Annotated in this window: 37 protein-coding genes, 2 pseudogenes and 2 riboswitches; of the genes and pseudogenes, 16 read left to right on the forward strand and 23 right to left on the reverse strand. The window is 70.4% G+C overall.

The features are described 5' to 3' along the window. Positions 1–183 precede the first annotated feature (183 nt). A complete protein-coding gene (locus tag ACIQNU_RS35105; protein ID WP_401374091.1) occupies positions 184–1,662 on the reverse strand; it encodes an MFS transporter in 1,479 nt (492 codons plus the stop codon). 286 nt (positions 1,663–1,948) lie between these two features. Here ACIQNU_RS35105 and ACIQNU_RS35110 point away from each other — a divergent pair, with 286 nt between their 5' ends. The 3 genes from ACIQNU_RS35110 (at position 1,949) to ACIQNU_RS35120 (ending at position 4,788) form a co-directional block, all read left to right on the forward strand. Next, on the forward strand, positions 1,949–2,527 hold the full coding sequence (locus ACIQNU_RS35110) for a TetR/AcrR family transcriptional regulator (RefSeq protein ID WP_401374094.1): 579 nt from the start codon (positions 1,949–1,951) through the stop codon (positions 2,525–2,527). Between the two features lie 398 nt (positions 2,528–2,925). Next, a complete protein-coding gene (locus ACIQNU_RS35115) occupies positions 2,926–3,585 on the forward strand; it encodes a fasciclin domain-containing protein (protein WP_401374097.1) in 660 nt (219 codons plus the stop codon). Positions 3,586–3,852: 267 nt separating this feature from the next. Further along, on the forward strand, positions 3,853–4,788 hold the full coding sequence (locus ACIQNU_RS35120; protein ID WP_401374100.1) for a hypothetical protein: 936 nt from the start codon (positions 3,853–3,855) through the stop codon (positions 4,786–4,788). Positions 4,789–4,829: 41 nt separating this feature from the next. Here ACIQNU_RS35120 and ftsW read toward each other — a convergent pair whose 3' ends face one another. After that, on the reverse strand, positions 4,830–6,110 hold the full coding sequence (ftsW, locus tag ACIQNU_RS35125) for a putative lipid II flippase FtsW (protein ID WP_401374189.1): 1,281 nt from the start codon (positions 6,108–6,110) through the stop codon (positions 4,830–4,832). 122 nt (positions 6,111–6,232) lie between these two features. Between ftsW and ACIQNU_RS35130 the strand changes: the two genes are divergently transcribed. The 4 genes from ACIQNU_RS35130 (at position 6,233) to ACIQNU_RS35145 (ending at position 9,248) form a co-directional block, all read left to right on the forward strand. After that, a complete protein-coding gene (locus ACIQNU_RS35130) occupies positions 6,233–7,039 on the forward strand; it encodes an aminoglycoside N(3)-acetyltransferase (protein WP_401374102.1) in 807 nt (268 codons plus the stop codon). 160 nt (positions 7,040–7,199) lie between these two features. Then, positions 7,200–7,577, forward strand: a complete 378-nt coding sequence (locus tag ACIQNU_RS35135) for a DUF2255 family protein (protein WP_401374105.1) — start codon at positions 7,200–7,202, stop codon at positions 7,575–7,577. A 55-nt stretch (positions 7,578–7,632) separates the two neighbouring features. Continuing rightward, positions 7,633–8,298 (forward strand): SDR family NAD(P)-dependent oxidoreductase, encoded by a 666-nt coding sequence (locus tag ACIQNU_RS35140; protein ID WP_401374108.1) that lies wholly within the window; start codon positions 7,633–7,635, stop codon positions 8,296–8,298. A gap of 107 nt (positions 8,299–8,405) precedes the next feature. Then, positions 8,406–9,248: an NAD(P)H-binding protein gene (locus ACIQNU_RS35145; protein WP_401374111.1), complete on the forward strand. Its 843-nt coding sequence runs from the start codon at positions 8,406–8,408 to the stop codon at positions 9,246–9,248. On the opposite strand, the gene ACIQNU_RS35150 is transcribed toward ACIQNU_RS35145, so the two are convergent. Further along, positions 9,137–9,544: a hypothetical protein gene (locus ACIQNU_RS35150; RefSeq protein WP_401374113.1), complete on the reverse strand. Its 408-nt coding sequence runs from the start codon at positions 9,542–9,544 to the stop codon at positions 9,137–9,139. The two genes, ACIQNU_RS35145 and ACIQNU_RS35150, sit on opposite strands and share 112 nt — an antisense overlap. 326 nt (positions 9,545–9,870) lie before the next feature. Here ACIQNU_RS35150 and ACIQNU_RS35155 point away from each other — a divergent pair, with 326 nt between their 5' ends. Further along, positions 9,871–10,767, forward strand: coding sequence for an alpha/beta fold hydrolase (locus ACIQNU_RS35155; RefSeq protein WP_401374116.1), 897 nt, complete (start codon positions 9,871–9,873; stop codon positions 10,765–10,767). Between the two features lie 85 nt (positions 10,768–10,852). Continuing rightward, complete coding sequence (locus tag ACIQNU_RS35160) at positions 10,853–11,839, forward strand: aldo/keto reductase (protein WP_401374118.1); 987 nt, start codon at positions 10,853–10,855, stop codon at positions 11,837–11,839. A gap of 40 nt (positions 11,840–11,879) precedes the next feature. Here ACIQNU_RS35160 and ACIQNU_RS35165 read toward each other — a convergent pair whose 3' ends face one another. Continuing rightward, the gene (locus tag ACIQNU_RS35165; protein ID WP_401374121.1) at positions 11,880–12,623 is read right to left on the reverse strand and encodes a hypothetical protein; all 744 of its coding nucleotides are present in this window, start codon (positions 12,621–12,623) and stop codon (positions 11,880–11,882) included. A 120-nt stretch (positions 12,624–12,743) separates the two neighbouring features. Between ACIQNU_RS35165 and ACIQNU_RS35170 the strand changes: the two genes are divergently transcribed. Next, positions 12,744–13,547 carry an inositol monophosphatase family protein gene (locus tag ACIQNU_RS35170; protein WP_401374124.1) on the forward strand — a complete coding sequence of 268 codons (804 nt, stop codon included), beginning with the start codon at positions 12,744–12,746 and terminating at the stop codon, positions 13,545–13,547. A gap of 70 nt (positions 13,548–13,617) precedes the next feature. Here the strand turns inward: ACIQNU_RS35170 and ACIQNU_RS35175 are convergent. The 9 genes and pseudogenes from ACIQNU_RS35175 to ACIQNU_RS35215 form a co-directional block, all read right to left on the reverse strand. Continuing rightward, positions 13,618–13,869 (reverse strand): annotated as a pseudogene (locus ACIQNU_RS35175) (transposase family protein); the annotation flags it as partial. A 43-nt stretch (positions 13,870–13,912) separates the two neighbouring features. Next, the gene (locus ACIQNU_RS35180; protein WP_401374127.1) at positions 13,913–14,401 is read right to left on the reverse strand and encodes a hypothetical protein; all 489 of its coding nucleotides are present in this window, start codon (positions 14,399–14,401) and stop codon (positions 13,913–13,915) included. A 444-nt stretch (positions 14,402–14,845) separates the two neighbouring features. Further along, positions 14,846–15,640: an SDR family NAD(P)-dependent oxidoreductase gene (locus tag ACIQNU_RS35185; protein WP_401374129.1), complete on the reverse strand. Its 795-nt coding sequence runs from the start codon at positions 15,638–15,640 to the stop codon at positions 14,846–14,848. A 293-nt stretch (positions 15,641–15,933) separates the two neighbouring features. Beyond that, positions 15,934–16,437 carry a YfbM family protein gene (locus tag ACIQNU_RS35190; RefSeq protein WP_401374132.1) on the reverse strand — a complete coding sequence of 168 codons (504 nt, stop codon included), beginning with the start codon at positions 16,435–16,437 and terminating at the stop codon, positions 15,934–15,936. Between the two features lie 61 nt (positions 16,438–16,498). Then, complete coding sequence (locus ACIQNU_RS35195; RefSeq protein WP_401374192.1) at positions 16,499–17,284, reverse strand: ECF transporter S component; 786 nt, start codon at positions 17,282–17,284, stop codon at positions 16,499–16,501. A gap of 53 nt (positions 17,285–17,337) precedes the next feature. After that, positions 17,338–19,014, reverse strand: a complete 1,677-nt coding sequence (locus ACIQNU_RS35200; RefSeq protein WP_401374135.1) for an ABC transporter ATP-binding protein — start codon at positions 19,012–19,014, stop codon at positions 17,338–17,340. Beyond that, a complete protein-coding gene (locus ACIQNU_RS35205; protein ID WP_401374195.1) occupies positions 19,011–20,135 on the reverse strand; it encodes an energy-coupling factor transporter transmembrane component T in 1,125 nt (374 codons plus the stop codon). The genes ACIQNU_RS35200 and ACIQNU_RS35205 overlap by 4 nt, the downstream gene beginning before the upstream one ends. Positions 20,136–20,236: 101 nt before the next feature. Beyond that, a complete protein-coding gene (locus tag ACIQNU_RS35210) occupies positions 20,237–21,187 on the reverse strand; it encodes a hypothetical protein (RefSeq protein WP_401374137.1) in 951 nt (316 codons plus the stop codon). Then, the gene (locus ACIQNU_RS35215) at positions 21,184–23,961 is read right to left on the reverse strand and encodes a prenyltransferase/squalene oxidase repeat-containing protein (protein WP_401374196.1); all 2,778 of its coding nucleotides are present in this window, start codon (positions 23,959–23,961) and stop codon (positions 21,184–21,186) included. The genes ACIQNU_RS35210 and ACIQNU_RS35215 overlap by 4 nt, the downstream gene beginning before the upstream one ends. Positions 23,962–24,236: 275 nt before the next feature. Continuing rightward, a riboswitch (cobalamin riboswitch) is annotated at positions 24,237–24,310 on the reverse strand. A 138-nt stretch (positions 24,311–24,448) separates the two neighbouring features. After that, positions 24,449–24,524: riboswitch (cobalamin riboswitch) on the forward strand. A 123-nt stretch (positions 24,525–24,647) separates the two neighbouring features. Between ACIQNU_RS35215 and ACIQNU_RS35220 the strand changes: the two genes are divergently transcribed. Next, the gene (locus tag ACIQNU_RS35220) at positions 24,648–26,078 is read left to right on the forward strand and encodes a hypothetical protein (protein ID WP_401374139.1); all 1,431 of its coding nucleotides are present in this window, start codon (positions 24,648–24,650) and stop codon (positions 26,076–26,078) included. A 39-nt stretch (positions 26,079–26,117) separates the two neighbouring features. Then, positions 26,118–26,219: pseudogene (locus ACIQNU_RS35225) on the forward strand (cupin domain-containing protein); the annotation flags it as partial. A 27-nt stretch (positions 26,220–26,246) separates the two neighbouring features. Here the strand turns inward: ACIQNU_RS35225 and ACIQNU_RS35230 are convergent. The 4 genes from ACIQNU_RS35230 to ACIQNU_RS35245 form a co-directional block, all read right to left on the reverse strand. Continuing rightward, entirely contained in the window at positions 26,247–27,731 is a 1,485-nt protein-coding gene (locus tag ACIQNU_RS35230) for a mannitol dehydrogenase family protein (RefSeq protein WP_401374141.1), read from the reverse strand. Positions 27,732–27,784: 53 nt separating this feature from the next. Then, on the reverse strand, positions 27,785–28,549 hold the full coding sequence (locus ACIQNU_RS35235) for an ATP-binding cassette domain-containing protein (RefSeq protein ID WP_401374144.1): 765 nt from the start codon (positions 28,547–28,549) through the stop codon (positions 27,785–27,787). Further along, on the reverse strand, positions 28,542–29,567 hold the full coding sequence (locus tag ACIQNU_RS35240; RefSeq protein WP_401374145.1) for an ABC transporter permease: 1,026 nt from the start codon (positions 29,565–29,567) through the stop codon (positions 28,542–28,544). The genes ACIQNU_RS35235 and ACIQNU_RS35240 overlap by 8 nt, the downstream gene beginning before the upstream one ends. A 70-nt stretch (positions 29,568–29,637) precedes the next feature. Continuing rightward, on the reverse strand, positions 29,638–30,627 hold the full coding sequence (locus tag ACIQNU_RS35245) for a substrate-binding domain-containing protein (protein WP_401374148.1): 990 nt from the start codon (positions 30,625–30,627) through the stop codon (positions 29,638–29,640). Between the two features lie 330 nt (positions 30,628–30,957). On the opposite strand from ACIQNU_RS35245, the gene ACIQNU_RS35250 reads away from it, so the two are divergent. Further along, positions 30,958–31,983 carry a LacI family DNA-binding transcriptional regulator gene (locus ACIQNU_RS35250; RefSeq protein ID WP_401374198.1) on the forward strand — a complete coding sequence of 342 codons (1,026 nt, stop codon included), beginning with the start codon at positions 30,958–30,960 and terminating at the stop codon, positions 31,981–31,983. A gap of 45 nt (positions 31,984–32,028) precedes the next feature. Here ACIQNU_RS35250 and ACIQNU_RS35255 read toward each other — a convergent pair whose 3' ends face one another. Next, complete coding sequence (locus ACIQNU_RS35255) at positions 32,029–32,736, reverse strand: ABC transporter ATP-binding protein (RefSeq protein WP_401374150.1); 708 nt, start codon at positions 32,734–32,736, stop codon at positions 32,029–32,031. 1 nt (position 32,737) lies between these two features. After that, positions 32,738–34,183 carry an ABC transporter permease gene (locus ACIQNU_RS35260; RefSeq protein ID WP_401374153.1) on the reverse strand — a complete coding sequence of 482 codons (1,446 nt, stop codon included), beginning with the start codon at positions 34,181–34,183 and terminating at the stop codon, positions 32,738–32,740. 176 nt (positions 34,184–34,359) lie between these two features. Between ACIQNU_RS35260 and ACIQNU_RS35265 the strand changes: the two genes are divergently transcribed. Beyond that, positions 34,360–35,022 (forward strand): response regulator transcription factor, encoded by a 663-nt coding sequence (locus ACIQNU_RS35265; protein ID WP_401374155.1) that lies wholly within the window; start codon positions 34,360–34,362, stop codon positions 35,020–35,022. After that, positions 35,019–36,278 (forward strand): sensor histidine kinase, encoded by a 1,260-nt coding sequence (locus ACIQNU_RS35270; RefSeq protein ID WP_401374157.1) that lies wholly within the window; start codon positions 35,019–35,021, stop codon positions 36,276–36,278. The genes ACIQNU_RS35265 and ACIQNU_RS35270 overlap by 4 nt, the downstream gene beginning before the upstream one ends. Before the next feature lie 16 nt (positions 36,279–36,294). Here ACIQNU_RS35270 and tal read toward each other — a convergent pair whose 3' ends face one another. Together tal and ACIQNU_RS35280 are read right to left on the reverse strand one after the other, a co-directional pair. Beyond that, positions 36,295–37,398 carry a transaldolase gene (gene tal, locus ACIQNU_RS35275; protein WP_401374160.1) on the reverse strand — a complete coding sequence of 368 codons (1,104 nt, stop codon included), beginning with the start codon at positions 37,396–37,398 and terminating at the stop codon, positions 36,295–36,297. Further along, positions 37,395–38,099, reverse strand: a complete 705-nt coding sequence (locus ACIQNU_RS35280; protein WP_401374161.1) for a nucleoside/nucleotide kinase family protein — start codon at positions 38,097–38,099, stop codon at positions 37,395–37,397. The genes tal and ACIQNU_RS35280 overlap by 4 nt, the downstream gene beginning before the upstream one ends. A 118-nt stretch (positions 38,100–38,217) precedes the next feature. Between ACIQNU_RS35280 and ACIQNU_RS35285 the strand changes: the two genes are divergently transcribed. Beyond that, positions 38,218–39,228: a LacI family DNA-binding transcriptional regulator gene (locus ACIQNU_RS35285; protein WP_401374163.1), complete on the forward strand. Its 1,011-nt coding sequence runs from the start codon at positions 38,218–38,220 to the stop codon at positions 39,226–39,228. 39 nt (positions 39,229–39,267) lie between these two features. Here ACIQNU_RS35285 and ACIQNU_RS35290 read toward each other — a convergent pair whose 3' ends face one another. Next, complete coding sequence (locus ACIQNU_RS35290; protein ID WP_401374166.1) at positions 39,268–40,428, reverse strand: hypothetical protein; 1,161 nt, start codon at positions 40,426–40,428, stop codon at positions 39,268–39,270. A gap of 126 nt (positions 40,429–40,554) precedes the next feature. Next, positions 40,555–40,858: hypothetical protein (locus ACIQNU_RS35295; RefSeq protein WP_401374168.1), on the reverse strand; the 304-nt coding region annotated here is incomplete at its 5' end.

Raw genomic sequence — 40,858 nt, forward strand, 5'->3', positions numbered from 1 at the left:
CCCCGGTCCCGCGTACCGTCCGACGGACACCGCAGCGTGCGGAACGCCTACTCCTCGCGGCGGGCGGCACGCTCTTCCCGGTCGCCGCACACATGCGCTCTCCTCCGGCGCACCGCGCCACACGGAACCGCGCTGACCCGATCCCGCGTACCGTCCGACGGACGCCGGTGTGTGGCATGGGTGTCAGCCGTGCGCCGAGGGCGACGCCGTGGCCTCCTCCTCCGCCGTCCACGCCTTCGTACCCGACGAGCCGCCCGAGCCGCCCGAGGCGCGGGGGCCGTCCGGCCGTCGGCCCGCGTTCCGGCCCGGTACGAGGAGGGCCGCGAGTGTCGCGGCGAGGCAGAGGGCGGTGAGCAGGGCGAAGCCGTGGGTGTAGCCGGAGGCGTGGGGCAGGCCCGACGGCTGGAGGTGGGCGGTCACCAGCACGCCCGTCACCGCGGCGCCGATGGACCCGCCGATGGTGCGGATGTTGGCGTTCATGCCGGTCGCGGCGCCGGTCTGCGCGGGCGGGACGCTGCCGACGATCAGGTTGGCCATGGAGGCGAACGCCAGGCCGATCCCGAGGCCGAAGACGCCCGCCGCGAAGGCGACCTGCCAGGGCCGGTCGTGCCACAGGGTGAGGACACCACCGGAGACGGCGCCGAGGGCGGCGCCGGCAGTGAGCAGCGCCTTGGCCCCCAGGACGGGTTCCAGTCGGCCGCTCAGGATGCCCGAGCAGAACATCGCGATCAGCATCGGCACCATGAGCAGCCCGGCCGTGGTGACGCTCGCGCCGAACCCGTAGCCGGCCGAGCGCGGTGTCTGGACGAAGCCGGGGAGGAAGGTCCAGATCGCGTACATCCCCGCGCCGAACAGCAGCGCCGCGGTGTTGGTGGTCCAGACGGCGGGCAGCCGCAGGACGCGCAGATCGATCAGCGGATGGCGGGACCGCGCCTCGGCGACCAGCCACAGCGCGAAGAGGACGACCGCGGCGGCGAACAGTCCGACCGACCGGGCCGATCCCCAGCCCCACACGCTCGCCTGACTGAGCGGCAGCAGCAGCGCCACCAGCCAGCCCGAGAGCAGTACGGCGCCGAGCCAGCCGACGCGTCCCTCGGCCCGCGTGGGCGACTCGGGGACGTGCCGGACGGCGATGAGTGTGGTCGCCGCGGCGACGACGACGGGGATCCAGAACAGCCACCGGTAGTCGAGGGCCGCGACGATGGGCCCGGCCGCCACCATGCCGACGCCACCACCGGCGGCGATCACGGCGGACAGGTTGCTGATACCGGGGCCCACGTCGCCGGGTGCGAACTCGTCGCGGATGATGCCGAAGGAGAGCGGGAACAGGGCGCCGCCGACGCCCTGGACGACCCGGGCGACGATCAGCACCCCGATGGTCGGGGCGAGCGCGGCGAGCAGACAGCCGATCGTCACGGTGGCGAGGACGGCGACGAGGGTGCGTTTTCTGCCGACCAGATCGCCGACCCGGCCGAGTATCGGTGTGAAGACCGAGGCGGACAGCAGATAGGCCGTCATCACCCAGGTCGCGGTGGACTGCGAGGTGTGCAGGGCGTGCTGGACGGTCGGCAGGGCGGGCGCGATCAGCGACTGGAGCATGGAGAACACGCCCGCACCGGTCGCGAGGACCGCGAAGGTGAGGCGGGTGGACTTGCGGAGCATCGAAAGCCTCTCCGAACAGGGTGCGGCGGAGGTCGTACGGCCACGGTCGTACGGGCCCGGTGGGCTGAGGGGCGGGTCACAGGGGGCGGGGTGGGGCGAGCGCGTCACGACGGTGTGGCCGCGCACCCGGGCCGCACAGGGCGGGCAGGCCCCGCGTATCCCTGCGTATGCCCGCGTATCCCTCGTAGACAGGCGGAACGGACCCCGACTGCTAAAGTGGAGGTATGCCTCCACTGTATCGGAGGCACCCCTCCGCTTCAACCTGGATCCGGCACAGGAGGCCACCGTGACGACTGAGCCGTTCCCCGTCAGCGAGATCGTCGCGACGCGGCGCCCGCAGCGGAAGGACGCCGCGCGCAACTACGACGCCCTGCTGGCCGCCGCGCGCGAGGCGTTCGCGGAGAACGGCGCCGAGGCGTCCCTGGAGGACATCGCCCGGCGCGCGAACGTGGGCATCGGCACGCTCTACCGGAACTTCCCGACCCGCCGCCAACTCTTCGAGAGCGTCTACGCGGACGAGGTGAACGCCCTGTGCCGGGTCGCCCAGCAGGTCGCCTCGCGCGAGCCGTGGGAGGCGCTGGCCACCTGGCTGCACCGGTTCGTGGACTACACCGTGACCAAGCGGGCGATCCGTGAGGCGATCGACAGCGAGTCGGAGATCTTCCTCGCCTGCCGGGACTCCATGTACGCGGCGGGCGGCCCCCTCTTCGAACGGGCGCAGCAGGCCGGCGCCGCACGCACGGACATGACCTTCGACGACCTGCTGCGCATGGTCGCCGGGATCACCTCGACACATTTCCCCGACCCCGCCCAGCGCGACCGCGTCCTGACCGTCGCCCTGGACGGCGTCCGCGCCGCCCGCTGAACCGCGGTACGGGACCCCGGACACCTCCGCGCCGTACCGGACGAGCCCCGCACCTCGCCGTCCGCGGGGGCCAGTTGACGTCGGGCAGGTCGGCCGTGACGAAGTCCGCCACCTCTTCACCGTCGCCTCACCCCGTACCCGTTCCAGAGGCCGTGCCGCCCGGCGGGCAAGTACCGGGCAGGCCCCCCGCAGCAGGCTCCGGATGCCGAGCAGAGCGTTTCGCGCTTCAATGGTGGGTGGCTCGATCGACAACGGAATCGATGGGCCGGCCGGTCTGGTGACTTCCCCCAACCGGTATGCGGAGCCGCCGTCCATGCGGCTCCCGCGGCAGTCAGTCGAACCCTCCGGAGGCCCCTGAACCCGGCCCTCCTCCCCTGTCAAAGGAACGAGGAATCGGTATGAAGTCCGCCCGTATCCGTACCACCGCCTTCGCAGCGGCGGCGGCGCTCAGCCTCCCGCTGTCCCTGGGCGCACTGGCATCCCAGGCGTCGGCCGCCAGCTCGACGCCGAGCCCCACCGACACAGCGTCCGCGTCGGCGTCGCCCAGCGAGCAGCCCTTCGGGCCCGGGTGTTCCTCGCTGCCGCAGAGCGGCAACGGGAGCGCCGCGGAGATCGCCAAGGAACGCGTCACGACCGCGGTGGACAACAACCCGAATCTGTCCACGCTGGCCGACGCCATCAAGAAGACCGACCTGACGACCGAACTCAACGACCTCAAGGGCAGCACGATATTCGCGCCCACCAACGACGCGTTCAACAAGCTGGGCACGGCCAAGAAGGACGCACTCCTCAACGACCGGGCACAGCTCAAGAAGGTGCTGACCTACCACGTGGTCGAGCACAAGCACATCACCAAGGCGGAGCTTCCCAACGGCAAGTTCACCACGCTGGAGGGCAGCACCATCACCACGGAGGGCTCGGGCGACTCGTTCAAGGTCAACGGAACCGTGCCGATCACCTGCGGCAACATCACCACGGAGAACGCGACGGTCTACCTCGTGGACGGCGTCCTCGTCCCGCCGGTCGCCACTCCGTCGACCTCCCCGTCACCCTCGTAGACCCGACACGCTCCTGAAAACCGGGCGCGGGCAGGGCAGCACGGCCGTCCCCGAGGAACGCGAGCGCGAAACCGTGTGGCACTCTGCCCCCGGTGGCGCGACCGGCCTCGGGGACGTGCCCGTCGTCGCCCCGCCCGCGCTCGCGTATGCCATCCGGCCAGCCCGGTCCACCCGTTCCATCCGGTCCGCCCGTTCCATCCGGTCCATCCGGTCCGTACAGTTGCGCGAGCATGCAAATAGCATCCCCGGGAGAGGAACCGACGCGCCGTGGCCCGATCGAACCGCAGGTCCGGCCGCCGTGGGCTGCGCGCCCTGGTCCTGCTCGTCGGTGTGTGCGCGGTGGCCGCCCTGGTGGGCCACTATCTGGGGCGTACCCGTCCCGTACCCGCGCCCCCGGTCGAGGGCTGCGCGGTGCCCGGCGGCGCACGCGGCGCTCCCCCGGTGGCGCTCAGCCTGGAGCAGGCGGAGCATGCCGCGACGATCACCGCCACGGGGCGCGCACGCGGGCTGCCCCAGCGGGCGCTGGTCATCGCCCTGGCGACCGCGTACCAGGAGTCCCGGCTGGAGAACATCGACTACGGCGACAAGGACTCACTGGGCCTGTTCCAGCAGCGGCCCTCGCAGGGCTGGGGGACGGCGGCGCAGGTGCAGGACCCGGTGTACGCGGCGAACAAGTTCTACGACGAGCTGGAGACGGTGTCCGGCTATGAGCGGATGCCGTTGACGGTCGCCGCGCAGAAGGTCCAGCGCAGCGGCTTCCCCGAGGCGTACGCGCAGCACGAGGACGCGTCGGCCGCGCTGGCCGCCGCGCTCGGCGGCGGCCGGGGCCCCGCGCTGAACTGCACGGTACGCGCGGGCGATCCGCCGACTTCGGCGAAGGCGGGCCGCACGGCGGTCGCGGAGGCGGTGCGCACCGGCTTCGGCAAGGGCCCGGTCACCACCGCACCGGCCGACGGCCAGGCACTCGCGTACCGCGTGCCCGACACCCGTACCGGCTGGGCGCTGGCCCAGTGGCTGGTGACCCGGGCGCAGGCCCTGCCGATCGCGTCGGTCTCCTACGCGGGCCGTACTTGGGCGGCGGACGGCTCCGACCGGGGTTGGCACACGCCGGACGGCGGGGGCGACGAGGGGGCGGTGGCGGACGCCAAGGGGGGTGGGGAGCGGGTGACGGTGACGCTCGTCGGCCGCGAGAGCAAGCCGTAGGGCGAACAGGTCGTAGGGCGAAGGTGTCCCGGGTGCGTGCGTCATCGCACAGCCCGGCCCGTACGCACGCGCGGTCCCCGACCCCGACGCCCCCCGCCGCGTCGCCCACGCCTCTCGCGTCGGCGTGCCGCGACCGCCGCGCGCGCCCCGGGCTCGTCCTTGGCCAGCGCGAGCAGCAGCCCGATCGCGTACAGCGTGGGCAGCAGCGCCGAGCCGCCGTACGAGAACATCGGCAGCGGGACGCCCGCGATGGGGAGCAGACCGAGCACGCCGCCGATGTTGATGGTGGCCTGCGCGGCGATCCAGGTGACGATGCCGCCCGCCGCCAGCCGGACGAAGGCGTCCTCGGTACGCGTCGCCACGCGCAGGCCCGCCGCGACGAGCCCGGCGATCAGCCCGAGCACCGACAACGCGCCCACAAGGCCCAGCTCCTCTCCCGTGACGGCGAAGATGAAGTCGGTGTGCGGCTCCGGGAGTTGGCCCCATTTCTCCACGCCCGCGCCGATGCCGTTGCCGAAGATCCCGCCCGTGGACAGCGCGTACAGACTGTGCACGCCCTGCCAGCAGCGGTCCCCCGGGCCCGGGTCGGTCGCGCCGAGACACGCGAGCCGGGACATGCGGTGGGCGCTCGTCGCGATCAGTGCGGCGCTGAGCAGACCGGCCGCGACCAGGGTCGCCCCGAACAGCCGCGGCGGCGCCCCGGCGAGCCACAGCAGACCGAACAGGACGGCGGTGAGGATCATCGCGGTGCCCATGTCGCCGCCGAGCAGCACCAGTCCGAGCAGGAGCAGCGCGCCGGGTACGAGCGGGACCAGCAGGTGTTTCCACTGGCCGAGCAGGCGGTGCCGCTCCTTGCGGGCCAGCAGGTCGGCGCCCCAGACGAGAAGGGCGAGCTTGCCGAACTCGCTGGGCTGGAGCAGGAACGGACCGCCGAGGGACAGCCAGTTGGTGCTGCCGTTGACGGTCCGTCCGAGCCCCGGGATCTGCGTGAGCACGAGCAGGGCCATGGTGCCGGCGAGCAGCGGATACGCGAGGGTGCGGTGCAACCGGACCGGGGCGCGGGACGCGCACAGGAGCAGCAGCCCGCCGATACCGGCCGCGAGGAGCTGTTTGCGCAGATAGAACGTGGACGGCAGGCCGTGCCGGAGCGCCTGCACCTGCGACGCGGAGTAGACCATCACCAGACCGAGCCCGGTGATCAGCAGACAGCTTCCGGCGATGAGGTAGTACGCGCCGAGCGGCCGGTCCCACACCCCTCGCCCCTGGACGGCACCCCGCCGCGCCCGGAGCCGAAGCTCCCGTACCTGCGCCCCGGCCCGCATCCGCTCTCGCGTCTCCACCCCCCAGACTTTAATAATTGCGCACATAAACAACTGTCACGACGCGCGCGGCGCCGCCGAAACCCGGTGGCGGCCGGGTCCCGGGACCCGCAGACTCGGCCGGTATGTCCACGACTCCCCCCGCAGGGCCGCTGTGTACGCGCGGTTCACTCGCCGCCGACCTGCGCACGCTCGGCCTGCACCCCGGCGAGACCCTCCTCCTGCACACGTCACTCAGCTCACTCGGATGGGTGTGCGGCGGCGCCGGCACGGTCGTCCGGGCGCTGCTCGACGTCCTGGGCGACGACGGCACACTGGTGGTGCCGACCCACTCCGGCGACAACTCCGACCCCGCGAACTGGGGCAACCCGCCGGTGCCCGAGGGATGGTGGGCGGACATCCGCGCGTCGATGCCCGCCTACGACGCCCGCACCACGCCCGCCTTCGGCGTCGGCGTCCTCCCGGAGACCGTCCGCACCTGGCCGGGCGCCGTCCGCAGCGCCCACCCGCAGACCTCCTTCGCGGCCCTGGGCGCGCGGGCCGCCGGCCTCATGGACGGTCACGCGCCGGACTGCCGTCTCGGCGAGCGCAGCCCGCTCGCCCGCCTGGAGGAAGCCGGTGCGCGCGTGCTCCTGCTGGGCGCGGGCTTCGACTCCTGCACGGCGTTCCACCTGGCCGAATACCGGATCCCCACCCCTCAGGCGGACAACTCCTTCGCGGCGATGACGCCGACGGGCCGCCGCTGGCTCACGGTGCGCGACACAGCGATCTCCGCCGACCGCTTCGACGCGCTGGGCACATCGTTCGAGGCCGAACGCCCGGTGGTACGGGGCACGGTGGGCGCGGCGCCCTCCCGGCTCTTCTCCCTCGCCGAGGCCGTCGCGTACGCCACGTCCTGGCTACCGAAGCACCGCCCGCCGACGACGTCCTGACCGCCCCGCCTCGCACCCGTATGGCTCCCCCGCCGCCCCGGGCCGATACGGAAGCCGCCGATCGCGGTAAGGAGCCTTCATCCGAGCCGTACGGCAGCGGCGGCCCCGACGGCGCCGTCGCACCGGAGCCCTACGGCGGCACCACGAAGGAGACATGTCGATGACGGCCTGGACACCCGACGAGCTGAACCGGATCGAGACCACGGACGAGTTGGACATCGTGCCCCTGCGCGAGGACGGCACCGAGCGCGGCGCGACGACGATCTGGGTGGTGCGCGACGGCGACGACCTGTTCGTACGTGCGGTCCGGGGGCGCGGCGGCGCCTGGTACCGGCACGCCACCGCGCGCCACGAGGGGCAGATCCGCTCCGGCGGGGTGACCAAGGACGTGACCCTCGTGGAGGAGGGTGACGCGACCGTCAACGACCGTCTCGACACCGCCTACCGCACCAAATACCGGAGCTACAGCAGCGCCTACGTCGACCCGGTCGTGGCGGACACCGCACGGGCCGCGACCCTGAAACTCGTACCCCGCTGACCCCACGCACCCTCGGTACACCGGCCGGCAAGAACTCTCGGAGGAACGGACCACAGTGACGACCATCGCCATCATCGGGGCGGGCAGCGGGCTCGGGGCCGCCGTGGCGCGGCAGTTCGGCAGCCAGGGCTTCGACATCGCCCTGATCTCCCGCACCCAGGCGCACGTCGACGCACTCGCCGCGAACCTCGACAAGGAGGGGCTGAACGCGCGGGGGTTCTCCGCCGACGTACGTGACCCGGCGGCGCTCAGCTGGGCGCTGAACGCCGCGACCGCGACGCTGGGCCCGATCGAGGTCCTGCAGTACAGCCCCCTCCCGCACCGGGACTTCATGAAGCCGGTGCTGCGGACCACGGTGGACAATCTGCGGGGCCCGATCGAGTTCTCGCTCTACGGTCCCGTGACCGCCGTCCAGCAGGTGCTGCCCGGAATGCGGTCGCTGGGCAGGGGCACGGTCGTGTTCGTCAACGGGGGCTCCGCCGTCCAGCCGCACCCCGACCGCGCCGGTACGTCGGTGGCGTTCGCCGCCGAGAGCGCGTACGCCCAAATGCTGCACGACACCCTGGCGGACGACGACGTCCACGTGGCGCAGCTGATCATCCCCGGCGCGATCGTCCCCGGTCACCCGAAGAAGGACCCGGCCGTACTGGCCGAAACCCTGTGGACGATCCACCAGAACCGCACCGACTTCCGCACCTTCGCGGACGACCTCGACGCCTGACATCCGGACCGGTCACCTCCGTCGGGAGGGCCACGACCCTAATCGGAGGCACCCTCCGCTAACGCTGTAGAGTCTCCCCGACGGTTCTCGGAGCGGGTGGGGGACGGATGATTCTGGTGACGGGTGCGACCGGCTCCATCGGCCGGCACTTGGTGAGGATGCTGGCGGAGGCCGACGCACCGTTTCGGGCGCTGGTCCGGGACGCCGCGAAGGGCGAGGCGCTGGGCTGCGATTACGTCGTCGGGGACCTCGACGAACCGGGCACGGTGGCAGCCGCGCTCGAAGGCGCCGACCGGCTGCTGCTCAACAGCGGTGGCGCGCTCCCCGTGGCCGGACGGCAGCCGATGGTGCGGCAGCAGACCGCCGCCGTCGACGCGGCGCGGGCCGCCGGTGTCTCGTACGTGGTGAAGGTGTCGGCCTGGCGGCCGAGCCCGGACGCGAAGCTGTCCGTACGCGCGCACTGGGAGATCGAGCAGCACCTCAAGGCGTCCGGTCTGCGGTGGTCGACACTGCAACCCACCGGCTACATGCAGAACTTCTTCACCGGCGAGGGCGGCTTCACCCACGGCCACACCCTCGCGGGACCGTACGGCACCGGCCGCGTGGCGTACATCGACGCGTACGACGTCGCCGCGTGCGCCACAGTCCTCCTGACCGGCCCCCCACCGCGCGCCGACGACACCCACACCTATGCGCTCACCGGCCCGGAAGCGCTCACCCACGCGGAGATCGCCGACAAACTCCGCGTCCCCTTCCACGACGTACCGCCCCAGGAGGCGGCCGAGGGCCTGCGCGCACAGGGCCTGCCCACCTGGTTCGTGGACGACCTCCTCTGGCTCTACGCGGACATGGCCTCCGGCACGATGTCCCATGTGACCTCGTCGGTAAGGGAGTTGACGGGCCGGGCACCGCGCACCTTCGACACGTTCTTGGCGTCGAACGGCCGGTGACCGTAATCGTATGAACAGCCTCCCCTCCAGGGGGAGTTGACGAACACCAGCTGGGCGTCGGCCGACTGGCTTTGCAGGTGCCGCCACCGCTCGCCGTCCTGGTCGCCTCGGTGGGCCTGCTCGCCGACCATGGCGATGGTTTTGGCCAGGTTGTTGGCCGCCGTGATGACCTCGTCCTCGGCGACCAGGCTCAGGCTGGTGAGTGCCTCGCTCCATGCGGCCCAGTCGACTTCGGCGGGTGGCCGGTCGAAGTAGGCCAGCCGGAGGCCGAACTCCACCCGCGTGTACTCCCGCAACACGGCCGCTTAGGTGGTGGCCTTCGTGTCGGTCAGCGACTCCCCGCATCCCCCGCATCGCCGCATCCCGGCGCGGACCCTCGTTCCAGCCCCGCCGCCCGTTCGCCGGGCAATCCGACGATCGCCAGGGGAGCAGCTATGTCCAGGGCCGTGAAGGACTGATAGCGTCGGTGGGCCGGTGACCGACCGAGGAGGTGAGACCCATTAACGCTGTATCAGGCCGGGTGCTCTCCTCCCCCGTGGTTGTGCGGTTCATCTGATGTAGGTGGCCCCGGGAGCGCCCAAGGCATACGCCCTCAGGCATCCCGTGGGAAGGCCACACATTCATGCGCTTCATCTCGGCGAACTCGTCCACGTCCACGCGAACCTTCTCCGCCCACGACGGAACCGAACTCGCCTACCACCTGCTCGGAGAAGGCGCACCCGTGGTGTGTCTGCCGGGTGGACCGGCGGACTCCGCGTATCTCGGGGACTTCGGCGGTCTGTCCGCGTATCGACAGCTCATCAGGCTCGATCTGCGGGGCACCGGCAGGTCCGCGACGCCCGCCGACACCACGTCGTACCGCTGTGACCGGCTCGTGGACGACGTGGAGGCCCTGCGCCAGCACCTGGGCCTGGACCGGATGGATCTGGTCGCGCACTGCGCCGGCGCGAACCTCGCCACGCAGTACGCGGTACGCCACCCGGAACGCGTCGCCAGACTGGCGCTGATCACGCCGAGCGTCAGGGCCGTCGGTCTCACGATCAGCGGAGACCTCCGGTGCGAGACGGCCCGGCTGCGCGAGGGCGAACCGTGGTACCCGGCGGCGTACGCGGCGCTGGAGGCGATCGTCGCGGGGGACGGCAGCGATTGGGGGGCCATCTCGCTCTTCTCGTACGGGCGTTGGGACGAGGTGGCACAGGCGCATCAGGCCGAGATGGACGCGCAGATGAACAGGGAAGTGATGGCCGGATTCGGTGCGGAGGGCGCCTTCGACCCGGAGGCCACCCGCGCCGCCCTCGCCGGGTTCACCTCGCCGGTACTGCTGTTGGCCGGAGAGGTCGATCCGGGTGCGCCGCCGCGTACGGTGGCCGAGTTCGCGGAGTTGTTTCCGTCCGCCGGACTCGTCGTCCAGCCGGGCGCCGCTCACCATCCGTGGCTCGATGACGCCGCAGGGTTCTCGGCGACCGTCGGGACGTTCCTGGGGCAGGGCCAAGGGGGTGCGATGCGGCACCGCCACTGATGGCGCCTTGCGTTGAAGTGCACGCGAAGTTCCATACTCCCACTTCAGCGCCCGGAACTGCCGGGCCCTGACCAGTGGGAGCACCATGAAGTACCGCACCATCGGCACCGACCCCCGTACCCGCCGCGAGGTGAGCGTGCTGGCGCTCGGCGCCATGTTGTTCGGCACCGCCACGGACGAGCGGACCTCCTTCGCCCTCCTCGACCACTACGTCGAAGCGGGCGGCACCTTCGTCGACACGTCCGACAACTACGCCTACTGGGCGGACGGCGGACAGGGCGGGCAGAGCGAGGAGTTGCTCGGGCGCTGGCGGCGCAGCCGGGGCGTCGGCGACGAGATCGCCGTCGCCACCAAGTTGGGCGCGCGCCCGCTCGCCCCGGGGACCGGCTTCGTCGACAACCCCGAGGGCCTGTCGGCGAAGGTGATCCGGGAGGCCGCCGAACGCAGCCGGGACCGCCTCGGCATGGACCGTCTCGACCTGCTGTACGCGCACATCGAGGACCGCACGGTGCCGCTGAGCGAGACCGTCGAGGGTTTCGCGGAACTCGTCGCGGAGGGCACGGTCGGGCTGCTCGGGGTGAGCAACCACGCGATGTGGCGGGTCGAGCGGGCGCGCGCCACCGCCGCCGCGGCCGGACTCCCCGGCTACGAGGTCCTTCAGTACCAGCACAGCCTGCTGCGCCCGCGTACCGACATTCCCACGCAGCTCTTCAAGGAAGGCAGCCTCGGCCACGCCGGACCCGAACTGTTCAGCTATCTGGACGCCGAGCCCGGCCTCACCCTCGTCGCGTACACCCCGTTGCTCAGTGGCGCCTACTCCAACCCGGACAAGCGCCTGCCCGACGACTACGACCACCCGGGGACGCCCGCGCGCCTGGCGGTGCTCCGTGAGATCGCCGGGGAGACCGGGGCGAGCGTGAACCAGGTGGTCCTGGCCTGGCAGATCGGCCGCCCGATGCCCGTGATCCCCCTGGTGGGCGCCTCATCGGTGGAGCAGTTGAAGGAGAGCCTGGCGGCGGTCGACCTGGACCTCACGGAGGAGCAGCACGCCAGGTTGGACGCCGCACACTGAAGGTCACGGGTGCGACGTCACGAGAGCCGACGTCACCGGCCTACTCGTACCCGAGGACCTTGAAGTCCTTGCTGACGAAGATGTGGTGGGGCCAATTGACGCTGATGTTGTGGACCTCGTAGACACCGCTGCTCAGCCGCACCACACGGTTGACGACGCCTCCGGGGACGCGGGCCTGCGCGGCCTTCGTCGCCTTGTCCGCTGCCGTGCCGTTGACGATCGTGCCCTCGCCCTCGGTGTAGTCCGACGGGATCGTGCCGACCGACTTCGCGGGCGACGGCGTGCCCTGCTGGAACGGGATCACCCCCGCCGCCTTGGCCGCCGCAGCGCCACCGTCGCCGCCGGGTTGCACGACGACCCGCGTGGCCTTGATGGCGGCACTGTCGACCGTGCCCAGGACGAGGACGCTCGCGCCCTTCTTCACGGCGCTCGCCGATGCGCGGCGGGTTCCCTTCAGATAGGTCGTGGCGGATGTCCTGCTGACGGTCACCTGCACGCCGGTTGCGGTCGAGAAGGTGAAGCCCGTCGGAGATGTGCTCGTGACGATGCCGGTCGCGCCGCCTTCGGAGGGTTCGGCTGTGACCGGGGCCTTCGCTGCTGTGGTCACTGCTGTGGTCGCGGTCACGAAGGACGAGAGATCGGCGGCCGACGACGTGCCGGCGGTGGTGACTCCGGCCACCGCGAGCGTCAGGCCGACGGCCAAGATCCTTCCGGTCCACCGTTTCGTGGCCGACGGGGCTGATCCGGCCGGTACGGGGCGTGTCTGGTCGCAGTCGTCGTTCATGGGACGGTCCTCTCGCTCGGGAACTGGGGGACTGAGGGAGAGCCTTGCGGCCGTTCGTGTGAGGACGCTTTGGAATCCCTGAGAGCTGGCCCATCGATGCGCGCCCGTATCCTGCACGGCATGATCAAGTCACATGAGGGCATGGACGATGCCGAGGTGGCAGTAGCGGCGGCACTCGCCGGTGCCGGTGTGGTGCGTGACCTGTACGGTCGGCGGCTCACCCGTGTCGACAAAGGGGGCGGGGACTTCGCCACCGCCGCCGATGTCGAGGCCGAGAAAGCGATTCTCGATGTCCTCCGTGCTGCGCGCCCTGAGGACGCGGTGCTCGGCGAGGAGGGCGGGCAGCGGGGTTCCGCCGAGTCCGCACGTCAGTGGCTGGTGGACCCGCTGTGCGGCACGCTGAACTACGCCGTCGGGTCCATGCTGGTGGCCGTCAATGTCGCGCTGCGCGGCGGTGCCGCGGCGGTGGCCGACCCGTTCAGCGGCGAGGTCTTCTTCACCGACGGCGAGACCGCGTGGGTACGGAACGAAGGGGCCGACGCGCGTCTGACACCGACGCCCTCCACCGACCTGGTGGACGTCAACCTGGACCCCCCGTTCCCGAACGCACCCGGTTTCCGCGCCGTCGACCTGCTCGCCGACCCCGGGTTCGTCGCCCGGTTCCGACCACGGGTCGTCTCCACGACGCTGGCCCTGGCCTGGGTCGCCGCCGGCAAACGCGCCGCGTACGTCACGGACGGCGGCGACCTGTCCACCAGCGTGCACTTCGCCGCCGGCCTCACCCTCTGCCGAGCCGCCGGCTGCACCATCACAGGAATCGACGGCACCCCGACGGGCAACGGCCTGGTGGTAACGGCAGACGCCGAAACACACGGGCTACTGATGTCGATGATCCACAGCAGCACGACCAAGAACCGCGCCTGAAGTCACTGAGGCATTTCCATCTTGATCAGGCGGCGAGTTCAAGGGCGACGACGGCTCGGACGGCGGCGGGAATGCGGTGGGCCCGGGCCGCGATCAGATCGTGCACGGCCCCGGGAAGCGCGTCCGAGGCCCGGATGAGACGGCCGGCTGGATCCGCGAGTACCTGCACGCTCGTCCCGTGGTGCTTCTTCTTCCCCGAGTAGTACGGGCGGTCGGCGGCAATGCCGTCGATGGGCGACACGGTTCCGTCGAGGATCACGTACGCCTTCTTCCGCACGGTCTCCATGGCCTGTTCCAGCGTGGGCGCGAGGGCGGCCAGGAGCTGCTGAGGCCGCACGCCCAACCTTCCGTCAGGTCGGAACAGCTCAGTACGTCAGCCACTCCCGGTCGGGGATCAAGTCCTCGATCCGTTCCTGGCCTCGCATGGCCCACTGAGGTGCAAGAAACACAGGGCGACAGCGGGCGTGGTCTCCGTTCTGCTGGCAGCGCAGCACCAGTCCCAGGCTGAGGAGATACGGCTCTCCGCGGCGCCCGAAGCGCAGGCCGTCGACGTACTCGGGCAGCGTCGGATCCGCAAGTGTGGAGGCGGTCTTCTCGATCCAGGGTTCGAGTTCCGACGGCAGCCGGCCAACCAGAGGGACACCATCGAAGCTGACCTGCGGGCCCCGGGAGGCGTCGACAGCGACTGCGGCCAGGGTCTGCGTCTCCTGGTCGTAGTAGGTGTCGATGCCAACCCCGTCGAAGGGAAACCAGGGCGCGTACTTCTTGGTGTCCCATGCCGTGATCGGCTCGCCCAGAGCGGCTGAGACTTCCTCCCTGCTCTGACCGAACCGTATGGGCCCTACGGACTGCAATGGAACCCATGCCCACGCAGGACGCTCCCCGTCCCGGAGGGACCTTTCCGCCCACCAGACCAACGAACCCACCCCAGATCGCAACGTACGTGCGGGAAGGAATCTATCAGCGCGTGCTGCAGGCGGCACCAAGCGACTGCCCCCAGGGCCCGTTCCAGAAATCTCGAACGGGCCCCGATGCTGCTTCTCGGTATTTGCTGGGCCGGTACGGACTTCCACGATGCCAGGCAACGCCATCCCACCCAGTTCCCGCACAATGGCCTGCACAAGAGGCAACTTCGGCATGGCCTGGTACAGGAAAGGCCGCACCGCAGAAACCATCGCCCTGGCCGCGCTTCGAATGAATCACGGCGACCGGCAACGGCCTGGCGGTCCCGTCTCAAGCGATCTGGTCCCGATCTCAAATGACCTGGTTCTATGGGCCCGTGGTCTTGAACGATTGGGTCAGATGGTCTTGATCTGGCCACCGTCAATGACGAATTCCGCGCCGGTGATGTTGGCGGCGTGCGGGGAGACCAGGAAGGCGGAGAGTTCAGCCACTTCCTGGGGTTCGGTGATGCGTCCGGTGGAGATGCCCATCTGCTGGGGCAGAACGTCGTCGAGGGTCTCCTCGGCACTCTTGCCGGTGCCGGCTGCTGTGGCGTCGGCAAAGCCGCCGGGGTCGGTCCAGAAGGGAGTGCGGACCGGTCCGGGGGCGATGGCGTTGACGCGTACGCCCTGTGGGGCGAACTCTTCCGACAAGGCTTTGGTCAGGTTGCTCAGGGCAGCCTTGGCCGCTGAGTAGTCCACGACCATGGGAAAGGGCAGGCGGGCGTTGACGGAGCTGATGTTGACGATCGCTCCGCCGATGTCGGCGAGCAGATGGGGTAGCGCGGCGCGGCTGGAGCGGACCGCGCTGAAGAAGGTCAGATCGAAGACGCTCCGCCACTCGGCGTCATCGATGTCCAGAAAGCTGGTACGGGGACGGGTGGCGCCGAGATTGTTGACCAGCACGTCGATCCGGCCCTGGCGCTCGGCAGCGGCATGGATCAGAAGGTCGGGGCCGTCGGCGTCACCCAGATCGACGGGAACGAAAGTGACGCCGTACTTCTCACACAGTGCGGCGAGTTCGGGGGTTTGGGTACGGCTGCCGGCGACGACGCGGGCACCTTCACGACCTAGGGTTTCGACGATGGCCAAGCCGATACCCTTGCTGGCACCGGTGACGACGGCAACCTTGTCGGCGAGACCCAGATTCATCGGCATGCACTCCTGTACCGCAGGTTGAGACTGGATATTCCCCCGCACTGGTCCGGGTGGATTCAGTATCACGTACCGGCCGTCTTCACGCCCTTCGCCACGAGCGTGGTGCGAGAAATCAGCGGCCACCGTGCAGCACAATAGCCACGGATTCTGTTCCAATTTGCCGAGTGCCGGACATCGGTGCCGGCAAACCAGATCATTTGAAACGGCGGGTGGCATCCGGACCTACCGGACCAGATCACCTGACATTCCGACCGGCTCGGACTGAGGATGCAAAAGGCTCACTGAAGTCAGTCGAGCCACACCAGCATTCCGTTTCCGTCGCGGGCCGCTGCCTGGAAGAACGGGACCAGTGCCTGGTAATGGCTGGTCACGAAGTCCAGTGATTCGCCGCGTTCCCAGATGACATCGGGGTAGATGCGGGCCTGGGCGAGGTCTGCCGGGGTGACGTTCTCGATCAGGTTCTGGTGGGGGGTGGCGGCGAGGGCGTCGGTCGCAAGACGTACCTGCTCCGGGGTGAGGTAGCGGGGCGGCCCGTAGCCCCAGTCCTCCGCCCCCGGAATCTCCATCTCACCGTGAACGATGTCGACAGGGAAGCCGAGGCGGCGGAGCAGGAAGTCGAGGGCGTGCCATGTCTTGCCGGTGTCGTGGCAGCGGGCCTCGGCCGCCGTGGGTTGTTCGTCCGGTTCCGCCTCGATCAACTCTTCAACGAACTTCAGGGCCCAGTCCGGATCTTTCACCGCACGGTCGAGTTCGGCGGGAGTGAGGCGGACGTACTCTCCGATCATGCTCATGGCGGGATAGTAGGTGGCGGCACTGACATCGCCTCGGTGCGCGGCCGGGTCAGCCAGGTCGTCATCGTTCCGTGGTTTCCTGCGCCGTAGACTCCGCGCCCCCGGGCCCCGCGAAGTGGACCGGGGCCCGGAAGCGGGCTCTGCGGGCCGCGCGGCGGAATGTGGTGAGTACCGCCGGACCCGCCAGCATCAGGCACACGAAGTTCGTGACCGCGCGACCCGTGTCCCAGCCGAGTGATGTCGCGAGGTCGAAGGCGATGTAGCGCTGCCACTGCTCGGTGAAGGGCAGACCGGGCAGGTAGGCGATGGAGCTGTTGGGGTCCAGGGAGAACGGCCAGAAGGAGAGGTTGAGGAGGAAGCCGAAGAGGTAGCCGGAGAAGGATCCGTAGACCGCCAGCATCAGGACCTCGCGCCGGCCGGTCGCCCGGGGCAGGAACCCCGCGAGCATCCCCACGAACGCGCACCCGAACATCTGGTACGGCATCCACGGGCCGACCCCGCCCGTGATGAGCGCGGAGGCGAACAGCGAGGTGCAGCCGAGAGTGAAGCCGAACCCGGGGCCGTAGACCCGCCCCGCGAGCACCAGGACGAAGAAGACGGTTTCGACTCCGGCGGTTCCGGCGCCGAGGGGGCGGAGGGCCGCGTTGACGGCGGAGAGAACGCCCAGCATGGCGAGTGCTTTGGAGTCGATGCCGCCCTCGGCGATCTCCGACAGCACCACGCACAGGACGAGGATCAGCAGGACGCCGAAGATGAGCAGGGGCGCGTAGTTCGAACCGAGTTTGCCCGGGTCGACCACGAACGGCCAGAAGAACGCGACCAGTCCGAGAAGTGCGGCCAGCCCCATGACGATGCCGACGCGCGGAGTGAGCCGTATGGCCGTCGCTATGCGCTGCGCCGTCACGGGTTCGTCCCTTCATCGCCTTTGGACGTAAGGGCGCTCATCGCGTTCACCACTTGAGTCACCGTCAAGTACGGGAGAGGCGCGAGGATTTTCGCCGTCTGCGGCGCGAAGACCGGTGAGGAGACGATGACTTCCGTGGTCGGGCCGTCGGCGACGACGTCTCCCTCCGCCATGACGACCACCCGGTCCGCGGCGCGCGCCGCGAACTCGACGTCGTGCGTGGAGATGACGACCGACCTGCCCTCCGCCGCGAGGGCGTCGACAATGCCGATCAGCTCCGACTTGGCTCGGTAGTCCAGACCGCGTGTGGGTTCGTCCAGCAGCACGACGCGGGGCGCGGCGGAGAGCTGAACGGCGAGTACGAGGGCGAGTTTCTGCCCCTCCGACAGGTCGCGGGGGTGGGTGGCGTCATCGATGCCGGGCGCGAGCCGGTCCAGGACGGCGCGCGCCTTCAACTCTCCAACTGAACCACCACCCGACTCCCGGTCCGCCTGATCGAGTTCCTGCTTGACGCTCTCCAGATACAGCAGGTCGGCCGGGGTCTGCGGGACCAGGCCGACCAGTCGCCGGGCACGCGCCGCAGGCACCTTGTGCGGATCCGTGACCGTGCCGCCCCCCTCCCCGGCATCGACCACCCCGACCGTCCCCGCGCGCCGGGGCCCCGAACCCTGAAGCGCCCACAGCAGCGACGACTTGCCGGAACCGTTCCGCCCCATCAGCGCGGTGACATCGCCCGCGTACAGATCGAGATCCACCTCCCTGACGGCAGGCACCCCCCGATAGGTGACGGTCACCCCCCGGGCGGTCAGCAGCCGCCGCCGGTCCCGCGCCGGGAGCGGGCGGACGGGGCCGGGCGCACGGTCCGCGAGGCGGGAGCGCAGCGCGGCGGCGGCGCGGCGCGCGTCACGGACCGACAGCGACAGCGGCGACCAGCCGGCCGCGCGGCCCAGCTCGACGATCGGCGGCGCGATGGCCGACGTACGGAGGATGTCGGCGGGCGGTCCGCTGCGGGCGCGGCCGTCGCCGGGCAGATGGATGACGCGGTCGGCGTACTGGACGACCCGTTCGAGGCGGTGCTCGGCCATGAGGACGGTGACGCCGAGATCGTGAACAAGCCGGGTGACGGCCGCGAGGACCTCCTCGGCCGCCGTCGGATCGAGGGCCGACGTGGGTTCGTCCAGGACGAGGACGCGGGGGTGGGCGGTGAGGACCGAGCCGATCGCGACCCGCTGCTGCTGGCCGCCGGAGAGTTCGTACAGCGCGCGATGGCGCAGATCGGCGAGTCCGAGCAGGTCCAGGGTCTCCTCGACGCGCTTGCGCATGGTCGCCGGAGGGATCGCCAACTGCTCCATGGCGTACGCGAGTTCTTCTTCCACGGTGTCGGTGACGAAGCCGTCGACGGGGTCCTGGCCGACCACTCCGACGACATCGGCGAGTTCACGGGGCGGGTGGTGGGCGGTGTCGCGCCCGTCCACGGTGACGCGGCCGTACAGGGTGCCGCCGGTGAAGTGCGGTACGAGCCCGTTGACGGCGCCGAGGAGTGTGGACTTGCCGACGCCCGTGTGGCCGATGACGAGGCAGAGTTCGCCCTCCTCCACCGTGAGGTCGATGTCACGGAGCGCGGGCTCGGGCGCGTCGTCGTAGTGGACGGTGACCTGGTCGAAGGTGATCACGCGGGCTCGGCTTTCTCGGCGGGGCGGTACGGCGCGGCGGGCTGCGGGGCGGGCCGCGGGCCCGGCGGCGGGGCGAGGAAGCCGGCCGTCCCGGCGAGCAGGATCGCGGCGGTCGGCACGAGCGGCAGATCGGGCCAGGTGAGCGGGTAGAAGGTGGGGTTGAGCTGGGCGGGGTCGTAGCCGAGGTTGCTGAACAGCAGGACGGCGGACAGGACACCGCTGCCGGCGACGGCCCACTCCGGCAGCCGCCACGGGTCGGGCCGGTAGGTGGTGCGGGCGGTGCGCCGGCCGCCCAGGCGCAGGCCCGCCACGCACAGCACGGCGCCGATACCCATGGCGGGCAGGCCCAGGAAGGCGGGCGTGGTCGCGTCCAGGAGTCCGTACGCCCCCGCGCACAGCCCGCACATGCCGAGCAGCATCAGCGCGCCCGTGATCCGCCGGGAGCGGCGGGTGGCCGTGCCCGCCCGGCCGTAGCCGCGCGAGTCCATGGCGGCTGCGAGGCGCAGCGACCGTTCGAGGGCGTCCTCCAGTACGGGCACGACGATGCCGCGCAGCGCCTTCAGGCCCTGGGTGCGTCCGGCCCTCAACTTCCGTGCGCGCGCGACCCGTTGCACGCTCTGGACGAGTTGCGGCGCCACGCTGATCGCGACGGTGACGGCGACGCCGAGTTCGTGCAGGGCGCCGGGCAGGACGCGCAGCGCGCGCTTGGGGTTGGCGAGGGTGTTGGCCGCGCCGATGCAGCACAGCATGCAGGCGAGCCGCAGCCCGTCGGTCGCCGCCGACAGCAGGGCCTCCAGGGAGACCGGGCCGCCGATCTGGATGCCCGCGTACCAGTCGGGCGTGGGGATGTGCGGAAGTGAGAAGAGGAAGGTGTCGTGCGGGGTGATGCCGGTGGCGAAGACGGTGCGGAAGACGACGCGGATCGCCACGACCGTCAGGGCGAGGTACAGGTAGTACTTGAAGCCGCGCGCCCAGGGAGCCTCCGTACGCCGGGCCGTGACGACGAAGCCGAGGACGGCGAGTACGAGGAACAGCAGCAGCGGGTTGTTGGTGCGGCTGACGGCGGTGGCGAGCGCGAGCGCCCACACCCACCAGGCCACCGGGTGCAGGATGCGCGGCAGCCGCCGGCCGCCCCGGTCGGCGGACGGGCCGGACCGGGAGTCTTTCGCACCGGGCGCACCAGGAGCACCGGACGCGTCGGTGGTGGTCGAGGCCACCCCGGTCACTCGGTACGGCGGCGTCTGCGCGCCACGTACACCGCGGCGCCGCCGATGAGGACGACCAGCGCGGCACCGGTCGCCACGGGTGCCATCGAGCCGGCGTCGTGCCGGGCGTCGGCGGCCGGGCCCGCCTCGACCACGTCGGTGCCGGGGCTCGACGTGGCGGCGGTCGGGGAGTCGGCGGTCGGGCTGGGCGACGGCGAAGGCGACTCGCTCGCGCTCTTGCTCGGCCTGGGCTTCTTCGCCTTGGGCTCATTCGGCTGGGGCGAAGGAGAGTCCGCCGGTTCGGTGGGCGGCTTCCCGGCCTTGGGTCCGGTGTCGACGTCCGGCGGCAACGGCGGTGCCTTCTCGTGGGAGTCAGGTTTCCCCGTATCGCCCTGCGGCTCGGTGTTGTGGGCGCGGAGCTGATCGGGGGTGACCGTGGGCCGTCCCTCGGTGCCCTCGATGTTGGTGCCGCCGAAGATCCACAGGTCGACGCTGCCGGGCTTCGGCTTGTAGAGCATGGCGCCGAGCTGGCTGTACTCCCAGGTGTCGGACCCGGGGTTGGCGTGCCAGTACGACCAGTAGGCGGAGGCCGGTGGGGTGAGGACGCAGTCGTCCTGCGCCGGCGTCGGGTACTGCTTGCCGTTCTTGTAACCGCTGTAGCCGATGCGGCAGATGAACGCCGGGCCGTCGTGCCCGGTCCCGGTGGTGCGCCAGCCGCCCTGGTTCAGCAGCTCGTACCCGGTGGTGGGCGTCGTGCCGCAGGAGCGGAGGACGGGGCCGCCCCAGTCGCTGAAGTCGACGGCGAGGACCGCGCCGGACGTGGTCGTGCAGCGGCCCATCGGCTGCGGGTCGGCCGCGGCCGGTCCGGCGGTGGCACCCAGGGCGGCGGCCGTCAGACCGAGCGCGGTCAGCGCACGGAGCCACACCAGACGGAGAGGGGTACGGGCACGGGTACAGGTACGGGTCATCGTCCGGCCTCCCTCTCCACGCATCCGGCCCCCGTCTCCACGCGGCGGCGCGCGGCGAGCGCGGTGCGCCACCCGGCGAGCATCAACCCCACGGCGATCGCGGCGAGCGCGCCGACCCGTACGCCGGTGGAGGCGAGGGCACCCCCGCCACCGTCCGCCGACCCGCCACCGCCGGAGTCACCCCCCGAACCACCTCCCGTGTCACCGGGCGTGACGATGTCCGGGTCGCCACCGCTCGAACTCGGCGTCGGCTGCGGTGACGTACCGTCCAAGCTGCGCTCCAGCTCTCCGAAGGAGATGCCGCTGGCGCCGCTCACGGCCTGTGTGGAGGCGCGCAGATCGGAGCCGCGCTGTCCCTCCTTGGCGACGTTGAAGCCGCCGTCGGCGTTCTGCTGCCCGGCGAGGAACTTGCGGGCCTTGGCGATCTCGGCCTGGTACGAGGCCCGGTCGAGCGACATGCCCTGGATGGCGAGGGCGGCCGAGTTGACCGAATTGCCCGCAGCGCCCGGGAAGCCACCGTCGGGCAGTTGCTGGGACGCGATCCAGGCGAGGGCCTTGTCGACGGCCTCGCCGATGGCGGCGTCGCCGGCCTCGTCCGCCGTGCCGCCGCCCACCAGGTCGAGCGCCATGGCGGCGATCGCGGTGGAGTCCACGTCCGAGTCGTTCGTGGCGGGGATCAGACTCGGCCAGGCCCCGTTGTCCTGCTGGAGGCCCGCCAGATAGGCGACCGGCTCCTCGGCCGCCTCCTCCTCGCCCGCGCGGACCTGTGCCATGACGGCGAGGGACTGGGAGAAGACGGAAGGGGCGTAGGTGTACGCGCCCTTGGCGGCGCACGACCGGTCGGGGGCGGTGCTCGGCCTGGCGCAGACGGCCTCGCCGAGCGCGGCGATGAGGTCCTCGCCGCCGAAGTCGCGGGGGTCGCGGCCGACGGACTCGGCGAGCAGCGCGGTCTTGCCGAGGGAGCCGCCCCCTGCGTAGGCGGTGCCGATGCCGGTCCAGTCGTGGACCGTGCGGCCCTCGCCGTCCTTGCCGCCGTGGTCGAGGAAGTCCACGATGCCGCGCAGCTTGGCGTTGTTCAGGCCGGTGGCGGCGAGGGCGTAGGCGCCGTCGATCGTCAGGCCGAAGTCCGCCCGGGGCGAACCGGGGCCGGGCGTGTAGTACTGGCCCTGCTTGAGGTTGGCCGCCTTGGTGAGGTAGGCGACGCCCTGCTTCAGGTCGGGGCCGGGGCCGGGGGGCGGATCGCTCGGGTCCGTGGTCGGAGGTCCGGAGGTCGGCGGGCCGGTCGGCTCCGTCTTCTTCGTCGTGAGCGTGGCCAGGCTGGTGTGCGCGCCCGCGAGGACGGCGGGCGGTGTCGGATAGAGCGCCGGATCGGTGGCGTCCTCCTCGAAGCCGAAGCCGCCGCCGTCGAGTTGCTGCCGCGACAGCCAGCCGACGGCGGGGTCGGCGCGGCGGGTTTCGCCGAGGGCACGCAGCGCCTGGGCGGCGTACGCGGTCGCGGAGACACTGCCGGTGGTGGAGCCGGTGTAGGCGGTGAAGGAACCGTCGTCGCGCTGTGTCCCGGCCAGATAGGTACGGGCCTTGGTCACGGCGGCGTCGTGGCCGCCCGCCTTTTTCAGGACGAGGGCGACGAGTGCGGTGGTGGCGGGGTCGCCGTCGCAGTTCTCGCCGGTACGGATGAGGATGCTGGTGACGCCGCCGTCCCGGCACTGGAGCTGGGTGAGCCGGTCGACGGTGGCGGCCGGAGGTGTGGTGCCGGCCCGCAGCAGGGCCAGGACGGACAGCGCCTGCCCGTCGGTGTACGTGGCGTCGCGGAAGTCGCCCTTCGCGGTGCAGCCGGGGTTCGGCCCGGGGGATTCCGGGCCCGCCGCGCACACGTTCTTCGCCAGGTCACCGACGAGATCGTGGCCGCCGAAGGCGCGCGGGTCGGCCTCGGTGCTCGCGGCGACGAGGGCGAGCCGGGCGGCTGCGGTGGCGTCGGGTGCCTGGTCGGTGCCGTTCGGATACGCGTACGCGGTGCTGTGCGCGGCGAGGAAGGCGGTGACCTTGTCGAGCGCCGCGCTCTTGCCCTCGGCGGCGGCGAGCGCGTACGCGGTCTCGGTGGTCAGCAGGTAGTTGGGGGTTTCGGCGCCCTCGTCGACGATGCGTTCGCCGTCGGTGAGGCGGATCTTGAGCCATCCGGCGGCGGCTTTCAGGTCGATGTCGCCCGGTGCGCCCGTGGGCGTACCGCCCGGGTCGGGGGTCTGCGAGCCGCCGCCCGCGCGGACGTCGTCGGGGCTGAAGGTGGGGCGCCCCGTGGTGCCGCCTACGTCCGTGCCGCCGTACACCCAGGCGTCGACGTCGCCGTCCTTGAGCTTGCGGTCCATCGCGCCGTACTGGCTGTAGCTCCAGTCGTCCTGGCCGGGCGAGGCGACCCAGTAGGACCAGTACGCGGAGGCGGGCGGGGTCAGGACGCAGGCTTCCTTGTCCGGGGTCGGGTACTGCCTGCCCGAGTTGAAGGAGCCGAAGCCGATGCGGCAGATGAAGGCGGGGCCGTCGTGCTGGGTGCCGGTGGTGGTGAATCCGGCGTCGCGGAACAGGTCGTAGCCGGTGGTCGGGGTGGTGTCGCAGCCGCGCTCGACCTTGCCGCCGAAGGGCCCGAAGTCGACGGCGACGACGGCGCCCTTGGTGGCGGTGCAGTCGCCGATCGGGTCGGCGGCGGCGGGGGTGGTGGCGGTGGCGGTGGTCGTGAGGAACGTCACGCAGGCCGCGAGCAGGACGAGCAGCGCCGATACCAGGGCGGTGAGGCGTCGGGGGTTCGATCGCGACGGGTGTGCGGCGGGTGGGCGGGGCGCGGGGCCGGTGCCCGTCGGGCGCCCATGGACCGTGCCGTGGACTGTGCCCGTCCGCTCGTCTCGTCTGTCTCCGGTCCCCACCGCGGCCCCCTCGTAGCCTGCCGTTCGCCGGCGGGGACGTGGGTGACGGCTCCCGGCGCACAGGGAGGTCCCCGGGCACGGAAGCTGGTCGCACCACGCCGTAGTCCGCGACGGCGTCTGTTGCTGTTGCACGCTCCAGGCATTCCGGCTCGCCCGGCTGCTGCCGGGCCCACGGTTGCGGGTCAGCGCCGGATTTCGACCGGCTTCCCCTGGAACTTCTCGCGTATCAGCCGGATTTGAACACGGCTCGTGGGGACCGTCAAGATGCCGTCCGGTCCGGCGCGGGGCCGGCCGGGGCGACCGGTGGCGACGGGGGTGCCGGTCGGGTACCGTCCCGCAGTGCCGAGTGGGGGAACCCGGTGGGACTCCGGGGCTGACGCGCAGCGGTGTGGGGTGGCAGAGGGCCGCCCCGAGCCCGAATGCCCAAGCGGTGAAGCACCTTGGAAGCCGGTCCACGCGTTTCGGACGGCGGCCACACCCGCTGCTCCCGCCGCGCATCGCGAGGCCCCGCACGGGCCGGCCGGCGTCCCTCATCCCAGGAGCAGGCCATGCCCCGTACGGTGTCCTCGTCCCCCTTCGTCCCCTTGCGCCGTTCCGCTCTCACGGCCGCCGCGGCGCTCGGCGCGTTCGCGCTGACCACGCTGCCCGCCGCCGCGACCGCGACCCCCGCGCAGATCGCCACGTCGAAGACGAACGGTGTGGCGTACCTCAAAACCCTTCAGGCGGCGGACGGTTCGTACGCCGGGTCCGGGCTGTCGAACGAGTGGGCGTTCAGCGCGTTCGCCGCCGCCGGTACCGCGGTGGTGGATGTCACGCCCGGCGGCGACGCGAGCAAGAACGCGAGAACGGTCTACCGGAACCTGCTGTCCACCAGCGGCTGGCCGTCCGCGTCCCCCGTCGTCACGGACTACGAGCGCGGCACGCTCAACGCCTACGCCGCCGGTATCGACCCGGCGCGCGTCTCCGCGTCCCGGAACACGTTCGCCGACATCTACGGCTACTGGCAGACCGCCGAGCCCGGCTACTTCGGACCGTCGGCGAACTTCAACGGCACCGTGTTCGCGGCGCTCGCCCTGAACGGCGCGAAGACGCAGTCCGGGCAGGTCCGGGTACCGCAGGCCCTGCGCGACGCGATGGTCACGCGGATCCGGGCGAACCAGCACAACGACGACGGCTGGAACTTCAGCAAGGCGGAGGGCAATCCTTCGCAGCTCGCGGCGGCGAGCGACATCGACATGACGGGCGCGGCGATGGCGGCCCTCTGTGTGTCCGGGGTGCCGAACACGGACACCGACATCGCGCAGGCCAAGGCGTTCCTCAAGAGCAAGCTGGTGGCGAGCAGCGGTGCGTTCAATGCCATGTTCGGCGTCAACACGGACTCCAACGGCTGGGCCGTGTCCGGTCTCAACGCGTGCGGCATCAACCCGCAGACCGGGGACTTCCTCACCTCGATGGGCAGGACTCCGGTCGACTTCCTGATCTCCCAGCAGTTCAACCCGGGCGGCGGCTTCAAGTACCTGCCCAGCGACACGAGCCCGTCGGCGTACGCGTCGATCGACGGTCTGCGGGCGGTGGCCGGTGGCGGCTTCACGGCCGCCCCGCCCGTCCCGGCCACGGCGGGCGCCGCGCAGTGGGTGGCTCAGGGCTCCTTCACGCCGGGTACGGCGACCAAGCTGGCGCTGACCGTGGACGACGGTGCCGGTGGCCTGAAGGTGTGCTCGGTCGGCTTCACGCCGACCGGGACGACGACCACACTGGGCGCCGTACTCGACGCGGCCGTGACCGCGGCCACCCCCTCGGGCTGCGTGACCTCAATAACCCCGGCCACCGGCACGGGCACCGTCACCGCCGTCAACGGCAAGGCCAACAGCGGCTCGAACACCTGGAAGGCAAGCACAGACGGCTCCGCCTTCACCGCCGCCACCCGCGACAGGACGGTGAACGCGGGCGACACGATCGCGCTCCGCTGGGGAGCTTGACGCCTGACGCCTGACGCCTGACGCGAGAACCATGTCGAGGGCTGCGTCCAGGTGCTGGTAGGCGAGGAGGTCACCGTCCTCAACGAAGGTGACCTCCTGGCGGTGCCCCCGCACACTCCGCACGCCTTCGCCACGGCCCCGGAGCCAAGTGGCACCCCCAAGCCGCCGTCAGAGCGCCGCCAGCTCCCCCAACGCTCGGCGGACGCCCTTCGTCCGGATGCGGTCCAGGGCGTCCGTGTAGTCCTGGACGAACTGAGCGGACTGGGCCAAGTCACCGAAGACGGACGGGTCTTCGATGAACGCTGTCGCTTGGCTGCCCTGTTTGCGGGCGGCAGCCATCAAGGTGTCGCGGCGGGGGTCCACGACGTCGATGGTCCGGCCCTGTTCGTCGGTGCCCTCCGCGTACCGGGCCCAGCTCGCCACGACCGCGGCGCACTGCCGGGTGGGGCCGCCGCGCTTCAACTGCGCCGTCACCACGGGGAGCAGGAACGTCGGGATGCGGTCCGACGTCTTGGCGCAGATACGGGTGAGCGGGTCCTGTATCTCCGGGTTGGAGAAGCGGTCGATGACGGTACGGCCGTAGGCCCGGGGGTCGACTCCGGCGATCGGGCGGAGGGTCGGGACCGCCTCCTCGTCGATGTACCGCAGCAGCAGCGCCCGGATGTCGGGGTCGGTGACGGCTTCGTGGACGTAGCGATGGCCCAGCAGATGGCCGAAGTAACACAGCGCCTGATGAGTGCCGTTGGCCAGCCGCAGCTTCATCAGTTCGTACGGCTCGACATCCGCGACCATGTCGACTCCGGCGTCCTCCAGCGGCGGCCGGCCGGCGGCGAAGTCGTCCTCCAGCACCCACTGATGGAACGGCTCGCAGGTCACCGGCCAGCGGTCCCGGTAGCCGTGGGTGGCCTCCAGGTAGGTGCGGTCGGCGTCCACCGTCCCCGGTGTCACCCGGTCGACCATCGAGCTGGGAAACCTGATGTGCTGCCGCATCCACCGGGCCAGCGCGGGGTCCTTGAGTTCGGCGAAGCCGAGGAAGGCCGCGCTCGCCACCCGCCCGTTGTGCTGGATGTTGTCGCAGGACACCACGGTCATCCCGCGGTCCCCGCGCTCACGGCGCAGACGCATGGCCTGGAGCACGATGCCGAAGACGGTCCTGTCGGGTGCGTCGGCCGCCAGATCCGCGCGGATCTCCGGAGATTCGGCGGTGAACTCGCCGGTCGCGGGGTCGATTCCGTAGCCGCCCTCGGTGATGGTGAGCGACACGATCCGGATGGCGGGGTCGGCGATCTGCGCCACCAGGCCCGCCGGGTCGTCCTGCGCGTACCGGTAGCCGTTCAGCGAGCCGATGACCCGGCTGCGCCGACTGCCGTCGGGCTCCTTGACGGTCAGGGTGTAGAGGTGGTCCTGCGGGGCGAGGGCGCGGTGTACGGCGGCGTCTCCGGGCCGGACCCCCGCACCGCATATCGCCCAGTCCGTCGCCGCGCCGCGACGCATCAACTCGTCCAGATACAGGGCTTGGTGGGAGCGGTGGAAGTGGCCGACGCCCATGTGCACGATGCCGTTGCGCAGGGCGGTCCGGTCGTAGCGCGGGACCTCCACGTCGGGGAGCGAGGCGAGGGTGGCGTCACTGAGTTCCTTCATCGACTCTTTCATCGACCCTTCCATGGGCTGCATGGGCTCTTGCATGGGCTCTTCCGTTGTCGGTCTCAGGCGGCGGCAGCCGGACCGCTCAACCCCGTGATCGCCTTGAGCAGCGAATCCGGTGTGAACGTCGACGTCGGCTCGTCGGCCACCACCCGCCCCAGCCGCAGCACGACCACGCGATCGGTCACTTCGAGCACGTGCGGCAGCGTGTGGGAGATGAAGACGACTCCGAGGCCGCGCTCCTTGGCGCCGAGGATGACCCGGAGTACCTCGGCGGACTGCCGTGCGCCGAGGTGGTTCGTGGGCTCGTCGAGGACGATGACCTTCCGCGCCCAGGCGATGGCCCGGCCGATCGCGACGGCCTGACGCTGTCCGCCGGACAGTGCGTTGACGGTCCGGCTGACACCCGACAGATCGACCCCGACCCGCTCCAGCTCGTCCCGGGCGACCTTGGCCATGGCCTTGTTGTCGAGGAACCCGAGCTTGCCGAGCAGCCCCGGGCGCAGCCGCTCCCGCCCGAGGAAGACATTCCCGTCGACCGTCAGATCGGGACACAGACCGGCGTCCTGGTACAGCGTCTCGATCCCGGCCTCCAGCGCCTCGTGCGGCGAACGCCACCGCCGCTCGACCCCGTCCAGAAGCACCGCGCCGCCGTCCGCCTGATGGGCCCCGGACAACACCTTGACCAGCGTGGACTTGCCCGCGCCGTTGTCGCCGACCAGCCCGACGATCTCCCCCGCGTGCACGGTGAGGTCGACGTCCTCCAACGCCCGCACGCTGCCGTAGGACTTGCTCACCCCACGGGCTTCGTAGATCGCTTCAGCCATGGCCTGCCACCTTTCCCGTACGGAGGTTGACCTGCTGGACGCCGACGGCGAGGGCGATGAGTCCGCCGATGACGACCTGCTGCCAGTTGGGTGCGACGCCGATGAGGATCAGGCCGCTGAGCACGGAGGTCGTGATGAGCGCGCCGAGCACGGTGCCCGACATGCGCCCGCTGCCGCCGAACAGGCTGGTGCCGCCGATGACGGCCGCCGCGATCGCGGCCAGCTCCTGCCCCTGCCCCGATGTCGGCGAACCCGAGCCGAGCCGGAAGTAGAGGAACACCCCGGCGGCGCCGGAGAGGAGTCCGGAGAGCAGGTAGATCTTCATGAGGTGCGCCTGTACGCCGATGCCGACGCCGCGCGCGGCGAAGGAGTTGGAGCCCACCGCGTACGTCCAGCGCCCGAACCGTGTCGCCTCCAGGACCACCCAGGCGATCGCCAGCACCACGAAGACGATGATCAGCGGGAGGGTGAAGACATTCAGATACTGCGTGTTGCCCAGCCGGATCACCGCCGTCGGGCCGCCCGCGATCTGCACCCCGCTCGTGAGGACGAGGGTCAGGCCCGCGCCGGCTCCCATGGTGGCCAGCGTCGCGATGAACGGCGCCAGCCTCGCCCGGGTGATGAGCAGCCCGTTGACGAGTCCGACGGCCATGCCCGTGAGCAGGGCCGCCACCACACCGACGACGATCGTCGCGACGGTGCCGGTGCCGCCCTCGTTCAGTGAGCGCATGACCATGGCGCAGGTGACGCCGGACAGCCCGAGTGTGGAGCCGACGGACAGATCGATACCGCCGGTGATGATCACGTAGGTCTGGGCGATCGCGAGCAGCATGACGGGCGCCCAGTCCTGAAGGATGTTGGCGAGGGCGAACGTCGTGAAGAAGCGCGGATTCATCGCCGTGAAGAAGACGACCATCAGGACGAGGACACCGAGGAGCATGACGTCCTGGCGCAGAAACAGCGCTTTGACCGGGCTACTACGGAGCGACAAGCCGTCACGCGTGGTGGCGGACGCCATGGCGGTTCCCTTCCTTCCGTGTTGGGGACAGAGGTGTGTCACGCGGTGTGCGGAGAAAACCCGGCGCGCGTCACTTCGCCGGGTACTGGTACGTGTCGGTCCGGCCGAGGTTGTCCTTGGTCATCACCACATTGGGCAGGACGACGTCCTTCTTGATCTTGTCGACGTCCTGCTTCTTGAGGGTGTCCACGAGGTTCCGCAGCGCGAGCGCCGCCTCGTCCCCGGGCTTCTGCGCGACAAGGGCGCTGTAGACACCGGACTTGAGGTCCTGGACCTGGTTCTCGTACGCGTCGTAGCCGATCAGCTTGACCTTGCCTACCTTGCCGGTGTTGCGCAGGGCGGCGACCGAGCCGGTGCCGGATGTGCCGTTGACGGCGAACACACCCTTCAGATCCGGGTACTTCAGCAGGGTGGTCGTCAGCGCCGAAGTCGCCTTCGCCGCCTGGCTCATGGTGTATTCCTCACCGACGAGCTTGACCCGCGGATGCTTGGCCAGCTCCTCCTTGAACCCCTTCGCGCGCAGCCGGTCGGTGGTCGCGCTCGGCGAACCGCTCAGGACGAACACCTCGCCCGCACCGCCGATCTGCTGGGCCAGGGTCCTCGCCGCCTGTCTGCCGCCCGCCTCGCTGTCGCCGGTGATGGCCGAGGTCAGATAGCTCCGGTCGGACACCGTGGTGTCGACGGTCACGACCGGGATCTTCAGCGTCTGTGCCTTCGTGACGCTGGGCTGGAGCGCGTCGGGATCGGTCGGCACGATGACCAGTCCGTCGACGCGCTGGGTGAGCATCGCGTCGACGAACGGGATCTGCGACTGCGGTGAGTACTCGTCGGGCGCGCCCTGCCACAGCAGCTTCACGCCCAGCTTCTTCGCCTCCGCCTCGGCGCCCACCTGCATCGCCTTGAAGAACGGGTCGGATGCGATGCCCGGCACGAACCCGATCGTCAACTGCCCGCCGTCGGCGCCCGTACCGCCGCTCGCCCCGTCCCCGCAGCCGGCCAGCGCCGCCGAGACCACTCCCAGCGCCACCACACCGGTCACCATCCGAAAGGCCCTCTTCATGTCACCGTCTCCTTGGGGGATGGGGGGCTGAGTCGCAGAGATGTGTCCTGCCGGTTTGAGATGTGTCCTGCTGGTTGAGGTGTGTCCTGCTGGTTGAGGTGTGTCCTGCTCGTTCCGGCAGGCGCCTCGTCACGGCGTCGCCACGAAGCATCGTCACTGAGCGTCACTAAACGGCCGCCGCGCAACCGCTTGCGTGTGACGAATGCGTAAACCATAAGGAGGCGCAAGCGGTTGCGCAAGGGCTTGCGCCGAGATAGCTTTTCTCCCGGTCGAGCTTTTCTCTCGGTCGAGACAGGCTTTCAGCGGCGGAGGGGCACTCAAGTGACAACGATGGCCGACGTGGCCCGGCTGGCGGGGGTGTCGACCACGACCGTGTCGCACGTGCTCAACAAGACACGTAAAGTCGCGCCCGAGACCGAGGAGTTGGTGTGGCGGGCGGTCGAGCGGACCGGCTACCGGCAGAACCTCGCCGCACGCGCCCTGGCCACCCAGTCGACCGACACCATCGCCGTGGCCATGTCGGTGGTCACCAATCCCTACTTCGCGGAGCTGGTACGGGACATCGACCGGCTGCTGCGAAGTGCCGGGTACACGATGATCGTGGCCGACACCAACGACGACCCGCTCGTCGCCGTGGACGTCATCAACCACCTGCTCGCCCGCCGGGTCAGCGGGCTCGTCGTCAGCCCCCTGGAAGGCAGCCCCGAACTGACCGGCAGCCTGGTGAAGCTACTGGACGACGGCTTCCCGCTCCTGTTCATCGACCGCCGCTCGACCCTGCCCGCCGACCAGGTCTACTCCGAGTGCGTCGAGTCGACGTACCGCCTCACCGCACACCTCGCGGAGCAGGGCCACCGCCGTATCGGTTTCGTCCAGGGCAGCCTCACGTCCATGTCCGCGAGCGACCGGCTCGCCGGATACCTCAAGGCCGTCGACGAACTCGGCCTGGACAAGGACCCACGGCTGATCATCGCGGGCGAGTCCGACGAGCACACCGCCGAGGAACGGGTCCTGGCCCACCTCACCGCCGCGAAGGAACCCACCACCGGCCTGGTCGTGGCCAACAACCAGATGACCCTGGGCACCATGCGAGCCCTCCGCCGACGCCGCCTGAAGGTCCCCCGCGACCTCGCCCTCGTCTGCTACGACGACTTCGAATGGGCCGACCTGTTCGACCCGCAGATCACGGCGATCGCCCAGAACGCGGCGACCCTGGCCGAGACGGCGGTGGATCTGCTCCTCAGCCGCATCGAAACCCCGGACCGCGCACCCCGGTCGGTGACGATCCCCACGGAGTTCCACCACCGCGACTCCTGCGGCTGCGGACGCCGGAAACACAGGGGATCGACCCGCTGACTCCGCTGCCGGTGCGGACAGCCCGTACAGACGGGCCGTTCCGGCTCAGATCGTCATGAGTTTGCCCCGCTTCAGCCGGATCACCTCGTCGGACGCGTCCGCGACCTCCCGGGAGTGGGTCACCAGGATCACGCACTTCCCGGTGTCGTGCGCCAGCTTCCGGAACACCTCGATGATGCCGGCGGCGGTGTCCTGGTCGAGGCTGCCGGTGGGTTCGTCGGCGAAGAGGATGTCGACCTCGCAAGCGAGGGCGCGGGCGATGGCCACCCGCTGCTGCTGGCCGCCCGACAGCTCCAGCGTCCTGCGGTGCCGGTCGGCCTCGTCCACGCCGAGCAGGTTCAGGAGTTCGACGGCGCGCCGCTTCCTGGGAACGCCCTTCACCCCCGTGATCTCCATCGCGGAGGTGATGTTCTGGACGGCCGTCATGTACGTGAGCAGGTTCAGCGACTGGAAGACCGTAGCCACATGCCGGTTGCGGTAGCGGCCGAGGCCGATCGCGGCAATGTCGTCGCCACGGAAGCGGACGGTGCCCGCCGTGGGTGAGTCGAGTCCGCTCGCCAGCGAGAGGAGGGTGGTCTTGCCGCTGCCCGAGGGGCCGATCACGGAGTACATCCGGCCCTGTTCGAAGGAGTAGGTGACGTCCTTGAGTACGGTGCGGCGGCTGTTGCCCGACTGGTAGGCACGGCTCAGCCCGGTGAGCTGGAGGATCGGGGTGGACGTGTGAGTGGAGGTCGGGGTGGTCTTCGGGGTCACGTCAGTCGCCCTTCGTGAGGATGTCGCGGGGGTTGAGGCGCAGGATCCGGATGCCGGGGACGATCGTGGCGAGCGCGGCGATACCGAGGCCGGTGGCGCCGACCTTGCCGATGTCGCCCGCGCCGAGCCGGATGTTCATCGTGTCGATCGGTTCGGTCTCCGGGCCCTCCTCCTTCTTGTTGGCGCCGCCGGTCGGGTCGGTCAGGTCCTGTCGCGGGCCCTCGTCGGCGGCGGATTCCTTCGCCGACGAGACCTGGCCCGCGAGGAGTTGGCCGCCGATGCCCTCGGCGATGAACTGGCTGCCCGCCGCGGCGAAGCCGATCGCGAGGAGTGCGCAGGCCGCCACCTCCACCAGTTGCTGGCCGAGCAGCCTGGGCTTCTTCTCGCCGAGGGAGAGCAGGATGCCCATCTCCTTGCGGCGCTCACGCAGGTTCGACGCGATGATCAGGGCCAGGATGACGGTCCCCGCGACCGCGACCAGCCAGACCGTGACCGCGGCGAAGTCCGCCGTCTTGTTGATCGGTCCGACCAGGGTCCGGTACTGCTTGTCGTTGACGCTGAGCGGGAAGATCTTCAGGTCCGCCCCGGCCGCTTTCGCGTCCGCCTTCAGCCGGCCCAGGTCGCCGGGGTCGCGCAGGGTGAAGGTCGCCGACCTGAGGACGGCTCCGCCCCCGGCAGGGTCCTTGGCCTGGAGCCGGGTCGCGCCGTCCGGAGTGACGTAGATCTGGTTCGCGGGGTCCGCCATCGCCGGTACGTAAGCGCCGGAGTCGGCCGTGTTGTTCTTGTAGATGCCGCCGACGGTGAATTCGACCTCCTTGGTGCTCATGCCGCCCTTTTCAGGGTCGATCGTGCCCGCCCTCAGCTTGATCCGGTCGCCGACCTTGAGCCGGTTGTCCTTCGCCACCCGTTCCTCGATGACGAGCATGTCGGCCTTGCTGTCCGGCGTGATCCCGGAACCGGAGACGAGCCGCGAGTCTCCGTTACGGAAATCGGCGACCGATTCCAGGTCGCGGACTCCGTCGGCCTTGAAGAGGTCCGTGCCGGTGGTGTCCTGACCGCCCGGCGGCGGCACCGGCTGGTGCAGCCCGACCTTGTCGGTGGGGGCCGCGGCGGAGTCCGACGTGTAGTTGCACCGCGCCACGACGGACGACTCGCAGACCTTGTCCACCAGGTCGGCGCGCAGGTCACCGCCGGGCCCGATGATGCCGGGCTCGGCACCGTCCGACCTGCCGGCACCACCCGAGTTGATCAGGGCGTCCAGATCCAGTTGCATCGTCACCACCGCGCCCACGCTGCCCTTGGCCGAGTCCGCGGCCCGCGCCGCCGCCGACTGGATCAGGAAGCCGGACAGGACAAGCGTGCAGATGACGAAGAACAGTCCGGTCAGCATCACCGTTTTGCCCAGGTGGCCGGCCAGCCGCCACCAGGCTCGTTTGAACAGATTCATGAACGTCACGCTAGGAAGGCGGAGTTTTGAAGGGTGTTTGCCGACCGGGGCGGCACAGCGCACCTCATACACGGATCAAATACGCCGTTTGATATGACGGATGAGTCCGGATCCGTAACCGGTCGGCAATTCCCCAGGGAAGCCCGGAAATTAATGAAAAGAAAAGGTTGTCGCGCGTGCGTGTGCTGGTGGTCGAGGACGAGCTGTACATGGCCCGGGTCCTGGAGATCGGGTTGCGGCGGGAGGCCATCGCGGTCGACGTGGCGCACGACGGGGGCACGGCCCTGGAGCGGGTCGCGGTCCACGACTACGACGCGGTGGTCCTGGACCGGGACCTGCCCGATGTGCACGGCGACGAGGTGTGCCGCCGGATCGTCGCCATGGACATCGGCTGCCGCGTCCTGATGCTGACCGCCGCCGGGCGCCTGGGCGACAAGGTCGAAGGGCTCGGCCTGGGCGCCGACGACTACCTCGCCAAGCCGTTCGACTTCCCCGAACTGGTTGCCCGGCTACGGGCCCTGTACCGCCGCAGCCCCATGGCCCACTCCCCCGTCCTCACCTTCGCCGACGTCACCTTCGACACCCACCGCCGCCGGGTCACCCGCGCGGGCACCGAAGTACGCCTGACCGCCAAGGAACTCGCCGTCCTGGAGCTGCTGATGCGTGCCGACGGCGGTGTGCTGAGCGCCGAGTACCTCCTCGACAAGGCGTGGGACGCACACGCCGACCCGTTCACCAACGCGGTACGCCTCGTGGTGCACACCCTGCGCAAAAAACTCGGCGAACCGCGACTCGTACGGACGGCCATCAGCGCCGGTTACTACCTGGGCACCGAGTGAGACGCCCGCACCGGCCGGGCACCCCGCGCCTGCCTCGGCGGCGCACTCTGAGCATCCACAGCCGGCTCTTCCTCGGCTTCGGATCGGCGCTCGCCGTCTGCGCGGCTCTCATGGTCGCGATCATCTACGCCGGGATGCGCTTCCTGCCGATGTACGACCTCAGCACGACGGTGGTCGTACCGGAGGGCGCCTCGCACCGACCCGCGTCCCCGATGCCCACCACGGAACCGGCCCCGACCACCAGGCCGAGCCCCGCACCAAACCTCGGACCCGAGTTTCAGCTGAGCCCCGCAGCCGACCGGCCGGGCAGCATCTCCACCAAGGAGGACGTCTGGAACACGGTCCTCCTGGTGTCGTCCGGCAGCGTGCTCCTGGTGATGGCCGTCGGCCTCGGCGCCGGCTGGCTGCTGTCCAAGCGGCTGCTGTCGCCCCTGCACACCATCAGCGAGGCCGCGGCGAAGGCGGCCGACGGCAACCTGACGGACCGTATCGACGCCGAGGGCCCCGAGGACGAACTCAAGCAACTGGCCGACACCTTCGACACGATGCTGGCCCGGCTTGAGGAGTCCTTCGCCGCGCACCAGCGGTTCGCCGCCAACGCCTCGCACGAGCTGCTGACCCCGCTGGCCACCACCCGGGCCGTCCTCCAGATCGCCGCCGCCGACCCCACCGGCGAGGAGTTCGCCGAACTCGCCCCCATCCTGCGGGCATCCAACGAGCGCAACATCAGCGTCGTGCACGCCCTGCTCGACCTGGCGGGCGCGGACCACCCCCGTTTCGACCCCGACCCGGTGGACCTCACCGACCTGGCGGAGCAGGCCGCCGCCGAGCGCGTGGAACAGGCCAGCGCGCGGGACATCCGACTCAATGTGGACACCGACCTCGACTGCGAGGTCACCGGCAACGCGACCCTGCTCCGCCAGTTGGTCCTCAACCTCCTCGACAACGCGCTCACCCACAACCTCCCCGCCGGAGGCTCCGTCCACCTCGCCGTGTTCCGCGAAACCGGCGGAACCGTGGTCCTGGAGATCGAGAACACCGGCCCGCGGGTGGACCGGGCCGTGGTGGACCGCCTGTTCGAGCCCTTCTATCGGGCCCGCCCGCGCGTCTCCAGCGACCGTTCGGGGCACGGCCTGGGCCTGGCCATCGTCCGCTCGATCACCGCCGCCCACCACGGCACCCTCACGGCAAGCGCCAACCCCGGCGGCGGACTCACCGTGCGGGCCGAGTTCCCCGGCGCCCCCGCACCACCATGAGCAGCGTCAGAGGCCCCTAGGTCTGCCGCAGCGCGGCGGCCACCGACACGAGCAAGTCGTTCCAGGACGCCTCGAACTTCTCGACGCCCTCGTCCTCCAGCACCCGCACCACGTCGTCGTACGAGATCCCGAGCTTCTCGACGGCGTCGATCTCCGCCCGCGCCTGCGCGTACGTCCCGCTGACAGCGTCGCCCCGGATCTCGCCGTGCTCCTCGGTGGCGTACAACGTCGCCTCCGGCATGGTGTTGACCGTGTTCGGCGCCACCAACTCCTCGACGTACAGGGTGTCTTTGTACGCCGGGTCCTTCACACCCGTGGACGCCCAGAGCGGACGCTGCTTGTTCGCGCCCGCCGTGTCGAGGGCGGCCCAGCGATCGGACCCGAAGACCTCCTCGTACGCCTGGTAGGCAAGGCGCGCGTTCGCGACGCCCGCCTTGCCGCGCGCCTCCTTCGCCTCAGAAGTGCCCAGGGCGTCCAGGCGCTTGTCGATCTCCGCGTCGACGCGCGACACGAAGAAGGACGCGACCGAGTGGATCTCCGACAGGTCGATGCCCGCCGCCTTCGCCTTCTCCAGACCCGCCAGATACGCGTCCATGACCTCGCGGTAGCGGTCGAGCGAGAAGATCAGCGTGACGTTGACGCTGATGCCCAGGCCGATGACCTCGGTGATCGCGGGCAGGCCCGCCCGGGTCGCCGGGATCTTGATGAGGGTGTTGGGGCGGTCCACCAGCCAGGCGAGCTGCTTGGCCTCGGCGATGGTCGCCGCCGTGTTGTGGGCGAGGCGCGGGTCGACCTCGATCGAGACCCGCCCGTCCTGACCCCCGGTGGCGTCGAACACCGGGCGCAGAATGTCGGCCGCGTCCCGCACGTCCGCCGTGGTGATCATGCGCAGCGCCTCCTCTACGGGCACCTTGCGCGTGGCGAGATCGGAGATCTGCTCCCCGTACCCCTGCCCTCCGGATATCGCCTTCTGGAAGATCGTCGGGTTGGTGGTGACACCCACCACGTGCTGCTGGTCGATCAGTTCGGCGAGATTGCCGGAGGTGATCCGTCCGCGCGACAGGTCGTCCAGCCAGATGGCGACGCCTTCGTCGGAGAGGCGCTTGAGTGCGTCGGTCATGAGGGGTCGGTTCTCCTGTCGAGCGGTACGGGTGGTACGGAGGGTTCGGCTGGTCCGGGTGCGTGGTCGAGAGGCGGAGGCGGGAACACCAGGTCGGCCCGGTTACGGGTGGCCGCCACCAGGTCGGCATTGCGCTGGTCGGTGCCGAGGGACCAGGTGCGGGCCTCGTCGGGCGGCTTGCCGTACGCCGTGTGCCGTTCGATGAGCCAGGTAAGCCGGTCCTCTTCGGCGGGGGCGACGTACCAGACCTCGTCGACGAGCCCCCTGACCTCACTCCAGGGGCCCTCGTCCAGCAACAGGTAGTTGCCTTCGGTGATGATCAGGGGAACATCGGCCGGGACCGGGATGGCACCGGCGATGGCTTCCTCGATCTCCCGGTGGAACTTCGGCGCGTACACACAGCTCTCGGTCCGGTCGCGCAGCCGCCGGAGCAGAGCCACGTAGCCCCGCGCGTCGAACGTGTCCGGCGCACCCTTGCGCTGTCGGCGGTCGAGCCGCCGCAGCTCCTCGTTCGCGAGGTGGAACCCGTCCATCGGCACCATGGCCGCGTGGGCCGGGCCCAGCGCGGTGGCCACGCGGGCGGCGAGCGTGGACTTCCCGGACCCCGGCGGCCCGGCGATGCCCAGGATCGACCGCCGTCCGGGCGCCGTGAGGCTCCGGGCGCGTTCGATGAGTGCGTCGAGGTGTACGGGGACCTGCATGCCGGTCACGCTAGGCCGAAGTTAAGCGCTTAGCAAGAGCTGGGCACACTGGAATCTAAGCGGTTAACATGCACACGGTTAACGTACGCGGATCGTGTTGGTACGCCGGAGGAGGCCCATGACGACCATGGCGCAGGTCGCACGTGTCGCGGGCGTGTCCATCGCCACCGTCTCCTACGTGGTGAACGGCACCCGGCAGGTGCGCGCCGAGACCAAGCAGCGGGTGGAACGCGCCATCGCGCAGACCGGCTACACCCACAACACCCTCGCCCGTTCCCTCGCCACGTCGAGTACGGACTCCATCGGCGTCGTGGTCTCCGCGATCACCAACCCGTTCTTCGCCGAGGTGCTCGGCGGGGTCGACCGTGCGGCGGGCCGCGCGGGGCGCACGCTGGTCTTCGCCGACTCGCACGACGCACCCGACCTGGAGTTCAAGGTGGTCAGCGGCCTGCTCCAGCGCCGTGTGGACGGTGTCGTCCTGGCACCGTCCACCGACCCGTCGCGCACGCTGGCCCATCTGGCCGCCGCCCGGGTGCCCACCGTCCTGGTGGACCGTCTCGTGGACGACCGCTTCGACCAGATCGGCCCGGAGAACGAGGAGAGCACCGCCACCCTCGTACGCCACCTCGCCGAGCTGGGCCATCGCCGTATCGGCATGGTGACGGGACTGGCGGGGCTCGTCACCACGGAGGAACGCCTGACGGGTTACCGCACCGGCCTGGACCGTGCCGGACTCCCCTACGACACCTCCCTCATCGCCGACGGCCACTCCGACATCGCCGGCGGCCACGCGGCGACCGAGCACCTCCTCGCCACCGTCACACCACCCACCGCCCTGATCATCGGCAACAACTCGATGGTGATCGGCAGCATGCAGGCGCTGCGCGCGGCCGGTGTGTCGATCCCCCGGGACATGGCCCTGGTCTCCTACGACGACCTGCCGGGCGCCGACCTCTTCGCCCCACCCCTGACGGCGTTCGCCCAGCCCTGTACGGAACTCGGCGAGCGGGCCATCCGTATGCTCCTCGACCGCTTGGACGACCCAGGGGCGGCGCCGCGTACCGAGCGCTTGGAGCCGCGTCTGATGCATCGCCGGTCGTGCGGGTGCCCGGAGAATGCCACGGCCTGACGCGGGCTTTACTCAGCCTGACTCGGCTCGGCTCGGTGGCTACCTGCCCCGGCCGGAGTTGTTGCTCGACGCCGGCGAGCGCGGTATCCCGGTCTGCGGCGGGGAGTACGAGGAGCCCTGTCCGCGAGGGTTCATGCCCGGGGACTGGGCCGCGTAGTACGCCGCCGCCGGGTTGACCGGCTCGCGGCCCTGCTTCCAGGATGCCTCGTAGGTCTTCGTGGTGTTCAGCGCGGGCAGGGATCGGGTCCGGTCCGCGCCGAGCGGGCCGGTCTCCAAGGTGCGCTCGGGCCACTTCTCGTCGGGCACCTGCTTGACCGACCGACCGGACCGGTCGTCCACCTTGGCGATGCCGTCGTAGAGCGAGTGGACGGCGAGTTGCCCGGGGAGGAGCGCCCACTCCGGGTCGGCGACATTGGTCTTCTTGCCCAACTCGGACGCCAGGGTACTGAACTCTCCCGGGACGAACCTTCCCTGCTCAGGCCCGAGCACCATCGTGACGTCACCCTGGGCGACGGACGCCTCGGCCATCTTGGCGTACCGCGTGATCATGCTCTCGGAGGCCCCCCGCATGATCTCCTGGCCCTCGCTGCCCGGCTTGACCCATGTGGCCCAGATGTCGATCTGCGGGGCCTCGGCGATGGCGTCGTCGTTGTCCATGTCGTCTTCGCTGTAGGTCACATGGTCGACGGGGAGGTAGTAGATGGCGGCATTGCTGTTGATCATCGGGACGGCGAAATCGCGGTCGAAGACCTCCTCCGCCCCCGAGAACTGCGCTCCCTCATCCGGACGGGCGGAGAAGTCGGAGGTCCCGCCGCCATACGCGCCCTGCACCAGGTAGACCGCACTGTCCTTTACGGAGATCTGGCCGTTGTTCCGCATCTCGAAGGCCCAAATGTCGGTAAGCATCTGCGGGTTCCGCAGGTTCTCGGGCAGATCCCTCAAACCCTCGACCAGGGCGGGCGCCTCCGCCCGTAGGTCCTTCACGGTGTACCCCAGCGGCTCGGCCGCCGCACGGTAACTCGCCATCAGCTCCTCGGCCGACTTGCTGCCGCCCAGGTCCGTGCCACGGGGGTGCACCCACAGCGTGTGGTTCCAATTGCCTGCGGGATACCCGGGATACGCTGCCGCGTTCCGCGCCAGATCCTGCCTGTTCCGCTCCGGCAGCTCTTCGCCGGCCCAGAACGAGTGTCGGTCCACCATCGGTCACGCCTCTTTCCCAGAGAACTCATTCTTCGCTCGCACCGACACGACGGATCCCGGGGCTACGGCGGTTCACTGCGCGGAGAGGGGATAGTCACGCAGCGTCGCAGCAGGGCATAGACCGCGTCAGGCTTCAGCCGCGTCGGGGTCGGTGAGGGTCCAGGAGTGGGGGTGGGGGTGGTCGAGGTAGAGGGTGCAGGCGTCGGCGTCCGGCCCGCCGGGGGTTTCGCACCAGGGGAGGTTTTCGTAACGGGGGGTGGCGTCTTGGGTGTCCCACCGGGCCCAGAGTGCGTGGGACGGCTTGTGGTCCCAGTCCCATACGTGGTCGGCGTGTTGGCCGGGGTGTCCGTGGGCGAGTTCGCAGTGGGTGTGGGTGGGGGTGTGGGCGAGGTCGTTGCCGAGGACGCGGCCTTGTCCGGCGAGGATGGCG

This window comes from Streptomyces sp. NPDC091292, assembly GCF_044757265.1.
GTDB lineage: Bacteria > Actinomycetota > Actinomycetes > Streptomycetales > Streptomycetaceae > Streptomyces.

Coding starts and splice junctions, on each gene's coding strand:
- ACIQNU_RS35105 (WP_401374091.1), bottom strand. CDS start 1,662: ATGCTCCGCAAGTCCACCCGCCTCACCTTCGCGGTCCTCGCGACCGGT.
- ACIQNU_RS35115 (WP_401374097.1), top strand. CDS start 2,926: ATGAAGTCCGCCCGTATCCGTACCACCGCCTTCGCAGCGGCGGCGGCG.
- ftsW (WP_401374189.1), bottom strand. CDS start 6,110: ATGCGGGCCGGGGCGCAGGTACGGGAGCTTCGGCTCCGGGCGCGGCGG.
- ACIQNU_RS35130 (WP_401374102.1), top strand. CDS start 6,233: ATGTCCACGACTCCCCCCGCAGGGCCGCTGTGTACGCGCGGTTCACTC.
- ACIQNU_RS35135 (WP_401374105.1), top strand. CDS start 7,200: ATGACGGCCTGGACACCCGACGAGCTGAACCGGATCGAGACCACGGAC.
- ACIQNU_RS35145 (WP_401374111.1), top strand. CDS start 8,406: ATGATTCTGGTGACGGGTGCGACCGGCTCCATCGGCCGGCACTTGGTG.
- ACIQNU_RS35155 (WP_401374116.1), top strand. CDS start 9,871: ATGCGCTTCATCTCGGCGAACTCGTCCACGTCCACGCGAACCTTCTCC.
- ACIQNU_RS35160 (WP_401374118.1), top strand. CDS start 10,853: ATGAAGTACCGCACCATCGGCACCGACCCCCGTACCCGCCGCGAGGTG.
- ACIQNU_RS35165 (WP_401374121.1), bottom strand. CDS start 12,623: ATGAACGACGACTGCGACCAGACACGCCCCGTACCGGCCGGATCAGCC.
- ACIQNU_RS35170 (WP_401374124.1), top strand. CDS start 12,744: ATGATCAAGTCACATGAGGGCATGGACGATGCCGAGGTGGCAGTAGCG.
- ACIQNU_RS35185 (WP_401374129.1), bottom strand. CDS start 15,640: ATGAATCTGGGTCTCGCCGACAAGGTTGCCGTCGTCACCGGTGCCAGC.
- ACIQNU_RS35190 (WP_401374132.1), bottom strand. CDS start 16,437: ATGAGCATGATCGGAGAGTACGTCCGCCTCACTCCCGCCGAACTCGAC.
- ACIQNU_RS35195 (WP_401374192.1), bottom strand. CDS start 17,284: ATGGGGCTGGCCGCACTTCTCGGACTGGTCGCGTTCTTCTGGCCGTTC.
- ACIQNU_RS35210 (WP_401374137.1), bottom strand. CDS start 21,187: ATGACCCGTACCTGTACCCGTGCCCGTACCCCTCTCCGTCTGGTGTGG.
- ACIQNU_RS35220 (WP_401374139.1), top strand. CDS start 24,648: ATGCCCCGTACGGTGTCCTCGTCCCCCTTCGTCCCCTTGCGCCGTTCC.
- ACIQNU_RS35230 (WP_401374141.1), bottom strand. CDS start 27,731: ATGAAAGAGTCGATGAAGGAACTCAGTGACGCCACCCTCGCCTCGCTC.
- ACIQNU_RS35235 (WP_401374144.1), bottom strand. CDS start 28,549: ATGGCTGAAGCGATCTACGAAGCCCGTGGGGTGAGCAAGTCCTACGGC.
- ACIQNU_RS35240 (WP_401374145.1), bottom strand. CDS start 29,567: ATGGCGTCCGCCACCACGCGTGACGGCTTGTCGCTCCGTAGTAGCCCG.
- ACIQNU_RS35245 (WP_401374148.1), bottom strand. CDS start 30,627: ATGAAGAGGGCCTTTCGGATGGTGACCGGTGTGGTGGCGCTGGGAGTG.
- ACIQNU_RS35250 (WP_401374198.1), top strand. CDS start 30,958: ATGGCCGACGTGGCCCGGCTGGCGGGGGTGTCGACCACGACCGTGTCG.
- ACIQNU_RS35260 (WP_401374153.1), bottom strand. CDS start 34,183: ATGAATCTGTTCAAACGAGCCTGGTGGCGGCTGGCCGGCCACCTGGGC.
- tal (WP_401374160.1), bottom strand. CDS start 37,398: ATGACCGACGCACTCAAGCGCCTCTCCGACGAAGGCGTCGCCATCTGG.
- ACIQNU_RS35280 (WP_401374161.1), bottom strand. CDS start 38,099: ATGCAGGTCCCCGTACACCTCGACGCACTCATCGAACGCGCCCGGAGC.
- ACIQNU_RS35285 (WP_401374163.1), top strand. CDS start 38,218: ATGACGACCATGGCGCAGGTCGCACGTGTCGCGGGCGTGTCCATCGCC.
- ACIQNU_RS35290 (WP_401374166.1), bottom strand. CDS start 40,428: ATGGTGGACCGACACTCGTTCTGGGCCGGCGAAGAGCTGCCGGAGCGG.